The organism is Caballeronia sp. LZ034LL, from assembly GCF_031451215.1.
Classification (GTDB): Bacteria; Pseudomonadota; Gammaproteobacteria; order Burkholderiales; family Burkholderiaceae; genus Caballeronia.
Genome location: NZ_JARUXR010000002.1, coordinates 628,553 through 685,679 on the forward strand (window position 1 = coordinate 628,553; position 57,127 = coordinate 685,679).

General features: G+C 64.3%; 52 protein-coding genes and 1 pseudogene (2 of these 53 cut by a window edge). 31 read left to right on the forward strand and 22 right to left on the reverse strand.

Annotated features, from left to right (window positions below):
- On the reverse strand, positions 1-30 hold the beginning of the coding sequence (locus QCE83_RS17230; protein WP_309813255.1) for a DUF6723 family protein. Its footprint begins 264 nt before the window's first position; the window shows 30 of its 294 coding nt (coding positions 1-30); it begins with the start codon at positions 28-30; the stop codon falls past the left edge of the window.
- A gap of 310 nt (positions 31-340) precedes the next feature.
- Between QCE83_RS17230 and QCE83_RS17235 the strand changes: the two genes are divergently transcribed.
- The gene (locus QCE83_RS17235; RefSeq protein WP_309813258.1) at positions 341-556 is read left to right on the forward strand and encodes a hypothetical protein; all 216 of its coding nucleotides are present in this window, start codon (positions 341-343) and stop codon (positions 554-556) included.
- Between the two features lie 65 nt (positions 557-621).
- Here QCE83_RS17235 and uraD read toward each other — a convergent pair whose 3' ends face one another.
- Positions 622-1,137, reverse strand: coding sequence for a 2-oxo-4-hydroxy-4-carboxy-5-ureidoimidazoline decarboxylase (gene uraD, locus QCE83_RS17240; protein ID WP_309813259.1), 516 nt, complete (start codon positions 1,135-1,137; stop codon positions 622-624).
- 178 nt (positions 1,138-1,315) lie between these two features.
- On the opposite strand from uraD, the gene QCE83_RS17245 reads away from it, so the two are divergent.
- The 3 genes and pseudogenes from QCE83_RS17245 to QCE83_RS17255 all read left to right on the forward strand — a co-directional run bounded on the left by QCE83_RS17245 (position 1,316) and on the right by QCE83_RS17255 (position 4,375).
- The gene (locus tag QCE83_RS17245; protein WP_309813262.1) at positions 1,316-2,086 is read left to right on the forward strand and encodes an ABC transporter substrate-binding protein; all 771 of its coding nucleotides are present in this window, start codon (positions 1,316-1,318) and stop codon (positions 2,084-2,086) included.
- A gap of 250 nt (positions 2,087-2,336) precedes the next feature.
- Positions 2,337-3,320 (forward strand): annotated as a pseudogene (locus QCE83_RS17250) (DUF1852 domain-containing protein).
- Positions 3,321-3,346: 26 nt separating this feature from the next.
- Positions 3,347-4,375: a methionine synthase gene (locus QCE83_RS17255; protein WP_309813266.1), complete on the forward strand. Its 1,029-nt coding sequence runs from the start codon at positions 3,347-3,349 to the stop codon at positions 4,373-4,375.
- Positions 4,376-4,420: 45 nt separating this feature from the next.
- Here QCE83_RS17255 and QCE83_RS17260 read toward each other — a convergent pair whose 3' ends face one another.
- The 4 genes from QCE83_RS17260 to QCE83_RS17275 form a co-directional block, all read right to left on the reverse strand.
- A complete protein-coding gene (locus QCE83_RS17260; RefSeq protein WP_309813269.1) occupies positions 4,421-5,254 on the reverse strand; it encodes a hypothetical protein in 834 nt (277 codons plus the stop codon).
- 53 nt (positions 5,255-5,307) lie between these two features.
- Positions 5,308-6,405, reverse strand: coding sequence for a redoxin domain-containing protein (locus tag QCE83_RS17265; RefSeq protein WP_309813272.1), 1,098 nt, complete (start codon positions 6,403-6,405; stop codon positions 5,308-5,310).
- Between the two features lie 107 nt (positions 6,406-6,512).
- Entirely contained in the window at positions 6,513-8,057 is a 1,545-nt protein-coding gene (locus QCE83_RS17270; protein ID WP_309813274.1) for an FAD-dependent monooxygenase, read from the reverse strand.
- A 102-nt stretch (positions 8,058-8,159) separates the two neighbouring features.
- On the reverse strand, positions 8,160-9,185 hold the full coding sequence (locus tag QCE83_RS17275; protein WP_309815439.1) for a fatty acid desaturase: 1,026 nt from the start codon (positions 9,183-9,185) through the stop codon (positions 8,160-8,162).
- 327 nt (positions 9,186-9,512) lie between these two features.
- Here QCE83_RS17275 and QCE83_RS17280 point away from each other — a divergent pair, with 327 nt between their 5' ends.
- From QCE83_RS17280 to QCE83_RS17315, 8 genes are all read left to right on the forward strand, one after another.
- A complete protein-coding gene (locus tag QCE83_RS17280; RefSeq protein WP_309813277.1) occupies positions 9,513-11,279 on the forward strand; it encodes a hypothetical protein in 1,767 nt (588 codons plus the stop codon).
- A gap of 41 nt (positions 11,280-11,320) precedes the next feature.
- A complete protein-coding gene (locus tag QCE83_RS17285; RefSeq protein ID WP_309813280.1) occupies positions 11,321-11,491 on the forward strand; it encodes a DUF5993 family protein in 171 nt (56 codons plus the stop codon).
- A 7-nt stretch (positions 11,492-11,498) separates the two neighbouring features.
- Positions 11,499-12,071 (forward strand): disulfide bond formation protein B, encoded by a 573-nt coding sequence (locus QCE83_RS17290; protein WP_309813282.1) that lies wholly within the window; start codon positions 11,499-11,501, stop codon positions 12,069-12,071.
- A gap of 44 nt (positions 12,072-12,115) precedes the next feature.
- The gene (locus QCE83_RS35140; RefSeq protein WP_404984967.1) at positions 12,116-13,543 is read left to right on the forward strand and encodes an alpha/beta hydrolase; all 1,428 of its coding nucleotides are present in this window, start codon (positions 12,116-12,118) and stop codon (positions 13,541-13,543) included.
- Positions 13,544-13,660: 117 nt separating this feature from the next.
- A complete protein-coding gene (locus QCE83_RS17300) occupies positions 13,661-14,419 on the forward strand; it encodes a hypothetical protein (protein ID WP_309813286.1) in 759 nt (252 codons plus the stop codon).
- Positions 14,416-15,672, forward strand: a complete 1,257-nt coding sequence (locus tag QCE83_RS17305; RefSeq protein WP_309813288.1) for an MFS transporter — start codon at positions 14,416-14,418, stop codon at positions 15,670-15,672. The genes QCE83_RS17300 and QCE83_RS17305 overlap by 4 nt, the downstream gene beginning before the upstream one ends.
- Positions 15,673-15,687: 15 nt before the next feature.
- Positions 15,688-16,257 (forward strand): hypothetical protein, encoded by a 570-nt coding sequence (locus QCE83_RS17310; protein ID WP_309813291.1) that lies wholly within the window; start codon positions 15,688-15,690, stop codon positions 16,255-16,257.
- Positions 16,254-16,988: a DUF4105 domain-containing protein gene (locus QCE83_RS17315; protein WP_309813295.1), complete on the forward strand. Its 735-nt coding sequence runs from the start codon at positions 16,254-16,256 to the stop codon at positions 16,986-16,988. Before QCE83_RS17310 ends, QCE83_RS17315 begins: the two co-directional genes overlap by 4 nt.
- Before the next feature lie 72 nt (positions 16,989-17,060).
- Here QCE83_RS17315 and QCE83_RS17320 read toward each other — a convergent pair whose 3' ends face one another.
- The 6 genes from QCE83_RS17320 to QCE83_RS17345 all read right to left on the reverse strand — a co-directional run bounded on the left by QCE83_RS17320 (position 17,061) and on the right by QCE83_RS17345 (position 25,732).
- Positions 17,061-18,896 carry a clostripain-related cysteine peptidase gene (locus QCE83_RS17320; protein ID WP_309813298.1) on the reverse strand — a complete coding sequence of 612 codons (1,836 nt, stop codon included), beginning with the start codon at positions 18,894-18,896 and terminating at the stop codon, positions 17,061-17,063.
- A 33-nt stretch (positions 18,897-18,929) separates the two neighbouring features.
- The gene (locus tag QCE83_RS17325) at positions 18,930-20,807 is read right to left on the reverse strand and encodes an alpha/beta hydrolase (RefSeq protein ID WP_309813300.1); all 1,878 of its coding nucleotides are present in this window, start codon (positions 20,805-20,807) and stop codon (positions 18,930-18,932) included.
- 113 nt (positions 20,808-20,920) lie between these two features.
- Entirely contained in the window at positions 20,921-22,252 is a 1,332-nt protein-coding gene (locus tag QCE83_RS17330) for an LLM class flavin-dependent oxidoreductase (RefSeq protein ID WP_309813303.1), read from the reverse strand.
- 99 nt (positions 22,253-22,351) lie between these two features.
- Positions 22,352-22,960 carry a cytochrome c gene (locus QCE83_RS17335; RefSeq protein WP_309813306.1) on the reverse strand — a complete coding sequence of 203 codons (609 nt, stop codon included), beginning with the start codon at positions 22,958-22,960 and terminating at the stop codon, positions 22,352-22,354.
- On the reverse strand, positions 22,953-24,269 hold the full coding sequence (soxC, locus tag QCE83_RS17340; RefSeq protein ID WP_309813310.1) for a sulfite dehydrogenase: 1,317 nt from the start codon (positions 24,267-24,269) through the stop codon (positions 22,953-22,955). Before soxC ends, QCE83_RS17335 begins: the two co-directional genes overlap by 8 nt.
- Positions 24,270-24,373: 104 nt before the next feature.
- The gene (locus tag QCE83_RS17345; protein WP_309813313.1) at positions 24,374-25,732 is read right to left on the reverse strand and encodes an LLM class flavin-dependent oxidoreductase; all 1,359 of its coding nucleotides are present in this window, start codon (positions 25,730-25,732) and stop codon (positions 24,374-24,376) included.
- Positions 25,733-25,958: 226 nt separating this feature from the next.
- Here QCE83_RS17345 and QCE83_RS17350 point away from each other — a divergent pair, with 226 nt between their 5' ends.
- From QCE83_RS17350 to QCE83_RS17385, 8 genes are all read left to right on the forward strand, one after another.
- On the forward strand, positions 25,959-26,786 hold the full coding sequence (locus QCE83_RS17350; RefSeq protein ID WP_309813315.1) for a MetQ/NlpA family lipoprotein: 828 nt from the start codon (positions 25,959-25,961) through the stop codon (positions 26,784-26,786).
- Between the two features lie 219 nt (positions 26,787-27,005).
- Positions 27,006-28,037: a taurine ABC transporter substrate-binding protein gene (tauA, locus tag QCE83_RS17355; RefSeq protein ID WP_309815448.1), complete on the forward strand. Its 1,032-nt coding sequence runs from the start codon at positions 27,006-27,008 to the stop codon at positions 28,035-28,037.
- The gene (locus QCE83_RS17360; protein ID WP_309813318.1) at positions 28,034-28,813 is read left to right on the forward strand and encodes an ATP-binding cassette domain-containing protein; all 780 of its coding nucleotides are present in this window, start codon (positions 28,034-28,036) and stop codon (positions 28,811-28,813) included. The genes tauA and QCE83_RS17360 overlap by 4 nt, the downstream gene beginning before the upstream one ends.
- A 26-nt stretch (positions 28,814-28,839) precedes the next feature.
- The gene (locus QCE83_RS17365) at positions 28,840-29,670 is read left to right on the forward strand and encodes an ABC transporter permease subunit (RefSeq protein WP_309815451.1); all 831 of its coding nucleotides are present in this window, start codon (positions 28,840-28,842) and stop codon (positions 29,668-29,670) included.
- Between the two features lie 180 nt (positions 29,671-29,850).
- Complete coding sequence (locus QCE83_RS17370) at positions 29,851-30,690, forward strand: ABC transporter permease subunit (protein WP_309813322.1); 840 nt, start codon at positions 29,851-29,853, stop codon at positions 30,688-30,690.
- Positions 30,687-31,430, forward strand: a complete 744-nt coding sequence (locus tag QCE83_RS17375) for an ABC transporter ATP-binding protein (protein WP_309813325.1) — start codon at positions 30,687-30,689, stop codon at positions 31,428-31,430. Before QCE83_RS17370 ends, QCE83_RS17375 begins: the two co-directional genes overlap by 4 nt.
- A 35-nt stretch (positions 31,431-31,465) precedes the next feature.
- The gene (locus QCE83_RS17380) at positions 31,466-32,473 is read left to right on the forward strand and encodes an NrtA/SsuA/CpmA family ABC transporter substrate-binding protein (protein WP_309813327.1); all 1,008 of its coding nucleotides are present in this window, start codon (positions 31,466-31,468) and stop codon (positions 32,471-32,473) included.
- Between the two features lie 14 nt (positions 32,474-32,487).
- Positions 32,488-33,717: an acyl-CoA dehydrogenase family protein gene (locus QCE83_RS17385; protein WP_309813330.1), complete on the forward strand. Its 1,230-nt coding sequence runs from the start codon at positions 32,488-32,490 to the stop codon at positions 33,715-33,717.
- Positions 33,718-33,738: 21 nt separating this feature from the next.
- Here the strand turns inward: QCE83_RS17385 and QCE83_RS17390 are convergent, their stop codons facing one another.
- Entirely contained in the window at positions 33,739-34,800 is a 1,062-nt protein-coding gene (locus QCE83_RS17390) for an LLM class flavin-dependent oxidoreductase (protein WP_309813333.1), read from the reverse strand.
- Between the two features lie 265 nt (positions 34,801-35,065).
- On the opposite strand from QCE83_RS17390, the gene QCE83_RS17395 reads away from it, so the two are divergent.
- Positions 35,066-36,598 carry an ABC transporter substrate-binding protein gene (locus QCE83_RS17395; RefSeq protein ID WP_309815454.1) on the forward strand — a complete coding sequence of 511 codons (1,533 nt, stop codon included), beginning with the start codon at positions 35,066-35,068 and terminating at the stop codon, positions 36,596-36,598.
- Positions 36,599-36,638: 40 nt separating this feature from the next.
- Here QCE83_RS17395 and QCE83_RS17400 read toward each other — a convergent pair whose 3' ends face one another.
- The 3 genes from QCE83_RS17400 to ssuD all read right to left on the reverse strand — a co-directional run bounded on the left by QCE83_RS17400 (position 36,639) and on the right by ssuD (position 39,121).
- Complete coding sequence (locus tag QCE83_RS17400; protein ID WP_309813337.1) at positions 36,639-37,595, reverse strand: sulfonate ABC transporter substrate-binding protein; 957 nt, start codon at positions 37,593-37,595, stop codon at positions 36,639-36,641.
- A gap of 143 nt (positions 37,596-37,738) precedes the next feature.
- Positions 37,739-37,948, reverse strand: a complete 210-nt coding sequence (locus tag QCE83_RS17405) for a hypothetical protein (protein WP_309815457.1) — start codon at positions 37,946-37,948, stop codon at positions 37,739-37,741.
- A gap of 45 nt (positions 37,949-37,993) precedes the next feature.
- Entirely contained in the window at positions 37,994-39,121 is a 1,128-nt protein-coding gene (ssuD, locus tag QCE83_RS17410) for an FMNH2-dependent alkanesulfonate monooxygenase (RefSeq protein WP_309813339.1), read from the reverse strand.
- 318 nt (positions 39,122-39,439) lie between these two features.
- Between ssuD and QCE83_RS17415 the strand changes: the two genes are divergently transcribed.
- The 6 genes from QCE83_RS17415 to QCE83_RS17440 all read left to right on the forward strand — a co-directional run bounded on the left by QCE83_RS17415 (position 39,440) and on the right by QCE83_RS17440 (position 47,474).
- Complete coding sequence (locus QCE83_RS17415; protein WP_309813341.1) at positions 39,440-40,684, forward strand: acyl-CoA dehydrogenase family protein; 1,245 nt, start codon at positions 39,440-39,442, stop codon at positions 40,682-40,684.
- A 168-nt stretch (positions 40,685-40,852) separates the two neighbouring features.
- Positions 40,853-42,244, forward strand: a complete 1,392-nt coding sequence (locus QCE83_RS17420; protein WP_309813342.1) for an LLM class flavin-dependent oxidoreductase — start codon at positions 40,853-40,855, stop codon at positions 42,242-42,244.
- A complete protein-coding gene (locus tag QCE83_RS17425; protein ID WP_309813344.1) occupies positions 42,241-43,944 on the forward strand; it encodes an ABC transporter ATP-binding protein in 1,704 nt (567 codons plus the stop codon). Before QCE83_RS17420 ends, QCE83_RS17425 begins: the two co-directional genes overlap by 4 nt.
- Entirely contained in the window at positions 43,883-45,601 is a 1,719-nt protein-coding gene (locus QCE83_RS17430; protein WP_309813347.1) for an ABC transporter substrate-binding protein, read from the forward strand. The genes QCE83_RS17425 and QCE83_RS17430 overlap by 62 nt, the downstream gene beginning before the upstream one ends.
- 5 nt (positions 45,602-45,606) lie before the next feature.
- Positions 45,607-46,599: an ABC transporter permease gene (locus QCE83_RS17435; protein ID WP_309813349.1), complete on the forward strand. Its 993-nt coding sequence runs from the start codon at positions 45,607-45,609 to the stop codon at positions 46,597-46,599.
- Positions 46,596-47,474 carry an ABC transporter permease gene (locus QCE83_RS17440; protein ID WP_309813353.1) on the forward strand — a complete coding sequence of 293 codons (879 nt, stop codon included), beginning with the start codon at positions 46,596-46,598 and terminating at the stop codon, positions 47,472-47,474. Before QCE83_RS17435 ends, QCE83_RS17440 begins: the two co-directional genes overlap by 4 nt.
- 47 nt (positions 47,475-47,521) lie before the next feature.
- Here the strand turns inward: QCE83_RS17440 and QCE83_RS17445 are convergent, their stop codons facing one another.
- Positions 47,522-48,334, reverse strand: a complete 813-nt coding sequence (locus QCE83_RS17445; protein ID WP_404984976.1) for a MetQ/NlpA family ABC transporter substrate-binding protein — start codon at positions 48,332-48,334, stop codon at positions 47,522-47,524.
- Positions 48,335-48,532: 198 nt separating this feature from the next.
- On the opposite strand from QCE83_RS17445, the gene QCE83_RS17450 reads away from it, so the two are divergent.
- The gene (locus QCE83_RS17450; RefSeq protein ID WP_309813356.1) at positions 48,533-49,708 is read left to right on the forward strand and encodes an acyl-CoA dehydrogenase family protein; all 1,176 of its coding nucleotides are present in this window, start codon (positions 48,533-48,535) and stop codon (positions 49,706-49,708) included.
- 39 nt (positions 49,709-49,747) lie between these two features.
- Here QCE83_RS17450 and QCE83_RS17455 read toward each other — a convergent pair whose 3' ends face one another.
- On the reverse strand, positions 49,748-50,098 hold the full coding sequence (locus QCE83_RS17455; protein WP_309813357.1) for a DUF3088 domain-containing protein: 351 nt from the start codon (positions 50,096-50,098) through the stop codon (positions 49,748-49,750).
- Positions 50,099-50,351: 253 nt separating this feature from the next.
- Here QCE83_RS17455 and QCE83_RS17460 point away from each other — a divergent pair, with 253 nt between their 5' ends.
- The 3 genes from QCE83_RS17460 to QCE83_RS17470 are packed head-to-tail and all read left to right on the forward strand — an operon-like array spanning position 50,352 to position 52,970.
- Complete coding sequence (locus QCE83_RS17460; protein ID WP_309813360.1) at positions 50,352-51,344, forward strand: aliphatic sulfonate ABC transporter substrate-binding protein; 993 nt, start codon at positions 50,352-50,354, stop codon at positions 51,342-51,344.
- A 13-nt stretch (positions 51,345-51,357) separates the two neighbouring features.
- Complete coding sequence (locus QCE83_RS17465; protein WP_309813363.1) at positions 51,358-52,209, forward strand: ABC transporter permease; 852 nt, start codon at positions 51,358-51,360, stop codon at positions 52,207-52,209.
- Positions 52,206-52,970: an ABC transporter ATP-binding protein gene (locus QCE83_RS17470; protein ID WP_309813366.1), complete on the forward strand. Its 765-nt coding sequence runs from the start codon at positions 52,206-52,208 to the stop codon at positions 52,968-52,970. The genes QCE83_RS17465 and QCE83_RS17470 overlap by 4 nt, the downstream gene beginning before the upstream one ends.
- A 6-nt stretch (positions 52,971-52,976) precedes the next feature.
- On the opposite strand, the gene QCE83_RS17475 is transcribed toward QCE83_RS17470, so the two are convergent.
- The 4 genes from QCE83_RS17475 to QCE83_RS17490 form a co-directional block, all read right to left on the reverse strand.
- Positions 52,977-54,224: an SfnB family sulfur acquisition oxidoreductase gene (locus QCE83_RS17475; protein ID WP_309813367.1), complete on the reverse strand. Its 1,248-nt coding sequence runs from the start codon at positions 54,222-54,224 to the stop codon at positions 52,977-52,979.
- A 5-nt stretch (positions 54,225-54,229) separates the two neighbouring features.
- Positions 54,230-55,489 carry an SfnB family sulfur acquisition oxidoreductase gene (locus QCE83_RS17480; RefSeq protein WP_309813370.1) on the reverse strand — a complete coding sequence of 420 codons (1,260 nt, stop codon included), beginning with the start codon at positions 55,487-55,489 and terminating at the stop codon, positions 54,230-54,232.
- A gap of 205 nt (positions 55,490-55,694) precedes the next feature.
- Complete coding sequence (locus tag QCE83_RS17485) at positions 55,695-56,351, reverse strand: alpha/beta hydrolase (protein ID WP_309813373.1); 657 nt, start codon at positions 56,349-56,351, stop codon at positions 55,695-55,697.
- 210 nt (positions 56,352-56,561) lie between these two features.
- Positions 56,562-57,127: the 3' portion of an ABC transporter permease gene (locus tag QCE83_RS17490; RefSeq protein ID WP_309813378.1), read on the reverse strand. It continues 232 nt past the right edge of the window; only the last 566 of its 798 coding nucleotides appear in the window; the start codon falls outside the window, past its right edge; the stop codon is at positions 56,562-56,564.

Below are 57,127 nucleotides of genomic sequence, written 5' to 3' on the forward strand. Positions count from 1 at the left end.
TTTCGGCCGTTTGCCAAAGTTCTGACGCATGGTGAGGATGGATAGTGATCAGGATTCGATTCTGACCTTAAGCACCCATATGCGGCGTGTACGTAATAGGCGGATTACGTTCGTCATGAACGGAAGAGTTATGAGCGGAGCCGCACATACATGGCGACATGCAGTTAATGGCTCTACAAAGCATTCGACCTATGCAGATCGTCGATAAGAAATTGCGCACTCCCCGCTTTATCAAGCTATCAGCACCAGCACTGCGCTTCATGGGACGGTTCCGTACGCATTCAAACAATTCCTCGACGTTCATACTTGGGTCTCGTGCATTCTCACGAGTGAGGACTTCATGAGCGCAGTAAACGGCGTCAACAGTGCTGCCGTCATTGTCCGGCCAGATTCATGCGGAGGGTGGCAAGTCGAGTTTCCTGGCACCGCCGGGGTCTCGCTTGCACAGGCGAGAACAAAAGACGAAGCGATCTATCTCGCCAGATGTGTCATGCCCAACGCCGCTATCTTGCTGCAAACTACTTCCATCGAAAAGCGCCGCATGTCGGCAGAATAGCAGGCGTCGAGGCCGGTTCGAATGTCCCGTGAAACGCGAGCCAGGCCGTCTTGCCGAAGCTTGAGTCAACTCAGGCGCGCGTTCAATCGCGCATGAGTGATCGCCGCAATCTGCGCCAACGCTTCATCCAGCTCATCACGCGTGCTGCGCGCAATGCGGCGCTCGAAAGCACTGAAAATGCCCTCGCGCGTGTAATGCCGCACGCACACGATGAACGGAAATCCATGTCGCGCCAGATAGACGGCATTGAGCCGCTCGAGCAACGCATCCTCCTCGCTCGTCAGTTCGCCGAGGCCGGCGCTATTCTGCTCGGCATCCGAATCCGCTGTCATGGTGCCGGCCCGTACATTGGCGCCGGACAACAACGGGTGCCGGTTAAGAAACGCGCGCTGGGCATCCACGTCGAGATGACGGACCACGTTCATCATCGCTTCATGCAAGGCCGAGACCGATGCGAACGGGCGTTTCTCATACGCGCCCAGGGCGGCCTGAGGAAAATGTTCGAACACGCTTCCGAAGGTCTGCACGAATGCGTCGCGATCGAGTGCGTCGACGGCTCGTAGGTTGATCGACGATGACATGGGCTTGCGTCTCCTGTGCTCGACTGTCGCGTCGAGTATAGAAAGCGCGCGCAGCGTTCGGCGATCAGCGCACACAGCACGCGCAGCAGGTAGGTATCGAACGGGTCGTCGGCGCGGTTCATGGTCGCGGCTTGAACATCTTTGTTATCCCCCCATCATCAGCCGGACACTCACACCGATGAAAAGACTCATCTCAGCCCTTCTCTTTTGCGCGACGGCTTTCGCAACATCAGCCAGCAACGCGCAAGACGGGTCCACGCTTCGATACGGCATCGATCCGTCGCATCCGCCGTTTTCCTCGCGCAATGCCAGTGGCAAGCTGGTTGGATTCGACATCGATCTCGGCACGGAGATCTGCAAGCGGATCCATGCGAAATGCGAGTGGGTGCAGAACGACTTCGACGGCATGATTCCGGCGCTTCAGGCCAAGAAGTTCGACGCCATTCTGGCGTCCATGTCGATCACGGACAAGCGCAAACAGGTGATCGATTTCACTTCGAGGCTATACAAGACGCCGAATAAGCTGATCGTGCGCAAGGATGCGAATCTGGAGCCGACAGCCGAGTCCCTGAAAGGCAAGTCCATCGGCGTTCAACAAGGTACGGTGCCGGAGACCTATGCGAAGGAACATTGGGCGCCCGCCGGAGCCCGGGTGGTCTCCTACCCGCACTTCGACCAGGTTTTTGCGGATCTCGCGGCAGGCCGTCTCGATAGCTGCTTCACCGATGCAGCCGTCGGCGAATATGGCTTCCTCCGCACTCCGCAAGGGGCCGACTTCAAGTTCACCGGAGACAATGTATATGCGAGCAACGGCGCGGGCATCGGCATCAGGAAAACCGATGTCGATCTAAAGGAAAAGATCAACAAGGCGCTGTCGGACATGCTGGCCGACGGGACTTACAAGCAGATTGCCGCGAAGTACTTCCAGTTCGACCCTTACGGCAGTTGATTCGCACGGACGGGCGGCCGTGAGCGAACCTTGCCGCGCCGCTTTCCGCACGCCCGTCAGACGACCGCGATCCAGCCCCACCCCATCCATGAACAAATTTGATGCTCGCATGAAATAAATCCATTTTTATTCATGCTTCTAAAACTATATCATCGCTGCCAGTCAGTTCCCTTCTGAAGAGATGCGCGAAGCATTGAACCAGCAACGGACAGATGCGGGTTTCAAATCAGAAATCAGGGTGCAGGTCACGATGAGTAAAGAGATCAAATTTGCCATAAACAGCATCCGCTTCGATGAAGACTATCATCCTGCGGACAATACGCGAATCACGACCAATTTTGCCAACCTGGCGAGAGGAACGAGCCGCCAGGATAACTTGCGCAATACGTTCACGATGATCGACAATCGTTTCAATGCATTGGCGCATTGGGACAATCCTGAAGGTGATCGGTATTCCGTCAAGTTGGATATCATTTCCGTGGAAATGGACCTTGGCGGTGAAAGCAGGTCGAATGCGCTGCCCTTGATCGAAATACTGAACACGAGCATTCTCGACCGGAAAACCAGGAAGGTCATCGAAGGCATCGCAGGAAATAACTTTTCGTCTTATGTGCGGGATTATGACTTCAGCGTCGTATTGCCGGAACATAACAAGAGCCAGACTGGCTTCAGCACGCCCGACAATTTCGGTGACCTGCACGGGAATCTGTTCAAGAGCTTCATCAATTCACGCGCTTACAAGGATCACTTCGCCAAGCCGCCCGTGATATGCCTCAGTGTTTCGAGCAGCAAGACCTATCGGCGGACTGCGAACCAGCACCCTGTACTGGGCGTCGAATACCAGCAGGATGCCTACTCCCTGACCGACGAATATTTCGAAAAAATGGGCTTGAAGGTTCGCTATTTCATGCCCGCGAACAGCGTTGCGCCCCTGGCCTTCTACTTCACTGGCGATCTGCTTTCTGACTACACCAATCTCGAGCTGATCAGCACCATCAGCACGATGGACAGCTTCCAGAAGATTTACCGGCCCGAGATCTACAACGCGAATTCTCCGGCAGGAAAATCCTATCAGCCCAGCTTGAAACACCAGGATTTTTCCTTGACTTGAATTGTCTACGACCGGGAAGAACGAAGCCGGCTGGCTATCGAGCAGGGACGGTTTGTTGAAGAGCAATTCATCAAGCCTTATCAGGCTATCCTCGAGCAGTGGTCCGCTGACTACGCTCTTTGAATAACAACAACGCAAGATCGTCTACCGTGAAAAAACTGCTACCCACCTCCACTGCCGGCAGCTTGCCCAAACCCTCCTGGCTTGCAGAACCCGAGAAACTCTGGTCACCCTGGAAATTGCAGGAACAAGGCTTGATCGAAGGCAAGCAGGATGCCTTGCGTTTGTCGTTGCAGGAACAGCAACATGCGGGCATCGATATCGTCAGTGACGGCGAGCAAACGCGCCAGCATTTCGTCACCACGTTCATCGAGCACCTAAGCGGCGTCGATTTCGAGAATCGCAAGACCGTCCGCATTCGCGATCGCTATGATGCCAGCGTGCCGACGGTCGTCGATGCGGTCGCCCGGCAAAAGCCGGTCTTCGTCGAGGATGCCAGGTTCCTGCGCCAGCAGACCACGCAGCCCATCAAATGGGCGTTGCCGGGCCCGATGACCATGATCGATACGCTTTACGACGATCATTACAAGAGTCGCGAAAAGCTCGCCTGGGAGTTCGCCAAGATCCTGAACGAGGAAGCCAAAGAGTTGGAGGCCGCCGGCGTCGACATCATTCAATTCGACGAGCCCGCCTTCAATGTGTTCTTCGATGAGGTGAATGAATGGGGCGTCGCCACGCTGGAGCGGGCGATCGAAGGTCTCAAGTGCGAGACCGCCGTGCATATCTGCTATGGCTATGGCATCAAGGCCAATACGGACTGGAAGAAGACACTGGGATCGGAGTGGCGGCAATACGAGGAAGCTTTCCCGAAGCTGCAGAAGTCCAGTATCGACATGGTTTCGCTGGAATGTCACAACTCGCACGTTCCCATGGAGCTGATCGAGCTCATTCGAGGGAAGAAGGTGATGGTGGGCGCCATCGATGTGGCAAGCGATACCATCGAAACCGCAGATGAAGTCGCCAGCACGTTGCGCAAAGCGCTGCAGTTCGTGGATGCCGACAAGCTCTATCCCTGCACTAACTGCGGCATGGCGCCGTTGTCGCGTGCCATCGCGAGAGGCAAGCTGAGTGCCTTGAGTGCGGGTGCGGAAATCGTTCGGAAAGAACTCTCGAACTAAGCGGCAAGGCCACAGCGCGAAAGGCAGCCCCCGCAGGGGCTGTCGCTATGGAAGACACATGTTGAAATGAGCCGGTGCGCGGTTCAACACGAAGGCGCCAATTTCATACGAGCCGGTAGGCGCCCCTTCGTAGATGATCGTACCGTTGTCTCCGCTGGCGCCGGCGCTCGTGCAGTTCGCGAAGAAGGAGACCTGGCACGGGTATGGGCCGAAGATCTGGTGGCCTACCTTGGCCGCCTGGCCTGAAGCGCCGCTCGCAATCGGACAGGAACACACGATCTGGTCTTGTCCGAGCCGGCCGAGGCCCGGGAACGATTGGCCTCGTGTGCTCGCGAAACAGATGCCGCCATCGCATGAGGCATAGGCGCCAGACTTTGACGATGGGGGGCAGAAGTAAAGCGCTCGGGTTCCGGAGGGCCCTACGCTTGCCGGGGGAACGCTGAACGTGCTCACGACAAAACCGTTGCTGGAACCTTCGATATTCACGTTGCAAACGTCCCCGCCGGGATAGGACAAGCGGCGGCTGACGCTGTCGCCATACAACACGTTGCAGCGGCAATAGGCCACGCTGTTGTACACGAAGCATTGGACACCCGCGCATAACGCGTATTCCTGGTTGCGGCAGATCGCAAGCCCATTGTTTGCCAAAGCGGCCGCGATGTTATCGGCGGCGCCGGCAGTGAGCGAAGCGCTGGAAGAAGCGGCAGCAGTACTGCTCGCAGCCCGGCTTCTCGATCCCAGCGAAGTCAGGAACGCCCCAAACAAGCCACCGCCTATCAGTTGCAAGGTTTTGCGCCGGGCCGGCTTGCGCGCGATAGCCTTGGTCCAGGCATCGAATCGATGGTCCGTTGCATTTGAATTGGCGGGGCGGGTTTTCATGGCGGCGTCCTGGAATCGGTAAGCATTGCGTTCCGGAGAAATCAATCGATCAATCACAAAAAACTTTCAGCGCGGTTTGAAAGCGCGCTCTGGCTGTCTGCCAGGGCCAATATGGCATCGGCTCCTTCCGCGACATCTGATCCCAGTACTCCACGCTCATCGATGAGATAACCCACCGGCGTAGCGAAGGTCGCGTACTGGAGCGAGACTTCCCAGTTTCTCTGCAGCACTACCAGGAGCGTTAGTCCCAGCTTGGCCACCTTCTGGCGGTTCGTTTCTGCATCCTGCCGGCTCACCATGAGCACCAGCACGTCTTTCCGCTCCCGATGCACGCGCTCCAGATCCGGCGCCAGACGCTCGCATGGGCCGCAAGCCGGGTCGGTAAAGACCAGCAACACTCGCCTGCCTCGGAAATCCTCAAGGGCATGCTCCTCTCCATCGAGGCTCGGCAAGCGAAAATTCGGCGCAGGCGTTCCGGCTTTGAGGCCGCTGCGGTTGAGTCGGCTTTTCTCCAGGGGCTTGTTTCCCCGAGCGGCCGGATGCTCGCTGTCCGGTCCCTTGACGGCTTGAGGCGTCGCTAATGCGAGCAAGGCTGCCGCGCCCATGGCCAATTCGCTGGCGACGCTTCCCGCCTCGTCGATCAGGTAGCCCACCGGCGTACCGTTCGCCCGATACTGCGCGGCCACTTCCATCTGTTTCTGCAGCAGCACCGGGCATTCGAAGCCGTGCGCCTGGAAGATCTGACGGTTGACCTCGGCTTCCCCTGTGGTGATCACCAGCGGCATTGGCTTGCTGCCTTCGCCCTCACGCGCGAAGGCGCTCAAATTCGGCATCATGCTCGTGCAAAAACTGCAGGCCGGGTTGAAGAAGATGAGCAGGACAGGACTGCCTCGAAACTCTGAGAGCCGGCGAAGCGTTCCCGAAAGATCAGGCAATTCGAAGTCGGGCGCGATGGAGCCTGGCGAGAGGCCGCTCAGCGCTGCCGATGCAGGACCGGGCGGCTCAGCGAGTCCGCCCTGAAAGCCCTTTTCGAGCGCTTCCAGGCTCAACAAGATTCGTCCGTGTTGACGCAGCAGCTGATAGCCAAACCAGCAGCCAAAGACGATGAGTAACCAGGGCAAGACTAAAGCGAAGACCAGGAGTGTCGTCATGGGGAACTCATTCGAGGCTTCGGCCAGAGGAACCGGCTTGGGATGAGATGGTAATAGTCCCACCATGAGACGTCTGTCAAGCCTTATCAGCCGTCTTTAAAGTCCACTCAAACGCATCGTTCCCCACAACTGTTCGAATTCAATCGCGGTTCGCTATCGCCCAATTGGTCGAAGGAATTTTTTGTCCATCCTGACCGGTCGATGCTCTGAATACCTACGAAGCGCGCATTCGAGATGATCCTTCGATTCGACGAAGATAAGCCGCAATCTCGCCAGTGTCCCGAGACGAACACGCCAGATAACCATCCGGGCGCACGAGCGAGATCGTATCGGCGTGCAGCGGCGGATTGATATTGGCATCGAGCAGGCCAGGAAATGTGCTCACGAGACTTTCGACCTGACTGCTTCCCGTTCCATACAGAACAAACAGAGGCCGTGACCCCGAGCCAGCGGGAGCCTGCCCCTCGACTGGCGCCACTCTCTGTCCAGTGAATGTCGACCTCCGACATCGTTTCAGCAACACCGCTGGAGAAGTGCGTCAGTCTCAATGCAAAATGCGCGGCGAGATTGCGAAGCTGCTGTGCTACCGGATTACGAATCGTGGCGACGGCAGTCAGCCGCTCAGCCGCCTTGAGTACCGTATCTCCCACTGAACTCCGTTCAGGACTGTAGCTGTCGAGCAAGGATTCGTCGGCATCACCTTTGATGACGAGGGCAAGTTTCCAGCCGAGATTCATGGCATCCTGCATGCCCGTATTCATGCCCTGTCCGCCTGCAGGGCTGTGAATATGAGCAGCGTCTCCGGCAAGGAACGTGTGGCTTTCTCGATAGCTCGCGACTTTGCGGCCGTTTATGCGGAAACCGGACAGCCAGATCGCGCCACTCAAGCGGGTGCCGGCGGGGCCACGCTGATCCACAAGGTCCTGCACCTGATCGAGCGTCGGTGTCGGCGGAATGGCGCCTTCAGTGGCCGGCAGATCGCCGATGATCCTGTAACGCCCTGGCTGAATCGGGAAGATAAGCAGGACGCCGTCCTTATGCCAATGAATGGAAGCGTCAGTATCCGGCCGAGGGTAGCCGCTCATGTGTACGTCTGCGAGGAACCAGTCGCTCAACAGCGTCTCCCCCGCGAAAGGAACGCTCATGGCATGGCGTACTGTGCTGTGTGCACCGTCGCACCCGATCATCCAGTCAGCGCGTACGGTTTCCTTTCGACCATCACCATGAACCAGCACCGTGTCTGCCCCTGAATCGTCAGGTGCGATCATCGTCGCCTCGACGTCGCGCTCGACGCGGACTCCCTGCTTGACCAGCCGCTCCTCCAGCAGTCGCTCAGTCTCTGACTGTGGCAGCGCCAGCGCGTAGTTGTGCAAGCTCGGAATCGAATCCATGGCGACTCGACCCACGACTCGATCGTTCGCAATGAACGTCACGCCCTCGAGTTTGAAGCCGGCATCGACGAAGGGCGCCGCGCCGCCCACGCCCCGGTCAAGCAGCTCCAGCGTCCTGCTCCAGAGCACCATGGCTTTGGACTTGTCGGTTCGGTGCGGCGCCTTGTCAACGATACGAACAGGAATGCCGTAGCGATCGAGTTCGGATGCCAGCGTCATCCCCACCGGGCCGGCGCCAACAATGAGCACAGGAATCTTCATACACGTGTCTTCCCAGGCAAAGTAATCGAAGTGAGACTCTCAGGGTAGGCTAATGCTATGGCAGAAGCCAGACAACAACCAGGCAGTAAGCAATACGTATCCTCAAGCCACCACCCGCTCATCCTCACCGCGTTTTTCCGCAGCAGGTCCTTGTATCGCAGAACCGTCCCCCGCACTTGCAAACCCCGGGTGCACAGGCGCATCGGTCTCGTTCCACGCATAGCGTTTCAGCAACTCCCAATACCCGCCATGGATCACGAACGCACCGTTTCTCGCAGCGTAGGCATTGCGGCGCATCCGGTACACGCGCGGCAGGTGATACCACGGCAAATGCGGAAGATCGTGATGCACGAGATGATAGTTGTTGTTCAGATAGAGCAGCCGCATGACCCATCCCGCTTCATTGATGGCGATGCGGTGTTTCGGCTCCGGGTCCGCACGGTGCTCATAAAGCGACCGGATCATGGCCAGGGAAAGCGCAGGCCATGTCACGACCAGCAAGTAATACCACCATGCGATGCCTTCGAACCGTTGCAGCCAGAAGAGCAGCGCCGCCACGACGACGGCATGCACCGCCCAGACCCGTGCGTAACGCCATTCGCCGTGGCGCCAGTCGTCGAACGTTGCCTTCACCATCGAGAAGACACTGAGCGGCGGCCCGACCAGCAGCCGGCCGATGAAGGTCTTCCGTGCCCGCCACAGATCGCGTTGCAGCGGCGACGCCGCGCCCCATTGTTCGCGCAGCACGTAATTGCTTTCCGGATCGAGACCGGGCGCGGTCAGCCGGGCATCGCGATGATGCGCAAGATGCGTGTCGCGATAGATCCGGTAGGGATACCAGACCGACAAGGGAACACTGCCGAGCAACTGGTTGATGCGCACCGAGCGCGTCGGATGTCCATGCAGCAGTTCATGCTGGAGCGACATATGCCACGCACAAAGCAGGATCAGCAACGGTGTGCCCGCGACCAGCGGCAGGCGCCCTGCGTGCATCGCGAGAACGACCGCGAGCCAGCCGCCGTGGATGACCGCGAGCAGGATCCACGTCGGCCACTCCGTGCGTTCGGTGAAGGTCCGGCTCAGCGCGGCCACTTCCTTCACTTGCGTCTTGTCGATATAGGCGGTCATTTCGCTCGTCCGCAATGCTTTGATCACGGGACGTAATCTAGGCCGCGACAATGAGCGAAGAGTTACGAAACGCATATCGTCTGCGACTAATTCATCGCCAAGTTTTCGACAGAAAAATGGAACGTTGCGATGGACGCCGCGCTTCGACCTGGAGAAGTCAGCCAGACAGGCCGACACATCCGGCATCTCGGGGCCCAACGCCATGCCCGGCAACAATTTCATGAACTCACCCTTGCAAATTAAAAACTTTTAAGTATTCGCATCAGATTTCTGAAAGATTGCCGTTATTCCGATCCATTCAGCGCCACATTCGGAAGAGCAATCAAAATGAAATCGGACGCACGGTATTTCCCGCGGCTGCCACGCAAAGTTCTGTCGCCCGCCGGGATCGGCCTGCTGGTCGTCAGCGCGGCGCTCACCGGCTGCGGCGGCACCGACCATACGACGGCCTCGGTCAATTCGGCGATGGTCAATGCGCCGGCCAGTTGTCAGTCGACCGCCGCAGTGGCCGATGTCACGGGCTACCCGGTCTTCCAGGTCGACTCGCGCAGCGTCGACATGTGCTCCGTCATCGCGCATTACAACGCCGGCTACGCAATCGTTGCCGACGCCGAAATCGACCCCTGGAGTCCGGCGGACCAGGCGCCGACCTTCGCCGCGCTCGACGGCGTCCAGGCCGTCGATCCCGCCTCCGACAGCCTCGTGATCAACTCCGTGCCGGCTTCGTCCGCACCGAGAGCCTCGGGCGGCGACGCGGCCACGCAGCGCTATGTACTCGCCCGGTCGACCGACGACAGCAATGCGCCGACCGAATGCACCTATGCGGGAAGCACCGACCAGCTCGACGCCCAGGTCGCCGACTGCCTCGCCACGTTGCGCGCGGCTCAGACCAGCGGCGCGGCCGTGACCGCCGTCGCCACCGCGAAGTCCCAGTTGCGCTCAGTCGCGAAGGACGCGCAGGTGCCCGGCTTCGCCTTGCCGGATCCCAACGCCTGGACCCTGATCGGTTCGAGCCGTCAGACGCTCCAGCTGAACACGCGCACCAATACGTACTTCGCGGACCAGTCCACGGGCAACGTGACGCTCAACCTGTCGGTCTTCCGGCTCAACTCCTATCTGAACGACGACTACTATCTCGTGCGCGCGGTATGGGCGGCCAATCCGCGCGTGAAAGGCCCCTGCGATTCCAACTACTGCGGCTTCTTCAACAACGACCATACCCTCGCCTTCGACCTCACGGTGCTGCGCAACGACAGCTCCGTGGCCGGCATCATCGAAGGGTCGTGGCCGTCGACCCTGATTCGCAACAAGTCGCGCTCGGAGAAGGTCGGCGCGGGACTGAAGGTCGGCGACAAGGGTCCGGAAGCCAGCGTGTCGAGCGAAGTGGCGACGAGCTACTCGTATAGCGCCGTCAACATCATCAACTCGTCATCGAACGGACAGCTCAAGTTCTCGCTCTCGCACGCGACCTCGGTGGGATTCAGCTTCGGCGGCGATCTCTTCGATGCCGATCCGACCACCGTCGATGGCGTCCAGATGACGGCCTGGGGCCTGTTCCGCATTCCCAACGACGGCAGCCCTCAAGCCAGACCCGACGATGTGCGCGTCACGGTGAATGAAATGTCCGGCAACTTCGGCTTCTTCCAGCGGGCTGGCGCCCTGCCGATGGCCGTGCTGTTCAATTCGGCATCGCTCTATGGCTATCGCAACGACAAGCCCTACACGATCACGGCCTCGCCGCCGGTATTCGATGTGAGACTGCTGGCGAACAACGGCACCTATCAGTCGATCGATACGGAAAACCCCACGCCGCTGCTGCTGAAGCCGGGCCAGTCGACCACCATCGATGTCTACGCCGGCGACGCCTCCACGCCTTACCGTCTGGGCTGGCAACTCGTCGATGCACCGTCGTGGCTGGTGACGTCCGCTGGCAAGGGTTCGCGATACGCGGGTTACAAGCGCGTCACGGTGAAGGCCAGCGACAACGCCACGGTCGGCTCGACGGACTACATCCGCTTCAACACGATGCCTGCCGCTGCCGCGCCCTCCACGCGGGGCGGACCGCTCGAGATCCCGGTAACCATCGTCAACTGACGTAACCGCGCGCAAGCCGGCAGATCAAGGAACGCTCGTTCATGTACATGTTTTTGCCCTTCCTGCTGGCGCTCGCGAATTGCGTGTTGCTGGGCGGATCCCGTCTGCGCTCGCGCACGGTCTGGAGTTACGCGGTCTGGACCGTCACGCTGGTGGTAACGGTCGCGTGGTTCTTTCATCACGCGACCGACCCGCTCAACTTCTCTTTCTGACGCGACGATGGATACCTCCGACACACCTCCCGGGTCGATCGTATGGAAGCTGAACATGCTCGGGCTGTTCGGCATCTCGCTGATCCTGACGATCGCCTTCTACTATCAATTCGCGCACAGCGAGCTGCCCTGCCCGCTGTGCCTCCTGCAACGGGCCGGCTTCGTCGCGATCGGGATGGGCTTCCTGTCCAACTTGCGCGTCGGCGAGCGCGGCGCGCACTACGCGATGATTCTCGTCGGCAGTCTGGTCACCGGAATCATCTCGATCCGGCAAGTCTCGCTTCATTTGCCGCCCGGTGACGCGGGCTACGGTTCGACGCTTCTTGGCCTGCACTTCTACACGTGGTCGCTGATCGCGACCCTCGGCGTCGTGTGCCATGTCGCGCTGATGTTCGTCGCGAAAGACGCGGCGGCCAAACGGCCCGCGATGCACGAGGCATCCCGGCATGGCAAGGCATCGCGCGCGATGGGTGCGCTCTTCACGCTGTTGGTCGCGGCCAACCTTCTTTCCACGGTGCTCGAGTGCGGCGCGGGTCAATGCGACGACAACCCGATCCACTATCAGTTGCTGAAGCATTGAAACGATACGCCGGGCGTGCAAACGCTTCGCTTCGAACCATCACCATGAAGATCCAGAATCTGCGCGGCTGGGTTCCGTACAGCCAGAAACGCCGGCTTGCCGCACTGACGGCCTTGCTCGCCGCAGCTGTTGCGAGCGCGGCTATCCATCTGCTATCGCCCGCTTCCGTGATCGCAGCCATGCCGCTGTTCGCCGCTGCCGTCGTCATCGAATGCGCGATCGGGCTGGCACCCGCGATATGGACGTTTGCGTTTGCGCTCGCGCCCGGCATCGGCGGAATGCTGTTCGTGCCGCGCAGCGACTCCGGCGCGCTGTTCGTCACCGCGGGCTCAGGCATCGTGGCCCTTGCGCTGATTCTGTTGATCGAAGCCTTGCAGCGCGCCCGATACGGCGTGCGCCTCGTCGGATCGGTCGCGCGCTCGCGCTATGAGATCCTGCTTCGCCACGACAACGCGCGTACGCTCGCGCACCGGGCTGGCGGCGAAGCGCCGCGACCGGAGCGGGACGGGACCGTCGCGGCCCTCCCGGATCGGGAGCACGCGTCCTCGGCTCAACTGTCGGCGGGCACGTCCAGCGACGACTGGCGTCGCTGTTCCATCCATCTGCAGGGCGACGAGCACGCGGTCCTGCTGTTCCACGGCATGTCGAGTTCTCCGCTCGAACTGCGCTACCTGGCGCGCTTCCTCAACGACAAGGGCTTTACCGTCCGCGTGCCCATGCTGGACGGTTATAGCGTCGACTCGTCCGAGGGCAACATGGAGGAGTGGATCGAAGCGGCGCTGCGCGAATTCGACCTGCTCGCTGCGCGCTATCGGCACGTGTCGATCGGCGGCCTCTCGATGGGCGCGACGCTCGCGCTGCGGATCGCGCAGGAGCGTCCTCGCGCGCGTTCGCTGGCCTTGCTCTCGGTGTCGCTTGCTTTCGACGGCTGGGCGATCCCGTGGTATCTCGATCTGATCAACCTGATGTATTACACGCCGCTCCGCAAACATTACCGCTATCGCGAGTCGGCGCCGTTCGGCCTGCGCAACGAGGCGCTGCGCGCCAAGGTCGCGCGGGCCGTCTCGCGCGATGCGCTGAGCGAGATCGGTCCGCCGTCGCTTTCGCTGACGGCCATTCATGAGGGCGGGCGTCTGATGGCATCGGCGGCTGCGGGCATCGAAGCAGTGACCGCGGCAACACTCGTCGTGCATGCCATCGACGACGACACCACCAGCCCGCACAACGCGCTGCGCGTGCTGGAGCGGATCAGCGCACCGACGACCCGTGCGGTATGGCTCGACGACTCCTACCATATCGTCACGTCCGACAACGAACGCGAGCTGGTGGCGCTCGAAACAGCCGCCTTCCTGCGCGAGATGGAAACGAATGCGGTTGCCAGCGGTGTCGCCCATCCCATCGCGTCCAAGGCACTGGCGCGCTGGAATCGCCGCAACGTGGACACCAGAGCGGGCTCACGTCAAGCCGCCTGAAGCGGGAACGGCGGCCTCAAGTTCTGCCGCGATCTTCCGTTAGCAGATTCGTAACGGCCGCAACGTTCGACACGACGATACAGGCCTCATCGCTCAACCCCGGAAGCTCTGCACATCATGAAAAAGGCCGTGTTGGCCGATGCCATCGGCGGCGTCGTGCTTACTGTGTTCGTCACCGCCGTACTGACCATGCTGCATGCGCAGGTGGGCGGCAATCACGGCATCGTGAACTTCCTCGGCAGCGCGGAGTTGCCGATCGTCGCCTCCGTTCTGATGCTCGATTCATTGCGCGAGGCGATCGGCTCGATCTATGAAGGCGAGCATCGGCAGAACATCTTCGTGGCCGGCATCATCCTGTTCGTCGTGGCCTTGCTGCTCGCGTCGAAGGGCGTCGATATCGAGGTGGCGCGTCATCACGCGCTGGAAAGCGCGGTGTCGTCCGCGAACGGCGCACCGGGCGCGGCCGGCGCACCGAACTGGCTGCACGGTGCGGAACAGGCCCTGCCGCTGCCGGCGTGGGTCGTGCCCGCCAATGTGCTCGTCTGGGTCGCGGCCATCATCGTGTCCATCTGGAACCGCGCGCTTGCCATCGGCGAGAAGGCACGTTCGATCTCGATTGAAAACGTGCATGCCTTCGTGCGGCTGCTCGATGAAAGCCGCCGCGGCGATGCAGTCGTTGCCTCGCTGCTCGAAGACGAGCGCCGCGCCCGCGCGGAACAGCAGAGCGAAGCAGCGGGACGCGATCCGAAACGCCAGCGCGCCGCCCGGTTGCGCCATGCCCGCGCTGTCGAAGCGCTCCAGTTGTGCCTGCGTCGCGACATGGCCGACGCGCACGAAACCGAATCCTCCATGGCCACGGAAGGCGCTGCAAAATGATCCAACTCCTGCTCCATCTGCTCGGCGCGCGCTATATCAGCCGGCATCTGCCCAAGCTGCTCGTACTCGGCGCCATCTGGCTCGGCATCGGCGCGTTCGTGACCGCCGATGCGCTCGACGGCGCCCTGTGGTTTCCGCTGCAAAGCTTTGGCGTGCTGCTGGCGGCCGAAGGCGTGGCTGCCATCGTGCTGGCGAAGAGCGGCTTGTCGCTCCAGACGCGCTTTCGCTATGTCAAAGGTCTGATCGGCGTGCTGATCGGCGTGCTGGTGATCGTGCGTCACAGCTATTCCGACTTCCTGCTCGCCATGATCTTCGGTGCGGGCTTCGCACTCGAAGGCGCGTTGCTGATTGCGGCGGCATGGGTGGTACGGTATCGCCACTGGCGTTCCACGATGGCGCTCGGCGTCGCGAGCATCCTGCTGGCGATCATGTTCTTTCAACCGTATCCGACGCATTATCGCGGTACGGTGCCCTATTGCATCGGCATGTGGATGGCCGTGAGCGGCTGCCGGATGATCTGGCTGTATCTGCGTCTGCGCAAGGACGCGAAGGCCGAGGCAGCGCTGGTGTCCGATCCTGAAGCGGACCATGACGCACCGATGATCGTGCACGTCTGGACGCCGGTCGGGTCGGCCCGGAACAAGGCGCTGAGCCGTCCGGTGGTGGATCGCTATATCGCGGCAGTTGATGTGCATGGCGTGATCTCGACAGGCCATGCCGCCCTCGAAGCGGGAGCGCTTTATCTGAGTCTCTATCCCGCAGCGGAGATCGACCGCTCGCCCGAGGAATTCGCCCGCCTGCTGCGCGCGGATGCATCGAACAACGTGGCCGGACGTTTCCTGCCGAGCTATCCCGAAGAAGCCGCAAGCTGGTGCGAATCGACGGCGCGCATCACTTTCCGCCGCTTCGACGCCGCGCGCCTCGAGGCCTTCAGCCGGACCTACAAGGCGACCGGGATCTACAACCTCACCAACCGCAACTGTTCGAGCACGGTGGCCGAAGCCATCGAGGCGGCGCTCGAAGGCACGGCGTATCGCGAGGGCGGCTGGATGGACGCGGTGCGCCTCGTGGCGACGCCGGAACTATGGATCGCCGCGCAACTGCGGCACCGCGCGCATACGATGGCATGGACGCCGGGGCTCGTGCTCGACTACGCCCGCGCTTTGCGGGTGATCACTCATCCGCCGGCAATCGGCTGGTTCGCGCTCGCGGCACTCAGCCTGAGACAGGCGCGCCGCGCGCGCCGCAGCTAGCCTGCGGCCCCCGTCATGGAAAAGTTCACCCATGTGCGGATCGTGATGGGCATGATCGTCAGTCTCGGCCTGACGCACATGCTCAAGGGCCTCAGCTCCGCCATCCAGCATCCCTCGCAGAAGAATATCTATCCGATCCACATGGCATGGGTCGCCTCGCTGATTCTCAATATCCTGCAGTTCTGGTGGTGGGAATTCAACCTGCGCGAAATCCCGGTGTGGACCTTCGGCATCTATATCTATCTGATCTTCTACGCGTTCATCATCTACCTGATGTGCGCCATGTTGTTCCCCGACAGCCTGCGTGACTATGCCGACTATCGCGACTATTTCATGTCGAGGCGTGCCTGGTTCTTCGGCCTCGCCTTCGCCGAAAGCGTGATCGACATCGGCGATTCGTTCATCAAGGGCGAACTGCACGTGGCCAGTCTCGGCGACATGTACTGGGTCAAGACAGCCGCGTTCGCAGTGGGCTGCCTCTTTGCGATCCGCACGCGCAATCAGATCTATCATGCAAGTTTCGTCGCGCTCAACCTGCTTGCGCAACTGCTGTTCGTGGCGAACCTGACGTGGAGCCATGCGTGAAACAAGCTGCAGCCTGGGTGGAAGAATATGCGCGTACCGCCTCCGCCATCTGGTGCGACGATATCGTGCGCATCCGCAACGTCCGCCATTTCACGTATCGCACGCGGGACGAATGCACGCCCTCCTACTTCGACGCCGACTACGACCTCGCACGCCTGCACAGCGTGGACCTGGTTGTCTCGCGCTGGGCGCATGATTCAATCGCACATGTCTTCGTGAGCTTCGGATTTGACGATGGACGCTATCTGTCCATCTCGATCGAGACGCGACGCCGGATCGGCCAGCACTACTCGACCTGGAAAGGTTTCTTCCGCAACTATGATCTGATCTACGTGGTGGCGGACGAGCGCGATCTGATCGGCGTCCGTACCGACGTGCGGCGCGAGCGCGTCAATCTCTATCGCGCCGACGTCACGCCGGACACCGCGCGCGCATTGTTCAGGGACTATCTGCTGCGCGTGAACCAGCTCAACGAGCGCCCCGAGCATTACCACACCCTCTTCAACAACTGCACCACCAACATCCTTCGTCACGCGCGCACCATCGCGCCGCACATGCGCTACAGCTGGAAGGTATTGCTGAGCGGTCACGCGGACGACTACAGCTATCGCCTGGGACTGCTGGGCCAGGCCTGTTCCTTCGATGAACTCAAGCGCCGCAGCCTGATCACGCGGCCCAGCGGCGCCTCGATCGGCGACGACTTCTCGCACGTCATACGCCACACTGATTGAGCGTCACGCTCCACAATGAAATCGCCCGCTGCACACGTGCAGCGGGCGATTCTTCGTCAGGTCAAAGCGGGATCAGGACCGCGGGAACAGCGTCGACAGCTTGTAGTCGCCGCGAATGCTCGTGATGAACACGCCTTCGTCATACGTTCCGTCGACGGTGGTCGTCGAGAACATGAAGTTGCCGCCATGAAATACGGGCGAGACCGGCGTCAGCCCGCCCAGCTTGTCATGCAGCGTGTCGTACTCGATGCCGAGCGTGCGAATCTCGCTGCTCGCGTCGGGCAACGGCTGCAGGCGGCTCGTGTCCACATTGCCGTCGGTGATGCCGAGCGGGACGATATTGCCGCTGTCGTCGAAGGTCACACGCAGCGCCACCGCCACGCCATCCACCTCGATGGGTACGTTGTAGAAGCGACGGTGATCCGTCTTGTCGTCGTCACCGTTGCCGAGCTTGTCGATGAACACCACGGGATAGCCGTTCAGCGTCATCCACGTGCCGGTGCGCGTGACAGCCATGACGCTGGACGCTCGCGCCGTCGGCACGATGCCGATGGGCACCGTGCCCGCCATCACGGCCATGCCGTCTGCCTGCGGTACCGTGAGGAGCGCGCGGTCCAGTGAACGGATGCCGAACGGGCTGGTGACCTTCACCATGAATTGCGCGTTCGTGGTGCCGGTCGTGTCGATGCCGACCGAACCCGGAAATCCGAGACCGCTCTTCGAGAACGATGCGACCATGGATTGATAGCCGGCGTCGAACGCAATCGCGGCATAGCTCGCCGGGGTCCGGGTGTCCAGCGCGCTGGCCGGGAAGTACACGCTCAGACCGCCTGCGTCCTGGAAGTTGCGGCCGTTGTTCTTGTAGACGACCGCAGCGGTCGTAGCCTCGGAAAGCGCGTTCGCAGCCTGCACGGCCACGCCGCCCGCGCCCAGATGCGCCGCGAGATTGACGATGTCCGTTTCGTCCGCGCCTCCGAACGACGTGGAGGCCAGACGCGACTGCGCCACCACGAGCCAGCTCTGCGCATCCGTCACCGCGGAAGAAAGCTGCTGTGCAAGGGTGTCCAGCGCGGAGCGGACCGCGCCGATCTTCGAGAGATCAATGAGCGACAGCGTCGAGGAAGCGTCCGCCGGTTCCTGTGCCTGCGCCTGCTTGAGGATGAACGCATCGGCGACGACTTGCCCGAAGGTCTTCGCGTCCGCCGTCGCGTTCTGAACCAGTGCCTGCCAGTTCCAGCCGGGGCCCGGCTCGTTCTCTTCCGAGGCAAGCAGATAGTCCGCGTACGGCGCCAGCGCGCTCGCCACTTCGACGGTCGCCATCAGACAGGCATCGAAGCCGATCACGTCGAAATGAATGTGGGTCGCCGCGACCGCTGCCTGGATGGACTGCGTGAGCTGCGCAAGCGTGAAGCCGTGCTCGCTGTTCTCGTCGTCGCCATAGCCGGTCCAGCCGCCGCCGTGATCCCACAGTACCAGACGATACTTCTTCGCCGGGTACTTCTGCTTCGCCCATGTGATGAAGTCAGTGAGCGTTTCGGGCTGACCCATGTCGACGGGACCGAGATTGGCGAGTTCGGTCAGCTTCTGGTTCGCCACACTATAGCGACGTACGTTGCGCCAGTCGGGCACCGGACCCACGCGGTAGCTCTGCGCGGCGCCGCCTGTTTCAATGACGATGTTCGCGTTGGCAGGCGCCTGCGCGAGCAGCATCTCGCTCACATTGAGCGAGCCCGCGCCGCCTTCGTTCGGGGTATCGGCGCCGGACTCCAGATTGGAGCCGATCATATAGACCAGCACGGTGGTGTCTTGCGCTACGGGGGTATCGTCGTGGCCGCCGCAGGCCGACAGCAGCACCATGGCGACGGCCATCAGGCCCGCCACGGCGCGTTGAGTACGAGTTCGGATCATGTTGTCGTGAATGAAAGAATTGCAGCAGAAGGCTCAACCGCGCGTCCGCATGATCGCGCGGGTACGCTCGAGAATGTCCTGGGCCTGTTCGGGATCGGTGAACGAATTGAACGAATTGAACGAATTGCCCAATGCACGCCTGGCCGACACGCCCGAGCTGCCCGAGGTGCCCGTCGCATCCACCATCACGCCCGGGAGCACATAACCCGCACACGCGGTATTGCGTGGCGGCATCGCGCCGGTCAGGAAGTAGTTGGCAACGTTCGTATCGACGCAGGCCGTTCCGTACGGAAACAAGCCATGCGTGTACTCGCCGTTCACGAGGATCATGCTCGCGGAAGGCAAGGCGGAAAGGGTGGCCTGCGCGCCGGCCAGCGGCGTCAGCATGTCGTTCTCGGCCTGCAACATCAGGATCGGCGGGGCCGATTTCGCTGCGTTGGACAACGCCGGCTTGGCGACCGTCACGGGCCCCCAGTAGATGCACGGATTTTCCAGATCGGAACTGCGGGCGATCGGCGCTTCACGCGTGATGAGCTGCGCGCGGCTGACCCAGTACGCGGGGTTCGTCGACACCGGTGCATCCGAACAGCGCACGGTCGCGTTGACCCAGTCCGTCGGCGCCTGGATGGGCGAGTAATCGCCCGTTACGGACTCGTAGTACTCGGAGGTCGAAGCGGTTGCGATCTTTCTCGCGGCCTCGTCGAACTTCTTGTCGTAGGGGAAGTAGACGCGCCGGGACAGCGCCTCGAAGTACTCATCGGGCGTCAGGTGCAGTGCGCTCGTCTGCGTGATCGCGTGGGCCGCGGCCATGACGACGATCACCCCATCGACAGCGCTGTGGTACGGCATTACCTGATACAGGTGGAACGCGAGGAAGTAACGCGACCAGTCGGGCGCATCGGTGAAGATCGAGCGGATGCCGGCCAGCGTATTAGGCAGCGCAACCTGATCGACCTTCGTGAAGGCGTAGAGCGAAATGGTGTCGTCGTAGAGCTTTTGCTGAGCAACTGCCTGCGACTGCAGCGGCAACGGCATGTCGTAGTCCACGGAACTGTCGAGCACCATGTGCCCCGTCTGTTGCGGAAACAAGGCCGCATACCACGCGCCTAGCAGCGTGCCGTAGGAATAGCCGACGTAGTTGAGCCTGGCATCGCCGAGTGCGGCACGCAGGACGTCCATGTCGCGCGCGGTGGCGTCCGTATTGATGAACGGCGCGAGCGGCACCGGACGGCACGCCTCGGCATAGAGCCGGTCGTTATGGAGCACGCGGTCGATGTTCTCCTGCGTCAGATGGTTCGGCAGCCAGTCGAGGTGCTGGAAGGATCCGGACATCGAGCATTCGAGTCGCGTGCTTCGGCCGACCCCGCGCGGCGAGAACCCGACGAAATCGAATTTGCGCGACATCTCGTAGAGACCGCGATAGCCTTCGTTCGCCGGATTGACGAGACGCGCCAGACTCGCCTTGAGCGCCCCGAACTGATATCCGTCACCGCCCGGTCCGCCCGGATTGAAGAGAATGGCGCCGACGCGCTCTTTCGGTGCAGCCGCGGCCACGCGCATCACGCCGATGGTGATGTCGCCCGCAGCGGGATGCGCATAGTCCATCGGCACCTTGAGTTCCGCGCAGCTCAGGTCCGAACCCAGCGCGCTCACGGTGAGCGCGGGAATGCCATCGGTCTGTTCCGCGTTGCACGGCGCCCAGGCAATGTGCTGGTTCTTGTAGGTGGCGAGAGGATCCGGCTGTCCGTCGCTACCGCCGCATCCGGCCAGCAGCGAGGTTGCCAGCAGCGTCGAAGCGATGATCGGCGCAATCGTTCCGGAAGCAACAGGCTGTCGTACACGTTTCTGCTTCGGACCGCCGCGCGCAGCAAGCCGCGCACGGATGGCGTGGACCGACAAACTTGTTCTCATCTGTACTCGTTCTTTTTATTTGACTGACAGACTTTTATTAACGGCTGACGAATTAAAAACTTTCGTAATAATTCGGTGCCCGCGAGCCCGGTATCTCGCAGGACGTGCAGAACTTACTCGCGCTCGAAGAAGCGGTTGCCCGGCCTCGGCAAGCCGAGATGCTCCCGCAACGTCGTGCCTTCGTAAGCGCGTCGGAAGAGGCCGCGCCGTTGCAACTCGGGCACCACCTTCCCGACGAAATCATCGAGCCCTTCGGGCAGGAACGGGAACATCACATTGAATCCGTCGCTGCCCTCCTCGACGAGCCATTGCTCCATCTCGTCGGCAATCTCCTGCGCGGTTCCCACCATCTGCAAGCCGGAATAGCCGCCGACACGCTGCGCCAGTTGCCGGACGGTAAGCCCCTCCGCACGCGCCAGCTCGATCACGCGTTCGCGCGCGCTCTTGCTCGCGTTGGTCTCGGGTATGTCGGGCAGCGGGCCATCGGGATCGAAGGACGAAACATCGTGGCCTAGCGCAATCGACAATGAAGCGAAGCCGCTGTCGTCGTGCACGAAGGTGTCGAGCAAGGCGCGCTTCTCCTGCGCTTCGTCGCGCGAATCGCCCACGACGACGAACGCGCCGGGCAATATCTTCAGATGCTCGCGCGCGCGGCCGGCACGTTCCATGCGGCCTTTGACATCGGCATAGAAGCGCCTGGCCGCCGCGAGATTCGGCTGCGCGGTGAAGACCGCATCGGCCGTTTCGGCGGCGAGCTGCCTGCCCGCTTCCGACGACCCCGCCTGCACCACCACCGGCCAACCCTGCACCGGCCGCGCGATGTTCAACGGCCCGCGCACCGACAGATACGGCCCCTTGTGGTCGAGAACGTGCAGCTTGTCCGGATCGAAGAAGAGGCCGCTTGCGGTGTCGCGCACGAAGGCGTCGTCGGCCCAGCTGTCCCACAGACCCGTCACAACATCGTAGAACTCGCGCGCGCGTCGGTACCGCTCGTCGTGCTCCATGTGGTCTTCGCGGCCGAAGTTTCGAGCGGCATCCGGATTCGACGTGGTAACGAGATTCCACCCCGCGCGCCCCTCGCTCAGATGATCCAGCGACGCGAAACGCCGTGCGATGTGATACGGCTCGTCGAAGGTGGTCGACGCCGTCGCCACCAGCCCGATGCGTTCCGTCACCGAGGCAAGTGCGGACAGCAACGTGAACGGCTCGAACGAGGTCGCGGTGTGGCTGCGCTTGAGCGCATTCACCGACATGTTGAGCACCGCGAGATGATCGGCCATGAAGAACGCATCGAAGCAGGCCTGCTCGAGCTTCTGGACGAACTGCTTCAGATGCCGGAAGTTGAAGTTGGCATCGGGGTACGCGCCGGGATAGCGCCACGCGCCGGTGTGCAGGCTGACCGGACGCATGAACGCGCCGAGATGAAGTTGGCGGGAGTATGGCATCGCGTGGATGAATGAAGGAGTGAGGTATCGCGCCAAGTTACTTCAAGTCGCGAAAACACGCTCGATCGCGCCGGGGCTCATGAACCATCGGCATCCCGGTTAAAGCCGTCCCGGCCGCGGGTCCGGAACGAATCCATCGCGATTCGGCATGCGGATGGCAGCCAGCGAACGGGCATCGAGGCGAGCATCGTCGGGAACGATGCCGTTCTGATTCAGGATCCACGCACTCAGCGCATACACCTCGTCCGCGCTCAACGATTGCGGCGCGTTATACGGCATCGCGCGGCGGATGTAGTCGAAGAGGGTCGTCGCATACGGCCAGTAGCTGCCGACCGTGCGCACCGGCTTCGCACTCGCGAGCGTGCCGCGCCCGCCGACCAGCTGGTCGCCCAGCACGCCCTCGCCCTTCGCACCATGGCACGCGGCGCACTTCGTCGCGAAGATCCGGGCGCCGGTTGCCACGTCGCCGCTGCCCGCAGGCAGGCCGTGACCGTCGGGGGCGACGTCGATGTTCCACGCGGCAATGTCCGCGGCGCTCACCGGGGTGCCGATGGCGTCGATGGCGGCGCGCGGCGTCGCATCAGCCGCCGTGCCGTGCGAAGCATGTCCGTCTCGCGGCGGACCCGAGCAGGCGGCCAGACACAGCGCCGTCAGGCCCGCCATCATCGGGCGCAAGGAACACAGGTTTCGAGCGATGTCGCTATGCATTTTTCACGCTGCCATCGGCGCCGATGCGCCATTGCTGGATGCCGTTATAGTGGTAGTTCGAGTTCAACCCGCGCGCGGCAACCAGCGCCTCGCGGGTGGGCTGGACATACCCGGTCGAATCCGTCGCCCGCGAAAGTATCGCGGCCGGCTCGCCGTTCCACACCCATCCGAAATGGAAGCGGGTGAGCGCACGATCGCGCACCGGGCCATCGAGCCGCGCCGCTTGCCAGGATCGCCCGCCATCGACGGACACGTCGACCCCGCGGATGGCGCCGCGGCCCGACCACGCCAGTCCCACGATCGGGTAATAGCCGTGAGTCGTCAGCGCGTGCCCGGGCGATGGCCGTGTGATGACGGATTTCGCGTCCATCTCGAACACGAACTGACGCGCACGGCCATCGGCCAGCAGGTTCGTGTACTTCGATGTCTCCTCGCGCGTTTCGAGCGGCGCATCGACGAGCTTCAGCCTGCGCAGCCACTTGACGTGCGTGTTGCCTTCGAAGCCCGGGATCAGAAGCCGCAGCGGATAGCCGTTCTCCGGCCGCAGGCGTTCGCCGTTCTGCGCGTACACGACCAGCGCATGATCGAGCACGCGCTCGAGCGGCAGGCTGCGCGTCATGGCCGCCGCATCCGAGCCTTCCGCGAGAATCCAGCGCGGTTTCTGACCATCGTTCGTCACGAGGCCGCCGGCGGCCTCGATCAACGTCGAAAGCCGGACGCCAGTCCACTCGCAGCACGACAGAAGACCGTGCGTGAGCTGCACGGGCAAGCCGCTCGGCCCTTTCCATTCGCTCGCGGTGTTGCCCGAACATTCGAGAAAGTGCACGCGCGATTCGGAAGGCAAGCGCAGCACGTCGTCCATCGTGAACAGCTTCGGCTCACGCACGAGACCATGAATCACGAGCCGGTGCTGATCCGGATCGATATCCGGTACCCCAGCATGATGGCGCTCATAGACGAGTCCGTTCGGCGTGATCGCGCCATGCAGATCGGCCAGCGGCGTCAGCGACGAAGCCGCGCCCGGCACCGGCCACGCACGCGCCGCGCGGCGCACGACGCCCGCTTCGTGCGGCGACGGCTGGCCATACGGATGGTCGAGAATCGGAGCGCCGGGTACGCGCGTCCAGGGCTCGACGCCGAGCGGCTGCAAGAGTGTGGAGGCGGCCTTCGCGTGCGGCGTCACGACGGCCGACAGCGCGAGACCGCCCAGCAGCCGCCGTCGCGGCGAAGCGGGCGATTGCGGGTTGGCCTTCGCGGAGTCGCGCGACCGGTTGGCGGAGAACGATGAGAAACGCGGGATTTTCGGCATGCTCGATCAGTCAGGTGCCCGGTCATGCGTCGCTGTTTCGCGAGGCATCATCGGGATTGCAACTATGCTAATGACGGCGATTGCCGCTTGAAGCGCTCGCCCACTCAGCGAAAACTCGCGCCCACATGCGGCGCTTGCAGATAAGGACCCTCGCCCAGCAGCTTCTCGCGCAGCGTGCCATCGGCATAGGCGGTCTTGTAAGCCCCGCGCCGCTGAAGCTCTGGCACGAGATGCTCGACGACATCGTGGAAAGTGCGCGGCGACTCCACCCACGCGAGATTGAACCCATCGATTCCGGTGTCTTCCATCAACGACTGCAATTCATCGGCGACTTGCGCGGCGTCGCCGACCACCACGGCCCCTCTTCCGCCGATGGTCACGAACTCCACGGCATCGCGCACGGTCCATTCGCGTTCCGGATCGAGCTTGCTGAAGGAAGCAAGCGCCGACTGACCGGCGTCCGTATCGACATAGCTCAGGGTGTCGCCCGGCCGGTAGCGCGACAGGTCGATCCCCGTCCAGCCCGAAAGCAACGCGATCGCCCCTTCATAACTCGCCCGTTGCCGGTACGCTTCGTAGCGTTGTTGCGCCCGCTCGGCGGTCTCGTCGACGATCACGGTGAGCATCGCGAAAAGCTGCGCGCTGTCGGGCGCGCGTCCTGCCTGCTCGAGCGCCGCACGCATCGCGCGGGCCGACGTGCGCAGGCCATTGCGCGTCGGCGCCCCGAGAAAGATGCACTCGGCGTGGCGTGCGGCGAAGCGCGTGCCGCGCGCCGAGCCGCCGGCCTGGAACAGCAAGGGCGTGCGTTGCGGCGACGGTTCACACTGGAAGATCCCTTCGCTCTCGAAGTAACGGCCCTTGTGGGCGATCGGGCGTACCCGTTCGGGATCGGCATACACGCCGCGTTGGCGGTCGCGCCTGAGCGCGCCCTCCTGCCAGCTTCCTTCCCAGAGCTGATAGCAGACCTCGAGGAACTCGTCGGCGCGATCGTAGCGTTCATCGTGGGCGCGCAGTTCCGTGTGACCGAGACTGCGCGCGCCGCTTTGCAAGTAAGACGTCACGACGTTCCAGGCCACTCTGCCGCGAGTCAGATGATCGAGCGTCGTGAAGCGCCGCGCGAGCAGATAGGGCGCCTCGTAAGCGACGGACACCGTGACGCCGAAGCCGAGATGTCGCGTTGCATGCGCCATCAGTGGGATCAGCGGGACGGGATCGTTCATCGGCACTTGCGCGGCAGTACGGAGCGCCGCGGCAGGACTATCGCCGAACACGTCGTAGATGCCGGTGACGTCGCCGAGGAACAGACCGTCGAACAGGCCTTGCTCGAGCACCTTCGCGAGATCGACCCAGTAGTCCGTGTCGAGATAGCCGACCGAGCGGTCGTCGGGCGCCGTCCACTGACCGGGCGCGAGATGCCCGACGCAATTCATCATGAAGGCATTCAGGCGGATGTGGCGAGGCATGGCGGAGCGGATGGCTTGACGTGACAACCTGCGATTCTAGAGTTCGCCACGCGTGCTCTTAAACGCGAATTTGTCACACGCTTTCCAGGGCGCACATGGAAAGGAAAGCATGAGCGCCGATAAAGCCCGCCGCGCGTGACGCGAGATAACCATAGCGCTCGAAGTTATTTGCGACCCCTTGCGCGCCGCACTAGGATCACGTCTTTTCCACTGACCACGCCCCGCTATGAAGACCACCACGCCGATGAAGTCCGCATTGCTCTCGATTCTCCTTGCCTGGGGCGTGGCCTGCGTACAGCCGGTGCAGGCAGCGGGCCAGACGGTTCGAGTCGGCATCATGTCGGGCGAGGACGAAGACGTCTGGCGCACGGTCGCGGCCAACGCGGCGAAGCAAGGCATCACGGTGAAGATCACGACCTTCGCCGACTACACCCAGCCCAACGAGGCGCTTGCCCAGCACGACCTCGACGCCAATTCGTTCCAGCACAAGCCGTATCTCGATGCGCAGATCCAGGCGCGCCACTACGACATCGTGCCGGTCGGGTTCACCTATGTGCAGCCGATCGGACTCTATTCGCGCAAGGTGAAGTCGGTGGCCGAGCTGCCTCAAAACGCGGCCATCGGCGTGCCGAACGACCCGAGCAACGAAGGCCGCGCGCTGCTGCTGTTGCAGGCCAATGGCGTCATCAAGCTGCGCGACAAAGTCGGCCTGCTGCCGACCGCGCGCGATATCGCCAGCAATCCAAAGCACGTGCAGATCAAGGAGCTCGACGCAGGAATCGTCGGACGCGCCATCGGCGACCTCGATGCCGCCGTGGTCAACACCGACTGGGCCATCAAGGCCGGCATCAGGATTCCGCAGGAACGTATTGCACAGGAGAGCGTGCCGGGCAATCCGTATCGCAACTTCATTGCGGTGAATGCGAAGGATGCGAAGGCGCCGTGGGTGAAGACGGTAGTGGACAGCTATCAGCAAGCCGATGTCGCCTCGACGATCCTGAAGGTCTATCACGGCGCCACGCTGCCTGCGTGGGATGGCGCGCCGCAGAAGTGACGCCGCGAGGGCATGTGATCGATCTCACGTGCTCGTGCAAGTCTGAAGAAACCGACCTTCAAGGCAAGCGCCCGGCGCCGCAGATGCGGCGTCGGGCGCTTCTCATGATGGGTCGAAAACATAGGCCAGGCTGCATCATTTGCTTCGCAGAATTGCTTGGTAGCCGCGGCACGGGAAATGCCTATAGTCGAAGGCTTCATCCTCTCTCAGTCGTTCTCCATGAAATTCCAGACCCGCCGCCATCTGATCGCAAGCCTGGCTTCGTTCACGCTTGCCACGTCCGCTCTGTTTTCCTTTCATGCGCACGCCGAGACGCGCGAGGTCGTGATCGGTTATCAGGACATGGTCGTGCCCTGGCGCTATGCGCAGGCCAGCGGCGCCGTCGAGAAGGCCACGGGCTACAAGGTGACCTATCGCAAGCTCGGCAGCGGCGCCGACGTGATCCGCGCGCTTGCTTCGGGCTCCATCCAGGTTGGCGAGGCGGGCTCCAGTCCGATCGCCGCGGGCCTGTCGCAGGGCGTCGACCTGTCGCTCTTCTGGATTCTCGACAACATCAACGATGCCGAAGCGCTCGTCGTACGCAACGGCTCGGGCGTGAACAAGCTGGCCGATCTGAAGGGCAAGACGCTGGGCGTGCCGTTCGTTTCCACGTCGCACTTTCATGCGCTGGTGGCGCTGCAGCAGGCGGGTGTGGATCCGTCGTCGGTGAAGATCGTCAATCTGCGGCCGCCGGAAGTGGCCGCGGCATGGGAGCGCGGCAACATCGACGCGACCTACATCTGGGACCCGGTGCTCGCCAAGGCCAAGCAGAGCGGCAAGGTGCTGATCACGTCGGGAGAGGTCGCGAAGGAATCGGGCAAAGCGACCTTCGATGGCTTCGTCGCGTCCCGCAAGTTCGCGCAGGACAATCCGCAATTCCTCGCCGGCCTCGTCAAGGTGCTCGCCGACACGGACGCCCAGTATCGCGCCAACAAGGCCGCGTGGACGGTCGATTCGAAAGAGGTGCAGGCGGTCGCGCAGGAATCGGGCGCCACGGCTGCCGACGTTCCCGCAAGCCTCGCGCTCTATGCGTTTCCGACGGCCGGCGAACAGGCCTCGCCGACCTGGCTCGGCGGCGGACAGCAATCGGGCGCGGCCAAGTCGCTGACGGCCACGGCTCAGTTCCTCAAGCAGCAGGGCACGATCCAGAACGTGCTCGGCGACTATTCGAAGGGCGTCGATCCGCGCTTCGTCCAGCAGGCCGCAAAGTGACGTCGCTGTCCATCCGCGACCTGGGCGTCACCTACGACGGCGCCGACGCGCCCGCGCTGCAGGGCGTCAACCTGCAGATCGGCAGCCGCGAATTCGTGGTCGCGCTGGGCGCGTCGGGCTGCGGCAAGACCACGCTGCTCAACTGCCTCGCCGGCTTTCTCGATCCCACCGAAGGCAGCGCGACACTCAACGGCGAACCGATCACAGGTCCCGGCGCGGAACGCGGCGTCGTGTTCCAGAAGTACGCGCTGATGCCGTGGCTCGATGTGCTCGACAACGTCGCGCTCGGCCTGCGCTTTCGCGGCGTCAAGCGCGAAGCCCGCCGCGAGATCGCGCGACGCACGCTCGCGCTGGTCGGTCTGGCACAGCACGAGCACGCCAGGGTCTACGCGCTGTCCGGCGGCATGCAGCAGCGCGTGGGCATCGCGCGGGCGCTCGCCAGCGATCCGGAAGTGCTGCTGATGGACGAGCCGATGGGCGCGCTCGACGCCCTCACGCGCGAGAACGTTCAGGAACTGGTGCTCGACGTCTGGTCGCGCACCAGCAAGACGGTGTTCTTCATCACGCACAGCGTGGAGGAAGCGCTGTTCCTCGCGACGCGGCTCGTGCTCATGACGCCGGGTCCCGGACGGATCGAGGAAGTGCATGAACTGCCCTTCTCGCGCGAATACGTTCGTCACCGGGATGCGCGCGCGGTCAAGTCGTCGCCGGCCTTCATCGAATGGCGCGAGCGGCTCACACGCCGCTTGCATCGTAGCGAGACGGAGGACGCGTGAACGACCGCAGTCACGAGGCGCCGCTGTTGCGTCCCAAGCACACTTTTTCAACGCGTACCCCGCGCCGCGCGCGCTATCGCGGCATGCCCGGTGCGGGCCCCACCGCGCTGCCGAGCACGCTGTGCGTGCTGGCGCTGGCGCTGCTGTGGTGGGCCGCCACGCGTTTTGGCTGGATTCCGCCGCTGTTCCTGCCGTCGCCCGCCGCCGTGTGGCAGGCGTTTCTGGACGCGATTCATGGACGTCTTCAGGGCGGACTGCCCTTGTCCGAACATCTGCTGTGGAGTGCCGTGCGGGTATTCGGCGCCTTTGCGCTGGCGGTCGTCACGGCGGTGCCGGTCGGCATCCTGATGGGCGTGAACCGCATCGCGCGGGGCGTCCTCGATCCGCCGCTGGAGTTCTACCGTCCGCTGCCGCCGCTTGCCTATCTGCCGCTCGTCGTGATCTGGTTCGGCATCGACGAAACCGCCAAGATCGTCGTGATCTGGCTCGCCTGCTTCGCGCCGATTGCGATGGCGGCGCGCGCCGGGGTGAAAAGCGCGACGCCGGAACAAGTGAATGCCGCGTGGTCGCTCGGCGCGAACTTCTGGCAAGTGGTCCGGCATGTCGTGCTGCCCGCAGCCTTGCCTGAAATTCTCACCGGCTTGCGTATCGCCGTTGGCTTTGGCTGGACCACGCTGGTTGCCGCCGAGATGGTCGCGGCCACGGCCGGACTCGGCCAGATGGTGCTGAACGCGTCGAGCTTTCTGCGCACCGATGTCGTGGTGATGGGCATCGTGCTGATCGGTGCAATCGCGTGGATCTTCGACTTCGGCATGCGTGCACTGGAACGGCGCCTCGTGCCGTGGAAAGGACGTTGAGCGCAGCCGGCATCGGCAGTCTTCACTGCCTCCAAAGGAAAGCTAAGCAGAATAAACCGTTTGTCACGTCGCCACGGAACGGCCTCTAATAGCAGGCCTGGTTGCGCCAGATGACCTCGCTTGCCCGCATCGGCGCCCTTTTTTCCCCCACTTCTTTCACATGCCACTGACCTTATCGACATGGCCGACGTGAGTTCTCCGGGCGATCTCCCTATCGCAGCGACCGCAAACGCTCCAGCTGTTTCGAAGGCCACGCTGTACCAGTGGCTTTCGTGGCTCGTGCCGGCGCTCGTCCTGCTGGTCTGGGAAGCGGCCGCACGGTTCGGCTTCATTGCGCCTCAAGTGCTGCCCGCGCCGAGCAAGGTCCTCGCAACGGCCTTCGATTTGGCAAGGAACGGCGAGCTCTTCATTCACCTCGGTGTGTCGCTGCTGCGCGCCGCGGCGGGCTTCGTCATAGGCGGCGCGCTCGGGCTCGCGCTCGGCATTCTGGTCGGCTTCTCGCCGCTCGCGCAGGCGCTTCTCGACCGCTCGATCCAGATGGTGCGCGCGATTCCCTTCCTCGCGATGCTGCCGCTCGTGATCGTGTGGTTCGGCGTGGGCGAGACCGCGAAAATCTTCCTGGTCGCGCTGGCGGTGCTGTTTCCGGTCTACATCAACACCATGCTCGGGATCCGTCAGATCGATCCCAAGCTGATGGAACTGGCGAAGGTCGTCGGTCTCGGCCACATCGCGATCGTGCGCCGGATCATCCTGCCAGGCGCGATGCCGTCGATCCTCACAGGGGTGCGCTATGCCCTCGCGCATGCGTGGCTCGCACTGGTCATCGCCGAAACGCTCGCGACGACGCGCGGCATCGGCTTCCTCGCGATGGATGCGCGCGAGTTCCTGAATACCAATGTGATCCTGCTGACCATGGTGATCTACGCACTCATCGGTGTCGCCGCCGACGCATTCGTGCGCAAGCTCGAAACGCGCTTCCTGGCCTGGCACGCCAACTACGACAAAGGACTGCGCAAGTGACGCACGGCATCGCCCTTTCTCATGACGCGCCGTTGCCGGTGTCGCACGACGAGCCCGCGCGTCAATCAGCGCTCGCGGTATCGGTGCGCGGACTCGAACGGCGCTATGGCAGCCGCGTCGTCATCGAAGCGCTGGACCTCGACATCCGCAAGGGCGAGTTCGTCGCGCTGCTCGGCGAGAGCGGCTGCGGCAAGACCACGCTGCTGCGCGCGCTCGCCGGGCTCGACCTGCCGGACGCGGGCCGGATCCGCGCGCCGGAGCGGCCGTCGGTGGTGTTCCAGGAGCATCGTCTGCTGCCCTGGGCGACGTTGTGGGAGAACGTCGCGCTCGGTCATGAGACCACCATCGGACGCAAGGGCGCGGCGCGCGCGCTGGCCGAGGTGGGACTCGCGGGCCGTGAAGACGACTGGCCGCGCAACCTTTCGGGCGGACAGGCGCAGCGCGTCGCGCTGGCGCGTGCGCTGGTGCGCGATCCCGCCCTCTTGCTGCTCGACGAGCCGTTCGCAGCGCTCGACGCACTGACCCGCATCAAGATGCACGGGCTCGTCAAGGAGCTCGTCGCGCTGCATCATCCGGGCGTGCTGATCGTGACGCACGATGTAGACGAAGCGCTGACCCTCGCCGACCGCATCCTCGTCATGCGCGACGGCCGCATTGCCGCATCCTTCAGGCCGAAGGATTCGTCCACGCAGGCGCTGCGCCCCACGCTCCTCGAGGAGCTGGGCGTACGGCCGCACTGATTTTTTCCCGCATCAACTCCAGGAACTCGAACAGGATGAACGATTCTTCGCTGAGCCGTCGCCAGCTGTTGCGCGCGGCGGGCGGCCTGCTGGCCGGGGCCGCCACGGGCAACCTGCTCACGGCGCGCGCGGCCGAGCCGCCGCGCAAGCTGACCCGCAATACCGACACCGTACGAATTGGCTGGGGCTATGGCAGCCTGCCGGACATCGCCAAGCAGCGCGGTGTCTTCGAGAAAACGCTGGGCGCAAAGGGCATCAAGGTCGAATGGATCGGCCCGTTTCCGAACCATGCGCCTTCCATCCAGGCCGTGGTCGGCGGCAGCGCGGACTTCGGCTTCTGGGGCTCCACGACGCCCGCGCTCGCCGCGATGCTGGCCGGTTCGCCCATCGTCTTCACCGCCTTCGACATCTACTCGCCCCGCTCCACCGCCATCATCGTGAAGAAGTCGAGCGGCATCAATTCCGTCGCGGATCTGGCCGGCCGCAAGGTCGCGGTCAACCGTTCGGGCCTGGGCGAGTTTCTGTTGATCGCGGCTTTGGAGAAGCATCACATCGACCGCGACAAGGTGCAGTTCGTCTACCTGAATCCGCCGGATGCGGCGCCTGCGTTCGCGCAAGGCAAGGTCGATGCATGGTCGATGTGGTCGCCGGGCGTGGACATCGCGCGGTTCTCGAACGATGCGAAGGACATCTTCAACGAAGGGCGCGATCTCGACTTCCTGATCGACTACAGCTCGCTGGTGACGCGCCGCAAGTTCACCGAGGAGAATTCCGAACTGGTCCGCGCGGTGATCGACACGTACTACGTCGAAGGCGCCTGGCAGTCGACGCACTCCAACGAAGCCGAAACGCTCGTGCAGCGCGAAGGCAAGTATCCGGACCCGGTGCGCGACTATCTCGCCAGCCTCAAGCGCGTCAACCAGTTTCACGAAGCCGACGATGCCGCCTTCCTCGCGCAGTTCCAGCGCGCCGCCGACTGGCTGGCCGAACGCAGGATCATCCATTCGCGCATCAAGGTCGCGGATTACAGCATCAGGGTTTGAAGAAGGGCACGCCTATGACCGACACCATCCACACCACGCGGCTCCTCTCGCCGCTGTCCGCATCGCTCGGCTTCACGGAGATCCTCTCCGACATCGCAGCGACCGCCGCGGCGCGCGAACGCGAGCACCGCCTGCCGCACGAGGAAGTCGCACAGCTCAAGGCGCTCGGCTTCGGCGCACTGCGCCTGCCCTCCGATGCCGCAGGGCGCGGCCTGTCGCTGCGCGAACTTTTCACCGTCGCGCGCGACGTGGCGGCAGCGGACTCCAATATCGCCCATGCGTTCCGCAATCACCTCTGGCTGGTCGAAGCCGCGCTGAGGCAACGGGACCATCCGTTTCATGCCCACGTGCTCGCCCTGACGGCGCAGCACAAGACCATCGGCCTCAGCTTCACCGAAACCGATGTGGTCGCGGCCGGCGCGCGCCCGACCCGCGTGCTGACCCGGCTCGAATGGGACGAGATCCGGCAGGCCTACATCGGCTCAGGAGAAAAGGTCTACGCGACCGGCAATCTGTATAACGACGCCTTCATTGGCACGGCCGTCGAAAGCCGCGCGGGACGCACCGTGCAGTACGTGCTCGAACGCGGCGCGGGAGTGGGCGACGAAGACGACTGGCAAGGCTTCGGCCAGCGCCTGACGGGCTCGGGCACGGCGCGTTTTCGCGATGTCGCCGTGCAGGAAGCGCACGTCTATCCCGCCGATCCGCCGAAGCGCGACGAAGCCGCGCCGTGGGGTTTTACCTTCCACCAGGTATATCTGACCAATTGCATTGCCGGCATTGCCCGGCGCGTGGCGCTCGACGCCGTGGACGTGCTGCGTGCGCGTGGCCGCAATTTCTATCATGGCGAGGCGGCGCATCCCACCGACGAACCCGTGCTGCAGGCGCTGCTGGGACGTATCCGCGCCTATGCCGCAAGCATCGAGGCGAGCGCGGATCGGGCCGTCGCTGCGCTGCAGCTCGCGTGGGATCATCACGGCACGCACGCCGAATACGAGACGACGCTCGCCGCCACGCTCGCGGCGATGGAAGCGAAGGTCGTGATCGACGATCTCGCGCCGCAGACCGCCACCTGGCTGATCGATCTCGGCTCGGGCTCGGTGGTGTCGCGCGTCGGCGCACTAGACCGGCACTGGCGCAACATCAAGGTGATCGCGTCGCACAATCCGCGGCTCTACAAGGAGCGTCTGCTCGGACAGAACGCGCTCACCGGCCAGCTTCCGCCGACGGGCGCATTCTTCTGAAGCCTGTCGGCCGCCTGATCGTCAGTTGGAGAGCAGGCGCCGGACGCGCGGCGCGACTTCCTCGGCGAAGCGGCGCATGTCCGCCTCGAAGGGCTGAAACTGCAGCATGAAGAGTTCGATGCCGGCCTGATGGAACGCGGCGATGCGCCGCGCGACCGTATCGTAGTCGCCGACCAGCCCGGCAGCGGTACCGCCGTTCGATCCGACCCGCGCCGAACGCGCGAAGGTCTGGTGCATCACGGCCTTCGGATCGGTGTTGGCTTTCTGCTGTTGGCGCAGCGGTTTGTCGAGCTCGGCCAGCGCGAACAGATGATGCAGATGCTCGTCGGCCTCGGCCTGGGTCGCGCGTGCAATGACGAACGCGGACAACCCGAAACGCAGCGGCTCATGTCCTGACGGACGCGCTCGGCTGGACACGTCGGCGATCAGTCGCGCGACGTCGTCATGCGGCTGGCCGTTGATGAACCAGACATCGCCGTGGGCCGCCACCAGCCCGCGCGCGGGCTCGGATTCGCCGCCGACATAGATGCGCGGCCGTGCGCGATACGGATCGGCGGGCAGCAGCCGATAGCCGTCGATATGAAAATTGTCGCCCTGATGATTCACCGTCTCGCCGTTCAGCAGCCGCTCGACGACGGAGATCCACTCCCGGCCGTAGACATAGCGCTCGTCATGTTCCGCGAAGCCGATGCCGGCCCGTTCGAGCTCTGGCCGGTTCCAGGCGTTCACGAGATTGATCGCGAAGCGTCCGCCGCTGATGTGCTCGATCTGCTGCGCCATCTTTGCGAGCACGACCGGATGGTAGAGATACGGCTTGATCGCGGCGATGATCTCGATGCGCGAAGTGAGCGCGGCGAGTGCGGCAGAGGCCGTCCATGCCTCGAGCTGGTCGAGAGACGGATCGTGCGGATTGACCGTATGCTGCGCCACCAGAACCGAGTCATAGCCCAGACGTTCGGCCTCCAGCACCAACGCCTTGTTTCTGGCCCACGAAGCGTCGTAGGGTTCTGCGGGGTCTTGCAGCGCGGCGCGGCTGCCATGCACGAGCGCCCAGATACCGAAGCGTGGGGAATGTGTTGACATCGACTTGATGGGCGAGAGGCGCGGATGAAAAGGTCATCATGCTAACGCCGGCTTCGCATGCAGCCTTCCAATTTCTATTGATTTGCTAGTGCGGAAATTGCATTAAGCGCGGCCTCGCCCCGCACAAGCTAAGCTGTTTTTCTCGTTTTCCGAACGACCCGTCGCCCGATAACATCCTCACTCTTACAAAAACGAGGATGGCGAAATGACGACAGGGGTATCCAAGCGGTTCTTCATCGGTTTGCTGACGACGGGGCTCGTCGGCATGCATGGGGCGGATGCGGGGGCCGCCGGCGCCGCGCCGGTCCAGGGCGGCACGCTGACGTGGCTCGTGACGCCCGAGCCCGCTTCGATCATCCCGTTGACCACCACGGCCGGCGGCAACGCCGAGATCGGTCCCAAGGTCGTGGAAGGATTGCTCACCTATGACCAGAATCTCAACCCGAAGCCGCTGCTCGCGACCGCGTGGTCGGTCAGCCCGGACGGACTGCAATACCGCTTCACCTTGCGCCACGGTGTCAAATGGCACGACGGCAAGCCTTTTACGGCAGAGGACGTCGCCTTCTCGATCCTGACATTGAAGCAGTCGCATCCGCGCGGACGCAGCACGTTCGCGAACGTGACCGGCGTGAAAACGCCTGATCCCTATACGGTCGTCATCGAACTGTCCAGGCCTGCGCCGTTTCTTCTGACCGCGCTGTCCGGATCGGAATCGCCGATCATTCCGAAACACCTCTATGAAGGCACCGACGTCGTTGCGAATCCGCACAACAGCGCGCCCATCGGAACCGGCCCGTTCATGTTCAAGGAGTTCGTGCGCGGCGATCACATTCTGCTGGTGCGCAATCCGGACTACTGGGACAAGCCGAAGCCTTATGTCGACCGCGTGATCGTGCGCTTCCTGCCCGATGCCGCCGCGCGCGCAGCGGCGCTGGAGACCGGCGCGGCCAACCTGGGCGATCAGGCGATTCCGCTCGCGGACGTCAAGCGCTTCAGCGCCCTGCCCAACTTTCATGTCGACACGACCAACTGGCCGTACGTCAGCAATCACCAGCAACTCATCTTCAATCTCGACACGCCCGTGCTGAAGGACCGTGCCGTGCGCCTCGCCATCTCTCAGGCCATCGACGTCAACGCACTGAACCGCGTTGTCTGGTACGGCTACGGGACGGTGTCGGCCGCCGCGATCGGCGTGGCGAACTCGCGCTACCACGACGCCGACATCCATTACTACCCCTATGATCCGGCGCAAGCCAACGCGGCGCTCGACCGCCTGGGCCTGAAACGCGGACCTGATGGCAAGCGCTTCTCGCTGCGGCTCCTGTACAACCCGTTCCAGGATTCGCGCGCCGCCGATTTCGTGCGTCAGTCGCTCGCGCGCGTCGGCATCGACGCGCAGGTGCAGACCTATGACTTCGGCACGTACGTGGTCAAGGCGTACACGGATCGTGCATTCGACATCACGCTCGAGGCGCTCGCCAATGTGTTCGACCCGACAGTCGGCGTGCAGCGCGTGTTCTGGTCGAAGAACTTCAAGATCGGCTTGCCGTTTTCCAACGCCGCCCACTACTCGAACCCGGAAGTGGACCGCCTGCTCGAGGCGGCCTCGGTGGAAACGGACGAGAACAAGCGCCGCCAGTTGTTCAGGCAATTCCAGCAGATCGTGCACGACGACATTCCGTCGATCGAATTCGGCGCGAACCCGAACATCACCATCGCCTCGACCAAGGTGAAAAACTACGCGCCCACCGGAGAAGGGCTGCGAGGCAACTTCGCGGACTTGTACGTGCTTCCATGAGTCACGCAGCGAGCGCCGGCTTCGGGCCGGCGCCCGCACTTCAGGAAAGCACCGCGTCCTTCGTCGTGATCTTGCGCGGGATGAGCTTCAACTCGTAGAACGTGTCCGCGATGCGCTGCTGTTCGTCGAGCACCGGCGCATCGATCGGCCGGTAGACGTGTTCGTAGTGCTGCAGGCCCGACTGGATCGTCGCGGCATCGAGACCTTGAATCGGCGCCAGCTGCGCGGCGGCAGCAGCAACGTTCTGCCTGACCCACTGCCCTTCCTTGCCGAGTTCTTCCATCGCGATGCCGATGACGTCCTTGCGCTTCTGGGCGAACTCGCGCTGGCTGAGAAAGAACTGGTGATGACTGGCCACGCCCTCCGCATTCGCCAGCAGGCGTGCGTTGCCTTGTGACTGCGCCGCCGCGAGAAACGGATCCCAGATGGCCCACGCGTCGATGGCGCCCCGTTCGAGCGCGGCGCGGGCGTCGGCCGGGGCCAGAAAGGCGGGCTGAATGTCGCCATAATCCAGACCGTGCTTGCGCAGCAACGCGATGATGAACCAGTGCACATCCGACCCGCGATTGAACGCGACTTTCTTCCCCTTCAGATCGGCGACCGACTGGATCGGCGAGTTCTTCGCGACCACGACGCCTTCCGCACGCGGCGTGGGTACTTCGTATGCCGTGTAGACGAAGTCGGCGCCGGCGGCCTGTGCGAATACCGGTGGCGCCTCGCCGACATAGCCGAAGTCGATCGCGCCGACGTTCAGGCCTTCGAGCAGTTGCGGACCTGCGGGAAATTCCGTCCAGATGAGCTTCACGCCCAGCGGCGCGAGCCGCTTCTCGAGCGTGCCTTTCGCCTTGAGGAGGACGAGCGTGCTGGCCGCCTTCTGATAGCCGATGCGGAACTGGTCGTTCTCGAACTTCGCCCACGCCGGCAAGGCAAAGCCGGCCAGCGTGGCGGGAACGGCGGCGAGGAAAGTCCGGCGGCCGCGCGAGATCGTGCGTTTCATGTTGACGTGTCCTTGGCGTTGCGGGAAGCACAGCGCTTGTCGCATCGGTGGCGAAGCGCGGCGGGGCCGCCATGCTATCTCACGCAGGGATGAGCGCTAAGCAACTTTTAGAGCTATGCAAAGCATCGCGCACAGCGCCCGCTTCAACGCCTGTTGCGCGCGATCTCGCGTGCCGCGCATACGAAAGTGAAAACCCCGACGAGCAACGCGGCCACGGCCAGCGATTCCGCAGGCAGGCCCTGCCCGAGGTTCGACCCGAGCCACCACAGCGCCGCGCTCGCCGCCATCATCAACACGCCGAAGGCAAGCCCCCAGACCGGCCCCGCCACCGGCGCACGCCTCTTGTGCGACATCTTCACGAATTGCGTTCCTCCACCATGCCTGGCGTCCGTACGGCGCTAGCGAACGCCGGTCCCTGCCCTGATATCGAAAGCGCCGCCGGTCTGGCGTGCATCGGTGGTCACGCGACCTTTGCCCGGCAGAAGAGGGAACACGTGTTCCGCAAACCGATACGCTTCTTCGAGATGCGGATAACCCGACAGCACGAAACTGTCGGCGCCGGCTTCGACATATTCCTGCAGACGCGCCGCCACGGTCTGCGCGTCGCCGACCAACGCGGTGCCCGCGCCGCCGCGCACGAGTCCGACGCCCGCCCACAGGTTCGGGCTGATTTCGAGCTGGTCGCGCCGGCCGCCGTGCAGCTCGGCCATGCGGCGCTGGCCGACCGAGTCCATGTTCGCGAAGTTCTGCTGCGAGCGGGCGATATCCTCGTCGGTCAGGCGGCTGATCAGCGCGTCCGCGGCGGCCCACGCCTCGTCGCTGGTCTCGCGGACGATCACGTGCAGCCGTACGCCGAAGCGCACCGTGCGGCCGCGACGCGCGGCGCGTGCGCGGACATCGGCGAATTTCCCGGCAACCGCGGCAGGCGGTTCGCCCCAGGTCAGATAGGTGTCGACATGTTCGGCCGCGATCTCGTGCGCCGCGTCCGACGAGCCGCCGAAATACAGCGGCGGATACGGCTTCTGCACGGGCTCGTGGAAGTTCTTTGCGCCCTTCACATGCACGTGCTTGCCGTCGAAATCGATCGACTCCTCCGTGAAGAGCCTGCGCCACACGGAAAGAAACTCGTCGGCGTATTCGTAGCGTTGTTCATGGTCGAGAAACACGCCGTCGGCGGCGAGTTCGGTGGCGTCGCCGCCGGGCACGACATTGAGCAGCAACCGGCCGCCCAGCGCTTCATCGAGCGTGGCGGCCTGGCGCGCGGAAGCCGTGACGTTGCCGAGCGAAGTGCGCAACGCGACCAGCAGCTTGATGCGCCGTGTGACCGGGACGAGGCTGGCAGCCGTCACCCAGGGATCCAGGCAGCTGCTGCCCGTCGGAATCAGCAGGCCGTCATAGCCGAGTTCGTCGGCGGCCACCGCGATCTGCCGCATGTAGGCGTTGGTCGGCGCGCGACCGAAATCCGAAACGCCGAGATAGCGGGTGTCTCCCGAAGTGGGCAGGAACCAGAAAATATCGAGACTCATCATGCACTCCGAGACTTCATTGTGTTCATCGCAGGAGCCTTCCTTACATCAAGACTCTGCCGCGGAATGGTACCCGCAAACACGCGGCTCGGGCAGTGCGCCAGCGCTTTTCACACGGCGCGATAAGCATATGAACACGCCTGCAAAACAAGCGTTTTTCAAGCCCTGGATGAAGATCCGGACGGCCGTCTCGCACGTAGACGGACACTGTCCGTTTTCGCGTTAGCTTCTGACAATTCGTCGTTTCTCCTGCGCGTGCCGGTTGACGATAATCGACGCCTCGACACACGTCCTCTCCATTCTCTTTTCAAAGGCAACATGACTTTCGATCGCAATGCGCCGCTGCCCGATGGCGTCGTCGTCGGACAAGCGTGGGGAGCCGGTCCCACCGATCACTACACGGCGCTTGCCGCGCCTTTCCGTCCGATCTTCCGGCAGATCCGTGAACAGAGCATCGGCCGCGAACTCGAACGCCGCCTGCCCGCCGAAGAGATCGGCTGGCTGCGCGACGCGGGATTCACCGCGCTGCGCGTGCCGCGTGACAATGGCGGTCGCGGCATCCGGTTGAGCGAGCTGTTCGAATTGCTGATCGAGTTGTCCGAAGCGGATTCGAACATCACGCAGGCGCTGCGTGCGCACTTCGGCTTCGTCGAGCATGCGCTCGACAGTCCGGCCGCGCGCCGTGAACGCTGGCTGCCGCGGCTGGCGCGCGGCGACATCATCGGCGCTGCATGGTCGGAAACGGGCGAGGCGCGGCAGAGTCAGTTCGCGACGCGGCTCACGCGCAACGCGAACGGCTGGCGGCTCAACGGCGCGAAGTTCTACACGACGGGCTCCTTGTTCGCCGACTGGATTCATGTCGGCGCAACCGATGCCGACGATGAGCAGATCTCGGTCACGGTGAACCGGCAAAGTGCGGGCGTCGATGTGATCGATGACTGGGACGGCATGGGTCAGCGCCTCACCGCAAGCGGCACCAGCCGCTTCAACAACGTGGAGGTGGACGAAGCCGAGATCGTCGCGGGACGCGCGCCCTTTCCCTACTCGGAAGGGTTCTATCAGCTTGTACACCTGGCGACGCTCGCCGGCATCGGACGCGCGCTCGTGAACGACGCAGCCGCCGCGATCGCCGCGCGCTCCCGCAGCTACAGTCATGCCGCGAGCAAGCGCGCCGCCGACGATCCGCAACTGCTTCAGGTCGTCGGACGCGCTCGCGCCCATGCGTGGACCGCCGGCGCGATCGTCACGCAAGCGGCACGCGCGCTCGAACGTGCGGCCGGCGCGGTCGAGCGGCCGGATGCGCTGGCGATCATCGCCGAAGCCGAGGTCGAAATCTGGCAGGCGCAGACCGTGGCGTCGCAGCTGATTCTCGACGCTTCGTCCAGCGTGTTCGATGCGCTCGGCGCCTCCGCGACACTGCGCTCGAGCGGACTCGACCGTTACTGGCGCAACGCACGCACGATCGCATCGCACAACCCGCGCATTTACAAGGACCGCATCGTCGGCGACTTCGCCGTGAATGGCACGCTGCCGCCGGGACAGTGGCGCATCGGGGTGGCCTGAGCGGCCCGCTCGCATGCAATCGACGGTGCACCAGAAATGCTCATGCCGATTTGATGGTTAGCTGCCCCGCGCGCCTGTGCGACGCTACGCGCTCCAATGGATCGCGCGAGGGTGGCTGACCGTCTCACTTCGCGCGTTCTCCGCCTCTTCCGTGCCGCACGACCTTCCATGAGCAAGAAGCAAATCATCCTGAACGCGTTCAACATGAACTGCGTCGGCCACATCAATCATGGCCTCTGGACGCATCCGCGCGATCGTTCGACCGATTACCGCAAGCTATCCTACTGGACCGATCTCGCGAAGCTGCTGGAGCGCGGCCTGTTCGACGGACTGTTCATCGCCGATATCGTCGGCGTGTATGACGTGTACGGGCAATCGGTGGACGTCACGCTGAAGGAGTCGGTGCAACTGCCGGTCAACGATCCGCTGCTGCTCGTCTCGGCGATGGCGGCCACGACGAAACACCTCGGTTTCGGCATCACGGTGAATCTCACGTATGAAGCGCCCTATCTGCTCGCGCGCCGCTTTTCGACGCTCGATCACCTGACCGAAGGACGCATCGGCTGGAATATCGTCACGGGCTATCTCGACAGCGCCGCGCGCGCGATGGGCCGCACCGAAATGATCGCGCACGACGAGCGCTACGATCGCGCCGACGAGTACCTCGACGTGCTCTACAAGCTTTGGGAAGGCAGCTGGGAAGACGGCGCGGTGCTGCGCGACCGCGCAGGCCGCGTGTTCGCCGATCCGTCGAAAGTGCACAAGCTCGTCCACCACGGCCGTTACTACGACGTCGAGGGCTATCACCTGTCCGAGCCCTCGCCGCAACGCACGCCAGTGCTGTTCCAGGCCGGTTCGTCCGGGCGCGGACAGGCCTTTGCCGTGCGCCACGCCGAATGTGTGTTCGTGTCGAGCCAGAGCAAGGAAGGCACGCGCAAGCTCGTCGATACGCTGCGCCGCCAGGCTGCCGAGGCCGGACGCGCACCGCGGGACCTGAAAATCATCATGGGCATCACGGTCGTGGTCGGGCGCACGCAACGGGAAGCGGAAGAGAAATTCGCGGAATATGCGCGCTACGCGAGCCCCGAGGCCGGGCTCGCGCACTTCGCGGCAGGCAGCGGTATCGACTATTCCGCTTTCGCGCCGGACGACGATCTCGAACCGCCGGGCGGCCACAAGGGACGCGGCATTGAATCTTCGGTGCAGCGCGTGACGGACGGCAAACGTGGCGTCACCGTGCGCCATCTGCTCGACCAGATGAAGCTCGGCGGCCGCTTTACGACGATCGTCGGCGATCCTGTGCAGGTAGCCGATGCACTGCAGGCCTGGGTCGAGGAAGCGGACATCGACGGCTTCAACCTGACGCGCACCGTGACGCCGGAAAGCTACGAGGATTTCATCGACCTGGTGATTCCCGAGTTGCAGTCGCGCGGAATCTACAAGACGTCTTATGCCGAAGGCACGCTGCGCGAAAAGCTGTTCGGCGGCGATGCCCGTCTCGGACCTCGTCACGCCGGCGCGGCATTCCGCGACCTCTCGAACGGCGCGGCCGCGAAATGAGCGCCCCGGCGCCCCTGCTGCAGATCGAAGGGCTCAGCGTGTCCTTCGGCGGCCACCCGGCGGTGCAGCCGCTCGACCTGAGTATCGCGCGTGGCGAGATGCTCGCGCTGGTCGGCGAATCCGGCAGCGGCAAATCGACCATCGCGCTCGCCGCGATGGGGCTGCTGCCGCCCTCGGCCCGGGTCTCGGGCGAGATCCGCTTCGAGGGCCGCCTGCTCTCCGGGCAGACCGAGCGCGCATGGAGCACGCTGCGCGGCGACCGCATCGGCATGATCTTTCAGGAGCCGATGACCTCGCTGAACCCGCTGCAGCCGATCGGCCGCCAGGTGGCCGAGGCGTTGCTGCTGCATCGGCCCATGTCCGGGCCGGCTGCACGCAGCGCGGCGCTGGAGTTGCTGGATCTGGTGCGCCTGCCCGACCCGCAGCGCCGCTTTGGCCAGTATCCGCATGAACTTTCCGGAGGTCAGCGGCAACGCGTGATGATCGCGATGGCGGTGGCTTGCCGCCCCGGACTGCTGATCGCCGACGAGCCGACCACCGCACTCGACGTCACGATTCAGGCGCAGATCCTCGAACTGATCGACCGTCTGCGCCGCGAACTGTCGATGGCCGTGCTGCTCATCACGCACGATCTCGGCGTGGTCGCGCGCTGGGCGGACCGCGTGGCCGTGCTGAAAGACGGCGTAAAGGTCGAGGAAGCGCCGACGCCCGCGCTGTTCGCACGCCCGGCGCAAGCCTATACGCGCGCACTGCTCGGCGCATCGCTGCAGTTCGACGCGGGATTGCACTATCGCGACGTGCGCCTCACCGGACCACGCGTCAGCGCTCCGTTGCCCGCTGCGAGCACGCATGCACCCGTGCTGCTGCGTGCCTCCGAGGTATGCGTCGACTACCGCGACGTACGCGCCGTGGACGGCGTCAGCTTCGAGATCCGCGCCGGCGAGACGGTCGGTCTCGTGGGCGAGTCGGGTTGCGGCAAGTCGTCTCTGTCGCGTGCGCTGACGCGCCTCGTCGAGCCGTCCAACGGCAGCATCGTGTTCGACGGCACGGATGTCACCCATCTCGGCCGACGGGCGTTGCGGCCGTATCGGCGGCGCGTGCAGATGATCTTTCAGGATCCGTACGGCTCCCTCAATCCGCGACATACGGTGGAACGCACCCTGGGCCATGCGCTCGCGATCCACGGTGTCGCAAGCAGGCGCGAACGCGCCGCGCGCATCCGCCGCATCATCGACGCCGTCGGGCTGCCCGAGTCGGCGCTCAAGCGCCATCCGCATGAATTCTCGGGCGGACAGCGGCAGCGTATCGGCATTGCGCGCGCGCTCGTGCTCGAACCCGCGCTCGTGATCTGCGACGAGCCGGTCTCGGCCCTCGACGTCTCCATCCAGGCGCAGATCCTCGATCTGCTGGCCGACCTGAAGCAGGAACTCGGTCTCGCGCTGCTGTTCATCTCGCACGATCTTTCGGTGGTTCGCTATATCGCCGACCGCGTGCTGGTGATGCAGGCGGGCCGCATCGTGGAAAGCGGCGATCACGCGTCGATCTGGCGCGCGCCGCAACATGCCTATACCCGCACGCTGATCGACGCGGTGCCGTCGTCGCACACGCCCTCGCCTCTCAACACAAGGAAAATTGATCGTGACTTTCAAGCCGAGCAAGCCGCAAGCGCCCGCCCTCTCGACACGCCCGTCGCACGATGACCCGCTCGGCGTCGCCGTTGCCGATCTCACCCGGCGGCGGCTCCTGAAGGGCGCGGGCGCGTTGTTCGCCGGTGCGGCTGCGCCCTTCGTGTTCACGGGCGAAGCATGGGCCGCGACCGAAGCGACGCCCATCACGCTCACCGGCGCGAAACAGGGCGGCACGCTCACTGCGGTGATCCATCCGGAGCCGCCGACGCTCGCGTTCTTCGTCAACTCGGCGACGATGATCGGCGCGGTGGCGAGCAAGGTCTTCGACGGCCTCGTCGAATACGGTCCCGACCTGAAGCCCCGCCCGCAACTCGCCGAGAGCTGGAACGTCTCGCCCGACGGACTCACGTGGACCTTCAGGCTGCGTCAGAACGCGACCTGGCACGACGGCAAGCCCTTTACTTCCGCCGACGTGAAGTTTTCCGCCGAGGAAGTCTGGCTCAAGATCAGCCCGGCGTCCCGGCGCGTGCTGCAATATCTGACGAAGATCGACACCCCGGACGCGCATACGGTCGCGCTGCATCTGTCGAAATCGACGCCCGCCACCTTCGGCATCCTCGACTCGCTGGGCACGCCGATCCTGCCGAAGCATCTCTACGAAAATACGGACATCCGCAACAATCCGTACAACAACAAGCCGGTCGGCACCGGCCCGTTCAAGTTCACGGAATGGCTGCGCGGCGACCGCATCGTGCTCGATCGCTACGAGAAATACTGGGCTGCGGGGCAGCCCTATCTCGACCGCATCACCTGGAAGATCACGCCGGACGTGTCGGGGCGCGCCACGGCGCTGGAGACCGGCGCCGCACAATATGGCGAGCGCAATCCCGTGACCTTCGCGGACGCGGACCGTCTGGCGAAGCTGCCCAATCTCGTCGTGTCGCGCGAGGGCTATAACGGCTACGCCGCATGGCTGTGGCTCGAACCGAACCTGCGCGATCCGATCCTCGGCAAGCTCGAAGTGCGCCAGGCGATCGCCCATGCAATCAATCGCGAGGCACTGGTCGCAACCGTCTGGGGCGGCTACGCGGTGCCCGCGACCGGTCCGGAATCGTCCCTCGTGAAGGCCTTCTACACCGCGCAGACCGAGCAATATCCCTACGATCCGAAACGGGCGGAAGCGTTACTGGACAAGGCCGGTTTCCCGAAGAAAGCGGACGGCTGGCGTTTCCGCATCAATCACGATTTCATTCCCTATGGCGACGACTACCGCCGCACCGGCGAATTCGTGCGCCAGGCGCTGCGCCGCGTGGGCATCGACGTGAACCTGCGCGGACAGGACCTGCCGACCTGGATCAAGAACGTCTTCACCGACTACGACTTCCAGTTGATCAGCAGTTGGGGCACCAACGGACTCGATCCGCAGATCGGCGTCGAGCAGCATTACTGGTCGAAGGCCGCCTCCAACGGGACGCCCTGGTTCAACGCCTCCGGTTACGCGAGCCCCGAAATGGACCGCGTGATCGAGGCCGCGCAGACCGAGACGGATCCGTCCAGAAGGCGCGACCTGTACTTCCAGTTGCAGAAGATTGCGCAACGCGACCTGTCGCTGATCAATCTCTTCGAGTTCCGCTGGTTCGGCGTGTGGGCGAAGAACCTGCGCAACGTGACGGACACCGCGAGCCATTCACGCGCCAACTTCGCGCGCGTCTGGTTCGACCACGCGTGATCATCATGCCGCTCACCTCCGCACTCGCCGCCCACCGGATCGGACGCAGACTGATCCAGCTCGTGCTGGTGCTGCTCGGCACCACCGTGCTCAACTTCGCGCTGCTCAAGCTGATGCCCGGCGATCTCGTCGACGTGATCGCCAGCGAGAGCGGCAACGTGTCGCCACAGTACGTCGCGCAGCTGCGCGAAGCCTATGGGCTGAACCAGAGCGCCGCCACGCAGTTGCTGCATTACATCGGCCATGCGCTGCGCCTCGATCTGGGCTTCTCTTTCCGCTTCGGCGAGCCGGTGACCGCGCTCGTGTTCGGGCGCCTGCCGGCAACGCTCGCGCTGATCGGCACGGCGCTCGTGGTATCGGTGAGCCTGGGGATCCTGCTGGGCGTCTGCGCGGCGCGCCGTCCGCACGGTGTCGTCGATACGCTCGTGTCGACGCTCGCGACGCTCGGCTACTCCGCGCCGATGTTCTGGACCGCGCTGATGCTGATCGTGATCTTCGGCGTGCATCTCGAATGGCTGCCGATCGGCGGCGTGGTGGATACCAATATCGCGCATCACGGCTTCTCGCTGCTGCTCGATCGCCTGCGTCATCTGGTGCTGCCGGCCGCCACGCTCGTGCTGTACTACGTCGCAATCTTCGCACGGCTCGCGCGGGCCTCGATGATCGAGACGCTGCAGGAAGACTTCATCCGCACCGCCCGCGCGAAGGGTGGCCGGCCCTGGTACGTGGTCACCCATCACGCACTGCGCCACGCGGTGCTGCCGGTGCTGACGATGCTCGGCCTGCAGGGCAGCGCGCTGATCGGCGGTTCGGTGATCGTCGAGACGGTGTTCGGCTGGCCGGGCCTCGGGCAGCTGTCCTTCGAGGCCATCAAGAGCCGCGACGTCAACCTGCTGGTCGGCGTGCTGCTGCTCTCCGCATGCCTGGTGGTTCTGCTCAATCTGATCGTCGATCTGCTCTACGGGCTGATCGACCCGCGCACGAGGCATCGCACATGAAATGGCTCCGCTTGCTGCGCCAGCCCTCCGCGCTGGTCGGCGCGACGCTGCTGGCCTGCGCGCTGTTCGCCGCGCTCACGGCCAACGCGTTCTTCCCGGGCGATCCGCTCGACATGGTGGCCGCGCCTTATCAGTGGCCCGGCGCCGCGCATGCCTGGCCGCTCGGCACCGACCTGATGGGTCGCGACCTGCTGGCCGGGCTGTTCCACGGCGCGCGCGTGTCGCTCTACGTGGGTCTGACGGTGGCGGTCATCGCGCTCGTGCTGGGGGTGCTGATCGGCGGTCTCGCCGGCTATTTCGGCGGCGTGCTCGACCAGATCCTGATGGCGGTCACGGAGTTCTTCCAGACCGTCCCGCCGTTCCTGCTCGCCATCATCCTCGTGGCGATCCTCACGCCGTCGCTCGGCACGATCGTCTTTGCGCTCGGCGTGACGGCGTGGCCGAGCATCGCGCGGCTCACGCGCGGCGAATTCATCGTGCTGCGGGAGCGCGAGTTCGTCAGCGCGAGCGTCGCGCTCGGCGCGAGCGACGCGCATCTGATCTTCATCGAAATCCTGCCCAACGCGCTCACGCCGATTCTCGTCTCCACCGCGCTGCTGGTCGCCAACGCGATCCTGTCCGAGGCGGCCCTGTCGTTTCTCGGTCTGGGCGATCCCAACGTCGTCAGCTGGGGTTCGATGGTCGGCACCGGGCGCGAGGCGCTGCGCACCGCCTGGTACATGATCGCGGTGCCGGGATCGGCGATCGCCCTGACCGTGCTTGCGCTGAATCTGCTGAGTGACGCGCTGCATACCGCCTTCAATCCCCGCCTGGCGAAGAGCCGGCGCGCGGAGGCGGCTGCGACGCCCGATCCGGCAGAGCCCGTGCGCCCCTGATGCGACCTGTCTTGCGCGACCATCGCACGGAAGCGCCGGGCAAGCGCCTAGTTCGAAGGCTTCGAGAATCCGGCGAAGCGCTCGTCGATCACCTTCCCGAAGGCGGCCGATCGATAGGCGTTGGCGATATCCTTCACATAAGGCTTGTTCAGATCGGCCGTGCGCACCGCGACGAGATTCAGGTAGTAAGGCGGAATCTTCTCGAGCAGCAGCGCGTCCGTGAGCTTCAGTCCGGCGGCGAGCGCGAAGTTGCCGTTGACGAACGCGTAGTCGACGTCATCGAGCGAGCGCGGCAGTTGCGCGGCCTCGAGCGGCACGAGCTTCAGCTTGTGCGGATTCGAGGCGATGTCGCGCTCGGACGACTTCACCGGATCGACGCCCGCCTTGAGCGTCACCCAGCCGAGCTGCTGCAGCAGGATGATGGCGCGGGCCTGGTTGGTCACGTCGTTCGGCAGCGAAACGGTGGCGCCGTCTTTCACATCGTTGAGCGTCTTGTGCTTGTGCGTGTACAGTCCGATGGGCGCGGTCGGCACCTTGACGAGCTCGGACAACGCGAGCTTGTGATCCTCCGAGAACTTCTTCAGGTAGATCTCGTGCTGAAAGGCATTGGCGTCAAGCGCGCCGTCGGCCAGCGCGAGATTGGGCTGTACGTAGTCGCTGAACTCGACGATCGTCACCTTGTAGCCTTCCTTCTCCAGCTGCGGCTTGATACCGTAGCGGATCTGGTCCGAATAGGGGCCCGCCGTGGCGCCGAAACGAATTTCGGGCTTGCCGGGATCGGCGGCGTATGAAATGGAGGTCAACGACGCGCTCAGCGCGATCACGAACGCTGCGGCTCGTGCAAGACGAAAGTGCTTCACGGAATTCTCCTCTGCGCTTCGCGTGCATGCGAAGCAGATTGTTGTGTGTGCTGCGGCACAAGCTTACAAACGGGCAAGGAAAAGCCAAACCAACGAATCAATCTATGGTTTTCTGGATTGGCGCCTTTATGAAACTCGTCGACGCGCGCGTCCGGGCCCGCATTCCGGCCGCGACGACACCTGTCAGGAGCGATCACCATGAGCCGTACCGAGCAGTCCGACTGGACCGCGCCGCTGGACACGCTGCTGCGCGCCTGGGCGCAAACCGCCGTCGCGCGCGACAAGGCGGGCGGCACGGCTTTCGACGAGCGCCGCCTGCTGCGTGACAGCGGCCTGCTGCGGCTTTCGATACCGGTGGAATACGGCGGCGACGGCGCACCCTGGTCGACCGTGCTCGATGTCGTGCGCTGCATGGCCCAGGTCGACAGTTCACTCGCGCATCTGTACGCGTTCCATCATCTGCAACTGGCGACGATCCGCCTGTTCGGCCGCGACACGCAGATCCGGCACTGGTTGCCTGAGACCGTCAAACAAGGCTGGTTCTGGGGCAACGCGCTCAATCCGCTCGACAAGAGCACCCGCGCCCTCTCCGACGGCGCGGGCGGCTTTTTCTTCGACGGACGCAAGAGCTTCTGCTCCGGCGCGCGCGATTCCGACCAGCTCATCGCTTCCGCCTTCGACGAAGACGGACGGCTGCAGATCGGCGTGACGCCCACGGCTCGCGCGGGCATCACCGTGCTCGACGACTGGGACAACATGGGTCAGCGTCAGACTGACAGCGGCACGGTGATATTCGAACGCGTGCGCATCTCGGCGGAGGAACGGCTCAACGATCCCGGCCCGCTCTCCAGTCCCTTCGCCTGCCTGCGGCCGCTGCTCGCCCAGGCGATCCTGAGCCACATCTATCTCGGCATCGGCGAAGGCGCGTTGCAGGCGGCGCGCGAGTCCACGCTCTCGCAGACGCGCCCGTGGATCGCCTCGCAGGCCGAGCGCCCGGGCGACGATCCGTATGTGCTCGGGCGCTACGGCGACTTCTGGGTCGCGCTCGAAGGCGCACGGCTGCTGGTCGAACGCGCGATGCAGGCGTTCGATCTCGCCTGGTCGCGTGGTCTCGACCTGAGCGAGGACGAGCGCGGCACCGTGGCCGTGGCGGTCGCGACCTCGAAGGTGGCGGCGGCGCGCGCCGGGCTCGACGTCGCCCACCGGATGTTCGAGGTCATGGGCGCGCGCTCGACCACCGCCGCGCTCAGGCTCGATCGCTTCTGGCGCAACGTGCGGGTGCACACGTTGCACGACCCGCTCGACTACAAGGTGCGCGAGCTCGGCGACTGGGCGCTCAACGGGCGGGTGCCGGTTCCGTCGTTCTATTCGTGACGCGCGCGGCGGCGCACGCGCGTGAGTTCGAGCAACAGGTCAGTCATGCACCTTGGGGAATCCGTGGCGCTCGGCGAGCAGCGAAAGAATGCGCCGCGTGTCCGTGACGAAGCGCTTTTCGCCCAAGCTCTGCGCATCGGAGGGCGCCGGATATTCGTCGCCAAGCACGAGGACCGGAAGGCTCTGATGCTCCTCGCCGAGTGCTTCCATCGCCGCATGGCGCGGACGCGGGAACGGCACGCGGCGAATGTCCAGCCGCGCGTTGCGGGCGGGATCGCTGGCGAGCAGCCCTTCGATCGGCGCGCCGTCCGGACAGATAAAGGTTTCGCCCGGGCGCTTCGGATCGGTAAAGCCCGGTTCCAGCAGAATCAGCAAATCGCGTTGGGTCATGGTTGGCTTCGTGCGTGGTTGAGTGCCGAAACAGCGTAGCCGTCCCGCGCATCGGGTGAAACGAATTGCATCTGCTAACCAAATCTGCCTCGTGCATGACGATGCGCGTCTGCGCTTGGCAATTTGCGGCTTAGCAATTTGTGCGCTTTGCAAACGTCGATTTCTTGGTTCTCGATGTGTCTCCGGCTCGTTAGATTCAAGGGTTGAGTCCGCGTCCTGCGGCAACCCTCTTTTCCATGTCCGGAGCGTCTTCATGAACCCGTTCTGCTCGCGCGCGCTGCGCCGCGCGGCCCTTCTGTGCGTCACGCTGCTGGGCATCCTGTCGTTGCAGGCACGCGCAGCCGTTCCCGCCGAGATCCGCGTCGACTATGCGTACTACTCTCCCGAGAGTCTCGTCATCAAGCATTTCGGCTGGCTCGAGGAAGAGTTCAAGCCGGATCAAACGTCGATTCGCTGGGTGCTGAGCCTCGGCTCCAACCGGGCGCTCGAATATCTGAACAGCGGCGCGGTCGATTTCGGCTCGACCGCCGGGCTCGCCGCGGTCCTCGGCCGCGCGAACGGCAATCCGATCCGCGCGGTCTACGTGTTCTCGCGCCCCGAGTGGACTGCGCTCGTGGTGCGCCGCGATTCGCCGATCCATTCCGTGGCCGACCTGAAAGGCAAGAAGATCGCGGCCACGCGCGGCACCGACCCGTTCCTCTTCACCTTGCGCGCCCTGAAGACGGCGGGCCTGTCGCGCGACGACGTCGAGATCGTCAATCTCCAGCATCCGGACGGACGCGTCGCGCTCGCAAAAGGACAGGTCGATGCATGGGCCGGCCTCGACCCCCACATGGCCGCCGCGCAGGTCGATGACGGCGCGCGGTTGCTGTACCGCAACGTGAGCTTCAACACCTACGGCTTCCTGAACGTTCGCGAAGCCTTCGCCCGCGACTATCCGCAGGCGGTCGGCCGGGTGTTGAAGGTCTACGAACGTGCGCGCGTGTGGATCGTCGCGCATCCGGACGACACGGCGAAGATTCTCGCCGACGAATCCAAGGTCTCGCTGCCGGTCGCGAAACTGCAACTGGAGCGCAACGACTTCAGCGACCCGCTCCCCGGCGACACGCAACGCGCCGCCCTCAAAGCCGCCGCACCGATCCTCACCGACGAGCAGCTGGTCAAGGCGGGCGTCGACCCGGCGCAAGTGGTCGATGCGCTGATCGATCCGGCGTTTGCACGGCCCGTCGCGGCGGCTGCGCGCTGAGATTTCCGCCAGGATGACCGACACCGCCACTCGCCGCGACACGCTCGCGTCCGCCGTCGATACGTCGCAGTCGAAGCCGCGCGATGCTTTGAGGCGCTGGCGCATCGCCGGCGTCGCGCTACCGTTCGCCGCGCTCGCGGCAATCGAACTCGCCGTTCGCGCCGGCTGGCTGCCCGATCATCTGATCCCCGCGCCGAGCGAGATTCTGGCCACCCTCGCGCACATGGGCGTGGCGCGGGTTGCCCGGCACATCGGCGCGAGCACCCTGCGCGTGTTCGCGGGTTTCGGCGCGGGCGCGGGTCTCGCGCTCGTCGTCGGCGCGGCGATGGGGCTTTCGCATCGTGTCGAAGCATTGCTCGAACCGACCTTCCAGGCCCTCCGCTCGATTCCGTCGCTTGCCTGGGTGCCGCTGCTGCTGCTCTGGCTCGGCATCGACGAGGCGCCCAAGATCACGCTGATCGCCATTGGCGCGTTTTTTCCGGTGCATCTCGCAGTGGTCGCGGGCATTCGCGGCGTGGATCGCAAGCTCGTGGAGCTTGGCTCGGTGTACCGGCTGAGCCGGTTCGCGCTCTTCCTGCGCATTCTGCTGCCCGCCGCGCTGCCGCAGATCGTCACGGGGCTGCGCATCGGCCTGAGCCTTGCCTGGATGTTCATGGTCGCAGCCGAACTGATCGCGGCAACGCGCGGCCTCGGCTACATGCTGAGCGATGGCCGCGAAACCGGCCGTCCCGATCTGGTATTCGGCGCGATCCTGCTGCTCGCGCTGCTCGGCAAACTCACCGACGGCGCGATGCGCCGCGCCGAGGCGCGCTTGCTCGCCTGGCGCGACGCCTTCGACGGCGTCGCGCGCAAGGAGGCGCAATGAACCTGGCGCAGCCCGTTCTGCTCGATGCCCGCATCGCCCGCAAGCGCTATGCGGAGCGCACCGTCCTCGCCGACGTCGCGCTGCACGTGAAGCGCGGCGAGATCGTCTGTCTCGTGGGACCGAGCGGCTGCGGCAAGAGCACGCTTTTGCGTATCGTCGCCGGACTGGAGCGCGACTATCGCGGCTCGGTGACGCTCGACGGCGTGCCGCTCGACGGGCCGTCGCCGCGCATCGGCGTGATCTTTCAGGAGCCGCGGCTGTTGCCGTGGCTCACCGTCGCCGACAATGTCGGCTTTGCGGCCGGACGCCGCGGCGGACGCGACCCGCGTGTGGCGCAGTTGCTGAGCGAAGTGCAGTTGAGCGCCGCCGCCGCCGCCCTGCCCTCGGCGCTGTCCGGCGGCATGGCCCAACGCGCGGCGATTGCGCGCGGGCTGTTCGGCGAGCCGGAGGTGCTGCTGCTCGACGAGCCCTTCAGCGCCGTCGATGCGATGACACGCATGCACCTGCAAGCCTTGCTGCTCGACGTGGTGGCGCGCCATGGCACGAGCGCCATCGTCGTCACGCATGACCTGGACGAAGCGCTCTATCTCGGCGACCGGGTGTTGATGCTCGCCGCCGATCCCGGACGGCTCGACGGCGAACTGGCCGTCGGGTTGCCGCGTCCGCGCGACCGCCGCGATCCGGAGCTGGCCCGGCTACGCGCCCGCCTGTTCGACGCGTTCCAGCGTTTCCATGAGCATTCCGCCGCAACGGCGCGCTGACGCCGGCTACAACGCACCGTGGCGCGGCGGCAGGGTGCCGTTGAGGAAGTAGTTGCCCACCGCGTGATATTTCCAGCGCACCGGATCGTGCAGTGTGTGCGTGCGGGCATTGCGCCAGAAACGGTCGAGGCCCAGGCCGTCGAGCGTCGCGGCCGTGCCGGCGAGCTCGAAGAGGCGTGAGCCGGCGTCCAGCGACGCCGTGGTCGTCAGCGCCCGCGCTTCGGCAACCGCCACCGATGCCGCCGCCACCGTTTGCGCATCCGGCGCCGCCTGAGCCGCATCGACGAAACGCGCGGCGCGCCGCAACGACGCCTCGGCCGCGCGAATCTGGATGGCGATGTCGCCGTACTGCGCGATAAGGAGGGGATCGTCCGCTGCACGCTCGACCCGGGCGTCGATCCAGGGCCGCGAACGCTCGCGCACGAATTCGCCTGTTGCCCGGAACGCCCCGCGCGCCTGCCCGAGATCGATGGCGGCATGCATGATCTGGGCGATGGGACCGATCGTCGTCGGCCGCTCGAAGGACGCCTGGAACGGCACGACCCATGCATCGTCGACGCGCACATCGTCGAACTGCACGGAGCCGCTGCCGGTCACGCGCTGCCCGAAGCCGTCCCAGTCGTCCACGATGCTCACGCCCTGCGAGTCGCGCGGGACGAAAGCGAGATACGTCACGTCCCGCCCCTGTTCCTCCGCGACGACCAGCGTCGGAATCCAGTCCGCGTAGAGCGCGCCCGTGCAGTAGAACTTGCGCCCGTCGATGCGCCATCCCGAAGCGCCGCGTGTGAGGCGCGTGCGGCGCTTGAAGTCGCGCGCGCCGGTCTCGGCGAGCGCGTTGCCGAAGCGGTCGCCCGCCAGCACGCGCTCATAAAAGAACCGTTGCTGGGACGCGCTGCCGCCGACGCGCAGCACTTCCAGCGCGTAATAGTGGTTTTGCGGGATCTGGCCCAGCGAGCCGTCCGCGTCTGAAATGACGGCGATGGTCTCGGCGAGTATCGCGGCGCCCACTCCGGGCCCACCATACGCACGCGGCACCGTGATGGCCCACAAGCCGCTCGCCACGTAGGCCTCGAGCTCCTGCCAGGGCAGGCGCCGCTCGCGGTCGCGCAGGACGGCGCCCGGTGCAATCGTGGCGGCGAAACGGCGCGCCGCATCGAGCACCTCGGCGGCGCCGGCAAGGCGCGCAGGACGCGGCCGTGCGCGAGATTCCCGGGAATCGACCGCCTCGGGCGCGGCAAGGTCAGCGGAAGTCATCACGTTCAGTTCCATGAATGACGCGCGGGCCACGCGCCGTTGAGATGGTAGTTGCCGAGCAGATGCAGCTTCCAGCGCACCGGATCGTGCAGTGTGTGGGTGCGTGCGTTTCGCCAGTGGCGATCGAGATTGTGCGCGGCGCGGGTCGCGGCGGAACCGGCGAGTTCGAACAGTTTCTCGCTCGCCGCCAGGGCGATACGGGTCGTCAGGATCTTGGCTTCCGCAACCGCGACCGAGGCCGCCGCGCTCGACGCCTCATCGACGCCCGCGCGCGTGATCGCATCCAGCGTCTCGCCCGCTTCCCGCAGCACTTCGTGGGCGGCATGCAGGTCGATATGCAGGCGACCGACATCGGCGATCACGTAGGGATCGTCGCTCGCGCGTTCGAGGCCCGAGTCGAGCCATGGGCGCGCGCGCTCGCGCACGAACGTGAGCGCGTCGGTCAGCGCGGCCTGTGCGATGCCCTGATCGATCGCGGCCTGGATCAGTTGCGAAGTCGGACCGAACAGGCCTGCACGCCCGGCGAGCCGCCAGATCGGCAGCACGTCGTCCGGCTCGACCGGCACGTCGTCGAACACGACGCTGCCGCTGGCCGTCGTGCGCTGCCCGAACGCGTTCCAGTCGTCGATCACCTGCACGCCCGGCGCATCGCGCGGCACCCACACCTGCACGCTGCGGCCTTCGTCGTCTACTGCCCGCGTCGGCAGGCGATGAGCGAACAACGCGCCCGTCGAATAGAAGCGCCGCCCGCTCAACCTCAGGCCCTGCGGCGTCGCGGTGAGCCGTGTCGAGCCCTGCAATATCGTGGCTGCGTTCGCGGAGCGGCGCTCCGGGCCCGCGTTGCCGAGCCGGCGTCCCGCCAGCACTTCGTCGTAGAGCCGGCGTTTCTGTTCGTCGCTGCCGATCTCGCGCAGCACGCCGAGCACGCCGAAATGATTCTGCGGAATCTGCCCGAACGCGGGATCGGCAGCGCACAGGATCACGAAGACTTCGGCAAGCGTCGCGAACGACACCTCCGGACCGCCGTATTCGCGCGGCACAGTGATGGCGCCCAAACCGCTTTCGGAAAAGCGTTCGAGTTCGTCCCACGGCAGGCGCCGTTCGCGATCCCGCGCGGATGCGTCGGGCGCGACCAGCGCGGCAAGCTTGTGTGCGGCGGCGAGCGCTCCGGCGTCGTCGCGGATGAGCGCCACGCGGGCAGGATCGGGAACTGCGGCGAGGCGCACGCCCGGGTCACCGGGTGAGGAAAGGTCGTGATGTGGCATGACGGCGAAGAAGGGCGCGCATTGGCGCGCGCACCGGATGGATCGAATGACGTCATTGGATCATTCGCATCCTGCTTTGACTAATGACGAATCATGCAATGCATATGAACCACGGCTGCGGCAAATAGCCACTCGCCGATGAAACCCGAGGACCCGTTACTGACCTTGCCCAAACGCAGGACAGCGCGCCGCCCGTTCGAGCGGATCAGCAGTAGGCAGGTTGCTGCGCGTCTGCGTGCTCGTCATTGGAACACGTAGCGCACACGCGCCGGGCGAGGGTCTCGACAAAATGGCGCGCCAGCGGCCATGGGCCGAATCCGGCCGATGTGTCGATATGCCCTGCATCGCCGAGATTGACGAAGGCGCTGTTCCAGCGCTGCGCGAGGGCACGCGCTTCATCGATGGCAAGCCATGGGTCCGTCGTGCTGCCGACGACCAGCGAGGGCACCTCCAGACGGCGTGCATCGAACACACCGGCGAACCGGGAGCGAGCGGGACTTGCCGGTGCGACGAACAGCACGCCGAGCACCGTGGCATCGAGCGGGCGAAAAGCGCCACGCGCGGGATGCGCCTGATGGGCCAGCGCATGCGCGGCCGCGAGACTGCCGAATCCGTGCGTTGCCAGCACGACAGGACCGTTCACGTCCGCAAGGACGTCGCGGACCGCATCGCTCCACGTCTGGAGATGCGGCGCGTCCCAGTCCTGTTGCTCGACGCGCTGCGCCCCCGGCATCTGGCGCGCAAGCCAGGTGAGCCAGTGCGCGCCTTCGCCGCCATGCAGGCCGGGAACCGTTATGAGGGTAACCGGCGACGCTGTCGCATCATCCCGTTCAGCCACACGCCACGCGCTGCGCTCAGTCATCTCTGGTTGCTCCGCTGTCTGAAGATGTTGGGCTTGTTGTCACCCGGATTTTCATTTTCAGCGGATGCTGAGTCGCGCAAAACCAATATTTCCTGCTTTGTTTATGGCGCTTATGGCGCACTCACGAGGCCTTGGCCTCTCAGTAAGACTCATGCATTCCGAAAGCGGCGCGCATCGCTTGTCCGGGTGGGCCGTGCGCCGTCAATGCCGTCAACCGCCCTCGCCTCGCGTCGCTTCACGCCGCTCCCAGAACACCACGCGGCGCTGCACGACGCGCACGATCTGGGCTCCGCAGACGCCGATCACGGCCAGCAGCACGACACCGGCGAACATGGTTGACACGCTCATGTTCACGGACGACGAGCTGATCAGGAAACCGAGGCCCTGCTGCGATGACAGGAACTCCCCGACCACCGCGCCGATCAGCGCCAGCGACACGCCGATCTGCAGGCCGCTGAAGATCTCGGATGCGGCGCACGGCACCTTCACGTGAAAGAACAGAAAGAGCCGTGACGCCGAGAAGGCCCGGCATGTATCGAGCAGATCGGCATCGGCGCGCTTCAGCCCGTTCACCGTGTTGACGAACAGCGGAAAGAAGCACACCAGAACGACGAGCACGATCTTCGACGCGCTGCCATAGCCGCACCACACCAGAATGATGGGCCCCAGCGCGACCTTGGGCATGGCCTGCAATCCTGCGAGCAACGGAAACACGAAACGCTCGAACACGCGCGATTCCGCGAGCAGCGCGCCCAGCAGGACCGCGAGCGCCGAGC

Excerpts from the sequence above, each read along its gene's own strand:
- QCE83_RS17235 (WP_309813258.1), top strand. The coding sequence starts at position 341 with ATGAGCGCAGTAAACGGCGTCAACAGTGCTGCCGTCATTGTCCGGCCA.
- uraD (WP_309813259.1), bottom strand. The coding sequence starts at position 1,137 with ATGTCATCGTCGATCAACCTACGAGCCGTCGACGCACTCGATCGCGAC.
- QCE83_RS17245 (WP_309813262.1), top strand. The coding sequence starts at position 1,316 with ATGAAAAGACTCATCTCAGCCCTTCTCTTTTGCGCGACGGCTTTCGCA.
- QCE83_RS17260 (WP_309813269.1), bottom strand. The coding sequence starts at position 5,254 with ATGAAAACCCGCCCCGCCAATTCAAATGCAACGGACCATCGATTCGAT.
- QCE83_RS17265 (WP_309813272.1), bottom strand. The coding sequence starts at position 6,405 with ATGACGACACTCCTGGTCTTCGCTTTAGTCTTGCCCTGGTTACTCATC.
- QCE83_RS17270 (WP_309813274.1), bottom strand. The coding sequence starts at position 8,057 with ATGAAGATTCCTGTGCTCATTGTTGGCGCCGGCCCGGTGGGGATGACG.
- QCE83_RS17275 (WP_309815439.1), bottom strand. The coding sequence starts at position 9,185 with ATGACCGCCTATATCGACAAGACGCAAGTGAAGGAAGTGGCCGCGCTG.
- QCE83_RS17280 (WP_309813277.1), top strand. The coding sequence starts at position 9,513 with ATGAAATCGGACGCACGGTATTTCCCGCGGCTGCCACGCAAAGTTCTG.
- QCE83_RS17285 (WP_309813280.1), top strand. The coding sequence starts at position 11,321 with ATGTACATGTTTTTGCCCTTCCTGCTGGCGCTCGCGAATTGCGTGTTG.
- QCE83_RS17290 (WP_309813282.1), top strand. The coding sequence starts at position 11,499 with ATGGATACCTCCGACACACCTCCCGGGTCGATCGTATGGAAGCTGAAC.
- QCE83_RS35140 (WP_404984967.1), top strand. The coding sequence starts at position 12,116 with ATGAAGATCCAGAATCTGCGCGGCTGGGTTCCGTACAGCCAGAAACGC.
- QCE83_RS17300 (WP_309813286.1), top strand. The coding sequence starts at position 13,661 with ATGAAAAAGGCCGTGTTGGCCGATGCCATCGGCGGCGTCGTGCTTACT.
- QCE83_RS17305 (WP_309813288.1), top strand. The coding sequence starts at position 14,416 with ATGATCCAACTCCTGCTCCATCTGCTCGGCGCGCGCTATATCAGCCGG.
- QCE83_RS17310 (WP_309813291.1), top strand. The coding sequence starts at position 15,688 with ATGGAAAAGTTCACCCATGTGCGGATCGTGATGGGCATGATCGTCAGT.
- QCE83_RS17320 (WP_309813298.1), bottom strand. The coding sequence starts at position 18,896 with ATGATCCGAACTCGTACTCAACGCGCCGTGGCGGGCCTGATGGCCGTC.
- QCE83_RS17325 (WP_309813300.1), bottom strand. The coding sequence starts at position 20,807 with ATGAGAACAAGTTTGTCGGTCCACGCCATCCGTGCGCGGCTTGCTGCG.
- QCE83_RS17330 (WP_309813303.1), bottom strand. The coding sequence starts at position 22,252 with ATGCCATACTCCCGCCAACTTCATCTCGGCGCGTTCATGCGTCCGGTC.
- QCE83_RS17335 (WP_309813306.1), bottom strand. The coding sequence starts at position 22,960 with ATGCATAGCGACATCGCTCGAAACCTGTGTTCCTTGCGCCCGATGATG.
- soxC (WP_309813310.1), bottom strand. The coding sequence starts at position 24,269 with ATGCCGAAAATCCCGCGTTTCTCATCGTTCTCCGCCAACCGGTCGCGC.
- QCE83_RS17345 (WP_309813313.1), bottom strand. The coding sequence starts at position 25,732 with ATGCCTCGCCACATCCGCCTGAATGCCTTCATGATGAATTGCGTCGGG.
- QCE83_RS17350 (WP_309813315.1), top strand. The coding sequence starts at position 25,959 with ATGAAGACCACCACGCCGATGAAGTCCGCATTGCTCTCGATTCTCCTT.
- tauA (WP_309815448.1), top strand. The coding sequence starts at position 27,006 with ATGAAATTCCAGACCCGCCGCCATCTGATCGCAAGCCTGGCTTCGTTC.
- QCE83_RS17370 (WP_309813322.1), top strand. The coding sequence starts at position 29,851 with ATGGCCGACGTGAGTTCTCCGGGCGATCTCCCTATCGCAGCGACCGCA.
- QCE83_RS17380 (WP_309813327.1), top strand. The coding sequence starts at position 31,466 with ATGAACGATTCTTCGCTGAGCCGTCGCCAGCTGTTGCGCGCGGCGGGC.
- QCE83_RS17385 (WP_309813330.1), top strand. The coding sequence starts at position 32,488 with ATGACCGACACCATCCACACCACGCGGCTCCTCTCGCCGCTGTCCGCA.
- QCE83_RS17390 (WP_309813333.1), bottom strand. The coding sequence starts at position 34,800 with ATGTCAACACATTCCCCACGCTTCGGTATCTGGGCGCTCGTGCATGGC.
- QCE83_RS17395 (WP_309815454.1), top strand. The coding sequence starts at position 35,066 with ATGCATGGGGCGGATGCGGGGGCCGCCGGCGCCGCGCCGGTCCAGGGC.
- QCE83_RS17400 (WP_309813337.1), bottom strand. The coding sequence starts at position 37,595 with ATGAAACGCACGATCTCGCGCGGCCGCCGGACTTTCCTCGCCGCCGTT.
- QCE83_RS17405 (WP_309815457.1), bottom strand. The coding sequence starts at position 37,948 with ATGTCGCACAAGAGGCGTGCGCCGGTGGCGGGGCCGGTCTGGGGGCTT.
- ssuD (WP_309813339.1), bottom strand. The coding sequence starts at position 39,121 with ATGAGTCTCGATATTTTCTGGTTCCTGCCCACTTCGGGAGACACCCGC.
- QCE83_RS17415 (WP_309813341.1), top strand. The coding sequence starts at position 39,440 with ATGACTTTCGATCGCAATGCGCCGCTGCCCGATGGCGTCGTCGTCGGA.
- QCE83_RS17420 (WP_309813342.1), top strand. The coding sequence starts at position 40,853 with ATGAGCAAGAAGCAAATCATCCTGAACGCGTTCAACATGAACTGCGTC.
- QCE83_RS17425 (WP_309813344.1), top strand. The coding sequence starts at position 42,241 with ATGAGCGCCCCGGCGCCCCTGCTGCAGATCGAAGGGCTCAGCGTGTCC.
- QCE83_RS17435 (WP_309813349.1), top strand. The coding sequence starts at position 45,607 with ATGCCGCTCACCTCCGCACTCGCCGCCCACCGGATCGGACGCAGACTG.
- QCE83_RS17440 (WP_309813353.1), top strand. The coding sequence starts at position 46,596 with ATGAAATGGCTCCGCTTGCTGCGCCAGCCCTCCGCGCTGGTCGGCGCG.
- QCE83_RS17450 (WP_309813356.1), top strand. The coding sequence starts at position 48,533 with ATGAGCCGTACCGAGCAGTCCGACTGGACCGCGCCGCTGGACACGCTG.
- QCE83_RS17455 (WP_309813357.1), bottom strand. The coding sequence starts at position 50,098 with ATGACCCAACGCGATTTGCTGATTCTGCTGGAACCGGGCTTTACCGAT.
- QCE83_RS17460 (WP_309813360.1), top strand. The coding sequence starts at position 50,352 with ATGAACCCGTTCTGCTCGCGCGCGCTGCGCCGCGCGGCCCTTCTGTGC.
- QCE83_RS17465 (WP_309813363.1), top strand. The coding sequence starts at position 51,358 with ATGACCGACACCGCCACTCGCCGCGACACGCTCGCGTCCGCCGTCGAT.
- QCE83_RS17470 (WP_309813366.1), top strand. The coding sequence starts at position 52,206 with ATGAACCTGGCGCAGCCCGTTCTGCTCGATGCCCGCATCGCCCGCAAG.
- QCE83_RS17475 (WP_309813367.1), bottom strand. The coding sequence starts at position 54,224 with ATGACTTCCGCTGACCTTGCCGCGCCCGAGGCGGTCGATTCCCGGGAA.
- QCE83_RS17480 (WP_309813370.1), bottom strand. The coding sequence starts at position 55,489 with ATGCCACATCACGACCTTTCCTCACCCGGTGACCCGGGCGTGCGCCTC.
- QCE83_RS17485 (WP_309813373.1), bottom strand. The coding sequence starts at position 56,351 with ATGACTGAGCGCAGCGCGTGGCGTGTGGCTGAACGGGATGATGCGACA.